Source organism: Bacillus sp. V3B, from assembly GCF_024494465.1.
GTDB lineage: Bacteria > Bacillota > Bacilli > Bacillales > Cytobacillaceae > Bacillus_BD.
Window position 1 is genome coordinate 1 of sequence record NZ_JAETXM010000020.1, and the last position, 57,671, is coordinate 57,671.

50 protein-coding genes, 1 tRNA gene and 1 pseudogene (1 of these 52 running past the window's edge) are annotated in these 57,671 nt (G+C 37.1%); 48 read left to right on the plus strand and 4 right to left on the minus strand.

Annotated elements, in window-relative coordinates:
• Positions 1-37 precede the first annotated feature (37 nt).
• Entirely contained in the window at positions 38-253 is a 216-nt protein-coding gene (locus JMM81_RS17555) for a sigma factor G inhibitor Gin (protein ID WP_256242863.1), read from the minus strand.
• A gap of 265 nt (positions 254-518) precedes the next feature.
• Between JMM81_RS17555 and JMM81_RS17560 the strand changes: the two genes are divergently transcribed.
• Positions 519-1,961: an aminotransferase class I/II-fold pyridoxal phosphate-dependent enzyme gene (locus JMM81_RS17560; protein WP_256242864.1), complete on the plus strand. Its 1,443-nt coding sequence runs from the start codon at positions 519-521 to the stop codon at positions 1,959-1,961.
• 21 nt (positions 1,962-1,982) lie between these two features.
• The gene (tmk, locus tag JMM81_RS17565; RefSeq protein ID WP_256242865.1) at positions 1,983-2,621 is read left to right on the plus strand and encodes a dTMP kinase; all 639 of its coding nucleotides are present in this window, start codon (positions 1,983-1,985) and stop codon (positions 2,619-2,621) included.
• A 48-nt stretch (positions 2,622-2,669) separates the two neighbouring features.
• Here tmk and JMM81_RS17570 read toward each other — a convergent pair whose 3' ends face one another.
• Complete coding sequence (locus JMM81_RS17570; protein ID WP_483862175.1) at positions 2,670-10,949, minus strand: glycoside hydrolase family 94 protein; 8,280 nt, start codon at positions 10,947-10,949, stop codon at positions 2,670-2,672.
• A gap of 431 nt (positions 10,950-11,380) precedes the next feature.
• On the opposite strand from JMM81_RS17570, the gene holB reads away from it, so the two are divergent.
• From holB to rsmI, 6 genes are all read left to right on the plus strand, one after another.
• The gene (gene holB / locus JMM81_RS17575) at positions 11,381-12,388 is read left to right on the plus strand and encodes a DNA polymerase III subunit delta' (protein ID WP_256242867.1); all 1,008 of its coding nucleotides are present in this window, start codon (positions 11,381-11,383) and stop codon (positions 12,386-12,388) included.
• Positions 12,381-13,208: a PSP1 domain-containing protein gene (locus JMM81_RS17580; RefSeq protein WP_256242868.1), complete on the plus strand. Its 828-nt coding sequence runs from the start codon at positions 12,381-12,383 to the stop codon at positions 13,206-13,208. Before holB ends, JMM81_RS17580 begins: the two co-directional genes overlap by 8 nt.
• A 13-nt stretch (positions 13,209-13,221) precedes the next feature.
• Entirely contained in the window at positions 13,222-13,593 is a 372-nt protein-coding gene (gene yabA / locus JMM81_RS17585; protein ID WP_256242869.1) for a DNA replication initiation control protein YabA, read from the plus strand.
• Positions 13,594-13,748: 155 nt separating this feature from the next.
• Positions 13,749-14,438 carry a tRNA1(Val) (adenine(37)-N6)-methyltransferase gene (locus tag JMM81_RS17590; RefSeq protein WP_256242911.1) on the plus strand — a complete coding sequence of 230 codons (690 nt, stop codon included), beginning with the start codon at positions 13,749-13,751 and terminating at the stop codon, positions 14,436-14,438.
• Entirely contained in the window at positions 14,428-14,709 is a 282-nt protein-coding gene (locus JMM81_RS17595; protein ID WP_256242870.1) for a GIY-YIG nuclease family protein, read from the plus strand. The genes JMM81_RS17590 and JMM81_RS17595 overlap by 11 nt, the downstream gene beginning before the upstream one ends.
• On the plus strand, positions 14,687-15,574 hold the full coding sequence (gene rsmI, locus JMM81_RS17600) for a 16S rRNA (cytidine(1402)-2'-O)-methyltransferase (RefSeq protein ID WP_256242871.1): 888 nt from the start codon (positions 14,687-14,689) through the stop codon (positions 15,572-15,574). Before JMM81_RS17595 ends, rsmI begins: the two co-directional genes overlap by 23 nt.
• Positions 15,575-15,617: 43 nt before the next feature.
• Here rsmI and JMM81_RS17605 read toward each other — a convergent pair whose 3' ends face one another.
• Positions 15,618-15,902: a transition state genes transcriptional regulator AbrB gene (locus JMM81_RS17605; protein ID WP_256242872.1), complete on the minus strand. Its 285-nt coding sequence runs from the start codon at positions 15,900-15,902 to the stop codon at positions 15,618-15,620.
• A gap of 972 nt (positions 15,903-16,874) precedes the next feature.
• Here JMM81_RS17605 and metG point away from each other — a divergent pair.
• The 26 genes and pseudogenes from metG to JMM81_RS17735 all read left to right on the plus strand — a co-directional run bounded on the left by metG (position 16,875) and on the right by JMM81_RS17735 (position 43,021).
• Complete coding sequence (metG, locus tag JMM81_RS17610; protein WP_256242873.1) at positions 16,875-18,842, plus strand: methionine--tRNA ligase; 1,968 nt, start codon at positions 16,875-16,877, stop codon at positions 18,840-18,842.
• Positions 18,843-19,148: 306 nt separating this feature from the next.
• Entirely contained in the window at positions 19,149-19,916 is a 768-nt protein-coding gene (locus tag JMM81_RS17615; protein WP_256242874.1) for a TatD family hydrolase, read from the plus strand.
• A 238-nt stretch (positions 19,917-20,154) separates the two neighbouring features.
• Positions 20,155-21,335 (plus strand): annotated as a pseudogene (locus JMM81_RS17620) (ubiquitin-like domain-containing protein).
• A 159-nt stretch (positions 21,336-21,494) separates the two neighbouring features.
• Entirely contained in the window at positions 21,495-22,055 is a 561-nt protein-coding gene (rnmV, locus tag JMM81_RS17625; RefSeq protein WP_256242875.1) for a ribonuclease M5, read from the plus strand.
• Positions 22,048-22,926, plus strand: coding sequence for a 16S rRNA (adenine(1518)-N(6)/adenine(1519)-N(6))-dimethyltransferase RsmA (gene rsmA / locus JMM81_RS17630; RefSeq protein ID WP_256242876.1), 879 nt, complete (start codon positions 22,048-22,050; stop codon positions 22,924-22,926). Before rnmV ends, rsmA begins: the two co-directional genes overlap by 8 nt.
• 138 nt (positions 22,927-23,064) lie before the next feature.
• Positions 23,065-23,955 carry a sporulation peptidase YabG gene (gene yabG, locus JMM81_RS17635; protein ID WP_256242877.1) on the plus strand — a complete coding sequence of 297 codons (891 nt, stop codon included), beginning with the start codon at positions 23,065-23,067 and terminating at the stop codon, positions 23,953-23,955.
• Between the two features lie 248 nt (positions 23,956-24,203).
• Entirely contained in the window at positions 24,204-24,467 is a 264-nt protein-coding gene (gene veg, locus JMM81_RS17640) for a biofilm formation stimulator Veg (RefSeq protein WP_256242878.1), read from the plus strand.
• A 437-nt stretch (positions 24,468-24,904) separates the two neighbouring features.
• Positions 24,905-25,084 carry a small, acid-soluble spore protein, alpha/beta type gene (locus JMM81_RS17645; protein ID WP_256242879.1) on the plus strand — a complete coding sequence of 60 codons (180 nt, stop codon included), beginning with the start codon at positions 24,905-24,907 and terminating at the stop codon, positions 25,082-25,084.
• A gap of 229 nt (positions 25,085-25,313) precedes the next feature.
• The gene (gene ispE, locus JMM81_RS17650) at positions 25,314-26,183 is read left to right on the plus strand and encodes a 4-(cytidine 5'-diphospho)-2-C-methyl-D-erythritol kinase (RefSeq protein WP_256242880.1); all 870 of its coding nucleotides are present in this window, start codon (positions 25,314-25,316) and stop codon (positions 26,181-26,183) included.
• A gap of 61 nt (positions 26,184-26,244) precedes the next feature.
• Entirely contained in the window at positions 26,245-27,072 is an 828-nt protein-coding gene (gene purR, locus JMM81_RS17655) for a pur operon repressor (protein WP_256242881.1), read from the plus strand.
• Between the two features lie 156 nt (positions 27,073-27,228).
• Positions 27,229-27,603 (plus strand): 2-iminobutanoate/2-iminopropanoate deaminase, encoded by a 375-nt coding sequence (ridA, locus tag JMM81_RS17660; protein WP_256242882.1) that lies wholly within the window; start codon positions 27,229-27,231, stop codon positions 27,601-27,603.
• Positions 27,604-27,803: 200 nt separating this feature from the next.
• Positions 27,804-28,100, plus strand: coding sequence for a septation regulator SpoVG (gene spoVG, locus JMM81_RS17665; RefSeq protein WP_256242883.1), 297 nt, complete (start codon positions 27,804-27,806; stop codon positions 28,098-28,100).
• A gap of 215 nt (positions 28,101-28,315) precedes the next feature.
• On the plus strand, positions 28,316-29,689 hold the full coding sequence (glmU, locus tag JMM81_RS17670) for a bifunctional UDP-N-acetylglucosamine diphosphorylase/glucosamine-1-phosphate N-acetyltransferase GlmU (protein WP_256242884.1): 1,374 nt from the start codon (positions 28,316-28,318) through the stop codon (positions 29,687-29,689).
• Positions 29,690-29,709: 20 nt separating this feature from the next.
• Complete coding sequence (locus JMM81_RS17675) at positions 29,710-30,666, plus strand: ribose-phosphate diphosphokinase (RefSeq protein ID WP_256242885.1); 957 nt, start codon at positions 29,710-29,712, stop codon at positions 30,664-30,666.
• A gap of 232 nt (positions 30,667-30,898) precedes the next feature.
• Positions 30,899-31,552 (plus strand): 50S ribosomal protein L25/general stress protein Ctc, encoded by a 654-nt coding sequence (locus JMM81_RS17680; protein ID WP_256242886.1) that lies wholly within the window; start codon positions 30,899-30,901, stop codon positions 31,550-31,552.
• 288 nt (positions 31,553-31,840) lie between these two features.
• On the plus strand, positions 31,841-32,398 hold the full coding sequence (gene pth, locus JMM81_RS17685) for an aminoacyl-tRNA hydrolase (RefSeq protein WP_256242887.1): 558 nt from the start codon (positions 31,841-31,843) through the stop codon (positions 32,396-32,398).
• Positions 32,399-32,521: 123 nt separating this feature from the next.
• Positions 32,522-32,752, plus strand: a complete 231-nt coding sequence (gene fin / locus JMM81_RS17690) for an anti-sigma-F factor Fin (RefSeq protein ID WP_256242888.1) — start codon at positions 32,522-32,524, stop codon at positions 32,750-32,752.
• A 121-nt stretch (positions 32,753-32,873) separates the two neighbouring features.
• Positions 32,874-36,404 carry a transcription-repair coupling factor gene (mfd, locus tag JMM81_RS17695; RefSeq protein ID WP_256242889.1) on the plus strand — a complete coding sequence of 1,177 codons (3,531 nt, stop codon included), beginning with the start codon at positions 32,874-32,876 and terminating at the stop codon, positions 36,402-36,404.
• Between the two features lie 198 nt (positions 36,405-36,602).
• On the plus strand, positions 36,603-37,139 hold the full coding sequence (gene spoVT, locus JMM81_RS17700; RefSeq protein WP_256242890.1) for a stage V sporulation protein T: 537 nt from the start codon (positions 36,603-36,605) through the stop codon (positions 37,137-37,139).
• A gap of 478 nt (positions 37,140-37,617) precedes the next feature.
• Positions 37,618-39,225: a putative polysaccharide biosynthesis protein gene (locus JMM81_RS17705; protein ID WP_256242891.1), complete on the plus strand. Its 1,608-nt coding sequence runs from the start codon at positions 37,618-37,620 to the stop codon at positions 39,223-39,225.
• Positions 39,226-39,232: 7 nt separating this feature from the next.
• Entirely contained in the window at positions 39,233-40,690 is a 1,458-nt protein-coding gene (gene yabN, locus JMM81_RS17710) for a bifunctional methyltransferase/pyrophosphohydrolase YabN (RefSeq protein WP_256242892.1), read from the plus strand.
• A gap of 14 nt (positions 40,691-40,704) precedes the next feature.
• Positions 40,705-40,971, plus strand: coding sequence for an RNA-binding S4 domain-containing protein (locus JMM81_RS17715; protein ID WP_256242893.1), 267 nt, complete (start codon positions 40,705-40,707; stop codon positions 40,969-40,971).
• A 123-nt stretch (positions 40,972-41,094) separates the two neighbouring features.
• The gene (gene yabP, locus JMM81_RS17720) at positions 41,095-41,397 is read left to right on the plus strand and encodes a sporulation protein YabP (protein ID WP_256242894.1); all 303 of its coding nucleotides are present in this window, start codon (positions 41,095-41,097) and stop codon (positions 41,395-41,397) included.
• A complete protein-coding gene (gene yabQ / locus JMM81_RS17725; RefSeq protein ID WP_256242895.1) occupies positions 41,394-42,026 on the plus strand; it encodes a spore cortex biosynthesis protein YabQ in 633 nt (210 codons plus the stop codon). Before yabP ends, yabQ begins: the two co-directional genes overlap by 4 nt.
• Positions 42,027-42,040: 14 nt before the next feature.
• Complete coding sequence (locus JMM81_RS17730; protein ID WP_256242896.1) at positions 42,041-42,442, plus strand: FtsB family cell division protein; 402 nt, start codon at positions 42,041-42,043, stop codon at positions 42,440-42,442.
• A gap of 84 nt (positions 42,443-42,526) precedes the next feature.
• Entirely contained in the window at positions 42,527-43,021 is a 495-nt protein-coding gene (locus JMM81_RS17735; protein WP_256242897.1) for a S1 domain-containing RNA-binding protein, read from the plus strand.
• Positions 43,022-43,167: 146 nt separating this feature from the next.
• Here JMM81_RS17735 and JMM81_RS17740 read toward each other — a convergent pair.
• Positions 43,168-43,241: transfer RNA gene (locus tag JMM81_RS17740), tRNA-Met, on the minus strand.
• A gap of 288 nt (positions 43,242-43,529) precedes the next feature.
• Here JMM81_RS17740 and spoIIE point away from each other — a divergent pair.
• The 14 genes from spoIIE to dusB form a co-directional block, all read left to right on the plus strand.
• Positions 43,530-46,007: a stage II sporulation protein E gene (gene spoIIE, locus JMM81_RS17745; RefSeq protein WP_256242898.1), complete on the plus strand. Its 2,478-nt coding sequence runs from the start codon at positions 43,530-43,532 to the stop codon at positions 46,005-46,007.
• A gap of 60 nt (positions 46,008-46,067) precedes the next feature.
• Positions 46,068-46,805: a VWA domain-containing protein gene (locus JMM81_RS17750; RefSeq protein WP_256242899.1), complete on the plus strand. Its 738-nt coding sequence runs from the start codon at positions 46,068-46,070 to the stop codon at positions 46,803-46,805.
• Positions 46,774-47,742 carry a serine/threonine-protein kinase gene (locus JMM81_RS17755; protein ID WP_256242912.1) on the plus strand — a complete coding sequence of 323 codons (969 nt, stop codon included), beginning with the start codon at positions 46,774-46,776 and terminating at the stop codon, positions 47,740-47,742. Before JMM81_RS17750 ends, JMM81_RS17755 begins: the two co-directional genes overlap by 32 nt.
• A 186-nt stretch (positions 47,743-47,928) precedes the next feature.
• Complete coding sequence (tilS, locus tag JMM81_RS17760; RefSeq protein ID WP_256242900.1) at positions 47,929-49,320, plus strand: tRNA lysidine(34) synthetase TilS; 1,392 nt, start codon at positions 47,929-47,931, stop codon at positions 49,318-49,320.
• Between the two features lie 132 nt (positions 49,321-49,452).
• A complete protein-coding gene (gene hpt, locus JMM81_RS17765; RefSeq protein WP_256242901.1) occupies positions 49,453-49,998 on the plus strand; it encodes a hypoxanthine phosphoribosyltransferase in 546 nt (181 codons plus the stop codon).
• 132 nt (positions 49,999-50,130) lie between these two features.
• Positions 50,131-52,128, plus strand: a complete 1,998-nt coding sequence (ftsH, locus tag JMM81_RS17770; protein WP_256242902.1) for an ATP-dependent zinc metalloprotease FtsH — start codon at positions 50,131-50,133, stop codon at positions 52,126-52,128.
• A 204-nt stretch (positions 52,129-52,332) separates the two neighbouring features.
• Positions 52,333-53,115 (plus strand): type III pantothenate kinase, encoded by a 783-nt coding sequence (locus JMM81_RS17775; RefSeq protein ID WP_256242913.1) that lies wholly within the window; start codon positions 52,333-52,335, stop codon positions 53,113-53,115.
• A gap of 35 nt (positions 53,116-53,150) precedes the next feature.
• Complete coding sequence (gene hslO / locus JMM81_RS17780; protein ID WP_256242903.1) at positions 53,151-54,029, plus strand: Hsp33 family molecular chaperone HslO; 879 nt, start codon at positions 53,151-53,153, stop codon at positions 54,027-54,029.
• Between the two features lie 121 nt (positions 54,030-54,150).
• On the plus strand, positions 54,151-55,080 hold the full coding sequence (gene cysK, locus JMM81_RS17785) for a cysteine synthase A (protein ID WP_256242904.1): 930 nt from the start codon (positions 54,151-54,153) through the stop codon (positions 55,078-55,080).
• Positions 55,081-55,410: 330 nt separating this feature from the next.
• Positions 55,411-56,247: a dihydropteroate synthase gene (gene folP / locus JMM81_RS17790; protein WP_256242905.1), complete on the plus strand. Its 837-nt coding sequence runs from the start codon at positions 55,411-55,413 to the stop codon at positions 56,245-56,247.
• Complete coding sequence (gene folB, locus JMM81_RS17795; RefSeq protein WP_256242906.1) at positions 56,240-56,602, plus strand: dihydroneopterin aldolase; 363 nt, start codon at positions 56,240-56,242, stop codon at positions 56,600-56,602. Before folP ends, folB begins: the two co-directional genes overlap by 8 nt.
• Before the next feature lie 2 nt (positions 56,603-56,604).
• Positions 56,605-57,132 (plus strand): 2-amino-4-hydroxy-6-hydroxymethyldihydropteridine diphosphokinase, encoded by a 528-nt coding sequence (gene folK, locus JMM81_RS17800; protein WP_256242907.1) that lies wholly within the window; start codon positions 56,605-56,607, stop codon positions 57,130-57,132.
• Positions 57,084-57,296, plus strand: coding sequence for a helix-turn-helix domain-containing protein (locus JMM81_RS17805; protein WP_256242908.1), 213 nt, complete (start codon positions 57,084-57,086; stop codon positions 57,294-57,296). The genes folK and JMM81_RS17805 overlap by 49 nt, the downstream gene beginning before the upstream one ends.
• 31 nt (positions 57,297-57,327) lie before the next feature.
• On the plus strand, positions 57,328-57,671 hold the start of the coding sequence (gene dusB / locus JMM81_RS17810) for a tRNA dihydrouridine synthase DusB (protein WP_256242909.1). The gene runs 655 nt beyond the window's last position; 344 of the gene's 999 nt are visible here — the first part of the coding sequence; it begins with the start codon at positions 57,328-57,330; the stop codon falls past the right edge of the window.

A 57,671-nucleotide genomic window follows, 5' to 3' on the forward strand; every position in this document is an offset into this window, starting at 1 on the left:
AAAAAAAGAGCATCTGAATGAGGTGCTCTTTTTTTCATTAAGAAAAAATTTCCGGTGTTGTAATCTTTTTTAATTTTTGTAAATAATACTTGTACTTAGGATCATGTGTATCAGTAACAATCATATCTCTTTCACAATCACTGCAAATAAACGATGTATATAAATGTATCCCCTTCAATTTGTTTTCCTCACAAACGACACATTGCTCTCCTCTTTGTTCTTCTGTTAATGAGTCCAATTTGTTCACCTCCATATCCCTATTTTGCCCAATATTGAATTACTGTATACAATATTTGAAAAATTCGATCATATAGATTACTTGATTAATATTGTATGTAGACCATTACAAATGTTTGTATGTCTTATTAAATTCTTTTATATAAGAATCGACAGATTCAAGTTTTACTGTTGATGTTATACGCTGTTTGATACAATAAATGAGGAAATAAGAGTTCTTCTTATAAGTAGCTCTCTAATCTACATGTTTAACCATTTTTAAAGTTGAGGTACGGTGAAAAATGAATCAATCAAGAACACCTTTATATGATCAACTTGTTTTACATACTGCAAAAGAACCCATTTCTCTTCATGTTCCTGGGCATAAATATGGAATAGTATTTAATGAACAAAAACATGCTTATTTTCGAGAGTTTCTAAAATTAGATACAACTGAGCTAACTGGCTTAGACGATCTTCACTCTCCAGAAGGTGTTATATTAGAAGCAGAGAATCTCCTTTCACAATTATATAGTGTTGAAAGAAGTTTCTTTCTTGTGAACGGTACGACAGTTGGCAATTTAGCAATGATGATGGCCACATTAAAAGAAAATGATGTTGTTCTTGTACAACGTAATTGTCATAAATCTGTGTTAAATGGCATTGAACTAACCCAGGCAAAAGCCGTTTTTCTTGATCCTGTTTTCCATAGTGAGTGGGGTGTAACAGGGGGAGTATCTACAGGGATTATTCAAGAAGCACTTAATAGATATTCAAATGTAAAAGCCATTATACTGACGTATCCAAACTATTATGGAATAGCAAATGAAAGTGAATTAGAAAAGATTATTAGATTAGCGCATGCAAGATGTATTCCTGTACTTGTCGATGAGGCACACGGCGCTCACTTTATTAGTGGGGGTTGTTTCCCCAAGTCAGCCTTGCAGCTAGGTGCCGATATTGTCGTGCAGTCTGCTCATAAAACATTGCCAGCAATGACAATGGGATCTTTTCTTCATTTTAATAGCAAACTAATTCCTGTTAAGTCTGTAGAAAAATATCTTCGCATTTTGCAATCGAGTAGTCCCTCTTATCCGATTATGGCTTCACTTGATCTTGCTAGAAGTTATTTAGCCTATTATACAGATGAAGATCATGTTTATCTTGCAGATCAAATCCAGCATTTTAAAGAAAAGCTAATGGAACTAGATAGTATAAAAATATTAGGCTATGAGAATAAAGGTGATTTATTAAAAGTCACATTACAGACAACTACTATTTTTAGTGGATTCCAAATGCAGGCTGCCTTTGAAAAGCAAGGGATATTCACAGAGTTAGCTGATCCTTACAACGTTTTACTTATACTACCTTTATTAAAGGACAAGCGTGATTTTCCTTTTAATCAAATAATAGAGGGAATAGATCGTTCATTAAAAAATGTAAAGCATAAAAAAAAGATGGTAAAAATAGGAGACTACAAGCCGACGATTTCGACATTAGCTATTAGCCATGAGGAAATGAAACAATCGAAGATAAGAAAGGTTTCTCTAACCGATGCACTTGGAGAAGTTGCAGCTGAAACCATTATTCCTTATCCTCCAGGTATACCTTTATTATTTCCCGGGGAACGTATTACATTATCTATTATTGAACAAATTAAATACTTAGTGGAACTAGGTGCAAAATTTCAAGGTAGTAAGCATGTTTATCAGAGTCAATTACATATATTCACTAATGAAAAGTAGTTAAAAAGTTGGAGGTTCATCGTGAAAAAAGGAATATTTATTACAATTGAAGGGCCTGAAGGGGCCGGTAAAACAACTATTATCGAAATGCTTATGGAAAAGTTCCAATCAGAAGGATACCCCATTATTAGTACAAGAGAACCAGGTGGAATTGACATTTCTGAGCAAATCAGAGGTGTGATTTTAGATAAAAATAATACGGCAATGGATGCAAGAACAGAAGCCTTACTGTATGCGGCCGCTCGTAGACAGCATTTAGTTGAAAAAGTTGTACCTGCTTTAGAGAAAGGTTATATCGTGTTATGCGATCGATTTATTGATAGTTCACTTGCTTATCAAGGCTTTGCTCGAGGATTAGGGATTGAAGAAGTGTACTCAATTAATAAATTTGCAATTGAAAATAAGATGCCAGTGGCTACTTTTTATTTTGATATCAATCCAGAAAAGGGACTAGAAAGAATAAATAAAAATAAAGGAAGAGAAATTAATCGACTCGACTTAGAAAGCCTTGAATTTCATCGCAAAGTGCGTGAAGGATATCGGATATTAACTAAGAAATACTGTGATCGTATTATTGAAATAGATGCGTCGCAACCAGTGCAAAATGTATTTGAATCAGTAGCGACTAGTATGATAAACATCATTCAACAAAATGGATAAGAAAAAGGCGTCTCCATCCTGCTCAGAATGGAGACGCTTTTTTATTGGCTATAGTTTTAGTTCTACATGATGATCTTGTCCATCGTCAGATAATTCAATATAGGGGCCTTCCTTTTTGAAATTATCCGAAGATGGGATTTCATGGTCATCTAATTTCAAGTAGAGTTCTTTATTAGATCTATCTGTTTCATTTTTAACATTGATTATATAACATGTTTTACCAAAGCGATAAGTAGCTGTAAAGCCAGGCCAATCACTAGGAATACGAGGGTCGATATAAAGTCGTTCTCCACGACGCTTGATCCCAAGAATCCACTCAATTCCAGCCTGATACATCCAGCTTGCAGCACCTGTATACCATGTCCATCCTGCGTGCCCCTCGTTAGGTACCGCTGTATAAACATCTGCTGCCATAACGTAAGGTTCTCCTACATACTTCCGTACTTCATGATCTGTACGAGTATGATTGATCGGATTTAGCATGTTGAACAACTCTAGTGCTTTCTCGCCTTGTCCAAGCTGAGAAAAAGCAACAATCCCCCAAATAACACCATGCGTATATTGAGCCCCATTTTCTCTAATTCCTGGTGGGTATCCTTGAATATATCCAGGACTTGGATCCGTTTTATCAAAAGCAGGGGTTAACAGACGAATGATGGAAAGGTCTCGATCCACTAGTTCTCGATCGAATGATTTCATCGCTTGAATAGCACGATCCTTTGGAGCCGCCCCAGAGATAACAGACCATGCTTGGGCAATAGCGTCTATGCGACATTCCTCATTTTCAATAGAACCTAACCAGTTTCCTGTATCTGTAAAGGCACGGCGATACCATTGACCATCCCAACCATACTTATTAAGCGAAATGACTAATTGATCGTAAGCTTTCTGATAAGCTTTTTTCTTTTCAATATCACCATGTTTTTGACAAATATCCATGAAACGTTGTAACACATCGCAAATAAACCATCCAAGCCATATGCTTTCACCGCGGCCTTTGGCACCGACAAGATTCATCCCATCATTCCAATCACCCACACCCATTAGAGGCAATCCATGTTCACCTATACGTTGTAGTGCTCGATCAATTGCTCGCAAGCAATGCTCGTAAATGGTACCGGTTTGTGAAGAGCGTTGTGTAGGCTCATAACGTTCGTGTTCACCCTCACCAAGTGGTTCACTATAAAGAAATGGTGCTACTTCTTTCAAAATACTTTGATCAGCTGTCTGTTCAATATACCGTGAAGTATTATAAGGCAACCACAGTAAATCATCTGAGAATAAGGTCCGTATACCTCGTTCTGTCTCTTCATGCCACCAGTGTTGTACATCACCTTCTTCATATTGATGGGATGCGTGTAATAGAATTTGCTTTCTTGCCATTTCCGGCATCGTGTGTAGCAATGCCAGCGAATCCTGTAATTGATCACGAAAACCGTAGGCCCCTCCTGCTTGATAAAAAGCAGATCTAGCCCACATTCGACAGGCAAGAGACTGATATAATAACCAGCCGTTCAAGAGAATATCCATTTCCTGCGATGGGGTTGAAACATGAATCTGATCTAAATGGTGATCCCAAAAATTGGCTACCTCTTTCAAAGCTTCTTCACAAACAGAAGGTTGGCTATAGTTCTTCACTAAACTTAAGACAGTCTCAGTCGATTCCTCACAGCCAAGTAGAATATAAATAACCTGTTCGCTCTCACGATTTAGAGTAAGCTTACTCTGAATAGCACCACAAGTTTCGGAGAACGTGCCTGTCCGATAGGATAGATGTACACGATCCATAGCAGCTGGATGCTCAATACTGCCATTTCGGCCGATAAATTCATTACGGTCTGCTGTCCACGATAGTTCTTGAGAAATCTCTGACTTTTCATCGGATGGTGACAGTTGAGGATAAATCCCCAAAAAGGCAGTTGCATCTCGGAAAGTCTCCTGATACGTGTTTTGCGCTATCATCACATTTGCTGAATCGTTCCACTCTGTCACGATATGGGGTGCATTGTTTTGTCTCTGTACACCTAATACCCATTCTGCATAATAGGTTAAAGAAATTTCTCTTTTCTCAGATGTATCGTTTTGTAATTTTACTCTTATAATTTTTACCGGATCATTCAGTGGAACATAAACAGTCATTTCCTGTTTGATTCCGTTCCTTTCGTGATCAAAACGAGTAAATCCTCGGCCATGCGTTACCGTATATGGTGCAGATGAATGAGCTGGAGATGGAGTAAGAGACCACACCTCACCGCTGGCCTCATCTCTCACATAGGCAGTTTCAGTGGGTGGATCGAGCACAGGATCGTTAGACCACGGCGTCAATTTTAATTCACGGCTATTTTTCCACCACGTGTAGCCTGTACCCATCTCAGATATAAGACAACCGAATTTAGGGTTGGCAAGGACATTAATCCATGGAGCCGGTAGATGATTTCCATTGTTCATTAAGATTCGATATTCTTTTCCATCAGGAGAAAATCCACCCCAACCGTTGAAAAATAACCATTCCTTCGTAGCCTCCAACTGTTTTTGTAGCCCAGATACAGGATATTTTTTCTGAGAAGTGCTCGGAATCAACTTTTCTGGGAATGTATCCTGAATTTTATTAATCTTAGGCAATCGTATTTGAGCCGCTATACTTGCTCCGCCTGCACGTAATATGACACGAGCAACAGCCAGCAATAAGTTCGTATCCTCTTGATTCAACTGGTTGGTAGCAATGGCATATACACCGGATAGGCCTTCGCCAAATCGGTCAACACCATGTTCAGCTGCTCTTTGAAGCGCTTCCTGCAAATTCTGATGATATCCTCCTGCAGACTCATTCAGAATGACAAGTTCGAATGCAATACCAAGTCGGCGTAAGTATTCATGACCTGTCAACATCTTGATAATAAACGGCATATTGTTTTGATCTTCTATACGTACAAGTATAATCGGACGATCTCCTGATATGCCAAATGACCAAAGACCTGACTGCCCTTTTGTATTCATTAAAATACTATTTTCTTGATCTTTCCGAAGGGGAGGACGATACAATATATGACCAGCTAATGATTGAAAGTCATTTGCTTCACGACTTGTTAAATGTAAATTTCGTAATTCAATCTGTCCTCGGTTCCATGCCATTTGAAAGGTTCGTTCAACTGCTTGATCAGGTTCAAATCTGCGAACAATATCAATGGCTTCTTCCTTTGTCTCACTAACTGAGGTAATCGCTACTAATTGGATTTGTTCACCTGGCTTAATACTGATGCGTCGTCTCATCACAAAGGCTGGATCTGCTACTGATCCTACTTTTCCACGTAAGCGAGTACGGATTCCTTGTGGTTCTGAAAGTTGATGTCCACGACCAATAAAGCTAGACCGATCGGTTTCGTACTCGATGGATCCGAGTGTATTGCCATCTACCATAAGAGAATGGGCCGACCATAGTGTATGGTCCTTCTGTTCGCGAGGTCTTCTCCCAGCTACAAGACATCCTGATTTAGTATCAAAGGCTGTACGAATAAAAAGTTTACTAAAAGCTGTATGTGCATCATCAGCAATAGGATTAGCCAAAGCCAATTCAACAAAGGTCGTAACTTCTAAAACCTTCTTTTCTTGACCTGTGTTTGTCAAAGATATTCGACGAACTTCCGCATCCCATTCGGGTGAAACGCAAATCTCCATACTTGTTTTCACATCTTCATCACTGCGCATAAAAGTGGCTCTGTCTAACCCAAATTGTACACGTTGATCCGATGATTCCACTTGGCAAGGATTGTATGATGGGGACCACAGTTTATCTTTTGTTATATCCCTAATATATACATAGCTACCCCACGGATCCATGACAGGATCTTCTCTCCATCTTGTGATAGACAAGCCTTTGTACTTACTTAACCCGCTGCCTGTGTTTGATACTACTGTTGTAAATGCACCATTAGAAAGAACACTAACCTCTGGAACGGTTGTGTCTGGAGATGTATACTCCCTTAGTGTTGTGACATCTTGTACCACTTTTGTAAATGGATCATGTTCACGTTGCATGGCAGGATGTTTAATTAATTTAGGCCTTTTTGGAATTCTCTCTTGCAGAAGCAACTCTGCAGAACGCACTTGTTTGTTACGATGGAATCGTTCATACATTGTTTTTGGCAGAAGAAGGTTACTAATCGTAAGCATGCTCATCCCTTGATGATGCGCCATAAAACTTTGAATGACTTTATGTTGACTTCCTTTAGGTAACCGTTCTGGAGTGAAATCCAGGGCCTCATAAAACCCATACTTGCCACGACCATTCAATTGTTCCATTCTTTTTAAGGAATCAAGTGACTTATGTTTAGCGAAAGGTAATGCTAGTATGGTTGCATAAGGTGCAACGACCAGATCTTGTTCAAGTCCTCTCTTGAAACCAAGTCCTGGTACTCCAAACGCTCTATACTGGTAATTCATCTGATAATCAAAAGCATGGTAACCAGACTCAGAGATACCGAACGGAACCCCTCGTTGTCGTGCGTATTCAATTTGACGTTCGACGACTCCCTTATAGGTGCTTTCCCATAACGTATTCCGGTATGTACGCATAAACAACCATGGCATTAAGTACTCAAACATGGTACCTGACCAAGACAGTAATATAGGACGTTTTCCTGCCTTTGTCATTGTTCGTCCAAGTGCGTGCCAATGGGATACAGATATTTGCCCAAGTGCTATCGCAATAAAGCTTGCCTGCCTTGCCTCAGAAGCCATCAGATCATAAAGGACCTCATCACGTTCAAAGCGTTCGGCATGATAGCCTAATGAAAATAACTTTGCTTTATGGTCATATAACGGTCGGAAATCTGTCCCTTGAGTTAACTTTTCAATACGATCAAGAAGACGATTAGCACGGTCCGACCAACTCTTCTTATGAGTCTGTTGGAGACTTTCAGAGATTCCAGGTGTAAGTTCTTCCGAAAAAGCAATATGAAGTGATGGGTCTTGATAAACATGACCAGACTGTTTGTCTATTTGATTGTAGGATCTAAGCCACTCTGTTAAACCCTCTTCCACGGTTATAAAACAACCAACTAAGTTACCTGAATCAACTGTAGATACGTACTTGGGAGATAAGGGCTTTAATGTTGTCGTGTCATACCAGTTGTAAAGATGTCCTTCCCACTTTTCCAACTTTTCAATGGTATCTACTGTACGTTCTAACCGTTCAATCAACCCAGGCGTATCAATAAATCCGAAATCCCGAGCTGCCAGTGTACAGGAAAGATACAATCCGATGTTGGTAGGCGAAGTACGATGTGCTATACCGTTCGGTGGATCCATTTGTACATTATCTGGCGGTAACCAATTTTCCTTTTCTGTTACATAATCTTCATAAAAAGACCAAACTTGTTGGGAAAGGTTACGTAACTCCTCCGTTTCCTCGCTAGAAAAGGATACACTCTCCTGTCTGGATGGTTTGTTTAGCCACTGTATAACAAAAGGAGCACAAACCCATATACCAATAAGTATAAAGCCAATAATCTGTATGATCCTATTATCACTTAAGAATGTTGCAGCCAAAAATAGAAAGACAAGAACATAACCTCCATATATACCTAAGAGAGGAGGAGACTCGCTTTGTTCATTGTTACGATCCTCTTCAGCTGAGGCAACCCATTCAAGTAATCGACGTTTAGAGATAAATAATCGATATAGGGTCCTGATAATAGCATCCAATAATAAGACACTCTGAAAGGGGAGTGTGATAATGGTAACGAATACCTGTCCTGTTGTGTATAATATACTTCGCGTGTGCTTATAGACGGCTTGAAGCGTAGCCAATTGACGAAGTACGGGTAAAAATAATGTGGCCAAAACGATAGCAATCCAGCGTAAGGGAGAACTAGGAAGTATCGTTAAAGCGAATAAAAGTATAAGAAAAAGAATTGGTGAGAGTAAACTACGGCGGAGGTTGTCTACAATCTGCCAGCGTGTCAATAGAGATAAATCTATTGGTAGTAGGTCTCCTCTTCGATTATAGGCTTTGGGTAATAGCCACAATAATAGTTGCCAATCCCCGCGAACCCAACGATGTAGCCTTTTTTGATATGCACTAAACCGGGATGGATGAACATCTATTAATTCAATATCAGAAATTAATCCTGTACGTAGAAATCCCCCCTCTAGTAAATCATGGCTCAATACTCGATTTTCTGGAATCCGCTCACACAACACTTGATAAAAGGTATCTACATCAAATATTCCTTTTCCAGTAAAAATACCCTGCCCGAGTCCATCTTGATAAACATCGGAAACAGCAAAGGCGTATGGATCGATTCCGGGATCGGAGGACCATAAGTTTGCTAAGCGGGACCTCATAGTCGATTCATGACTCATTCCGATTTTAGGTTGAAGTACACCATAGCCTTCTACTACTCTGGTCTGCTTTTCGTTTAGTCTTGGTCGATTGAAAGGCAAATGCATGGTTCCAATCATTCTGTGTGCACTCTCTAATGGAAGCTGCGTATCAGAATCAAGGGTAATAATATAACGAATCTGATCTAGAGATGACACATCGCCTTCTATCACATTGAAACTCGTATCCTTTTTTCCCTTTAACAGTTCAACAAACTCTACTAGCTTGCCTCGTTTTCTCTCCCAACCCATCCAAGTACCTTCAGATGGATTCCATCGTCTTTTTCGCTGAAACAAATAGAATGAATGATTCTGATAGGTGCGATTTAATCGGTTAATTGCTTCTTTTGCAGTCTTTATAATTGTTTCATCCTGTTTGAGATTCTCTGTTTCTGCATCCTTAAAGTCACCCAAAAGGGCAAAGTAAAGATTAGCTTCCCTGTTTGCCAAATAATGCAATTCAAGCCGTTCGGTTAATTCCTCCACTTCCTCCACGGTCGACCAGATAATAGGAATGACAACCATTGTCGTGGCTTCAGATGGTATTTCCTTGGAAAAATCGTATTTTAACAGTGGAACAGGATGTTTTATTCGTTCAATGAACCAATGTGTCGCTGAAACCGACCACTCCATCGCAGGAAATGAAAGAATGGTGATCATAAACACCCATTCAAGAGGCGTCAAAAATTCATTCCATCCAATCAATATGGAAAAACCAATTAGTGAGACGGTGAAAAATCCGGCTAACATGTTAAAATAGGTTCCTGTAGGACGACGTAATAAACCTGTTTCTGGTAGTATTCTCGGTTTCCCACATTTCTTCAGTCCTTGTCGTAAGGCCTCCACGCCATCTGGCTCTAACAAATAATAAGAAACAGATGCTTGACGAGGAAATTGTTCCTCAGGGCTATCTTTGACATACTCATCTGCAAGCTTCACCGCCTCTGTAGCAACAAGGTTTTCTGGAAGATTTAAGCGTTGGCTAAGCCGCTCTATCCTTTTCAGAAGTGTGCTCCGACTAGAGGAATCTAATAGAGCATATAAACCTGAAACTTCCGCGCGTAACGTTTGTTCCACAAGGCTGATCTGTTCGAACGGTTCATGCCAATCTAAACGAGAAAGCTTGCGTAAGCTTCCGATGACATTGCCTGTAGACAATCCATAAGTAGCTTGAAGTTGATATTCGTAAGACAATATTTGATCTAAACTCTCTGGGCCGTTCTCCAATTTGCATATGAGCCACTCACCAACGGTTGCCGTATAGTCGGCACGTTCTCGAAGATGTGTTACTAAATGAACAATCATCGGACCGGAGAGAGGCATTTCATGTCCAGCCTCTTCTAACGATTGATTAAGCTTTTCAGGTGTTATTTCCGCTGTTTGGATACTCGAGAGTAACTCCTCAACCAATGTGCAGATTTTATGGCGTTCCCTTAATGTATTCATAATTCCAGCCAGATGATGAAATAAAGAAATCCGCATGATCATTGGGAGTGCCCATACTTCAGCAATAGTTAAAACGGATACTTCTTGATAAGAACGAACATATGAAATGAAGGAGTCCATATTCAAATTACCGTCAGCATATTTCATGTAATCTGTACAGATAGAGAAAATTCTAGGCTCACCTGTTTTTTTTAGGTGTGGCAAGATATTTATTAATTTTTTGGATAGCTCTTGTTTGATAACAAGGGCTTGTTCCTCTAAGAATTCAGCATTATCTAGCAACCATTCTTCCGCTGGTTGCGAACACGAGGAGCGTTTTTCGCGTAGTTCTTCTATAAATATACGCAAATTCTGGATGTCTGATTTACTGACCCTCCAAAAACGCCTTACTGGCTTTCGGCTAATGAAAGGGTCATGATTCAATGCTGATTTATGTGCCTCTTCCCTAAGCCGTTCTATATTTAATACCACATTGATTCCCCTCCAAAAATAGCATTTCATAAAATAATCGTACTACTAAAATCTTCCCAAATTGGTTGGGGAATATGCATAAAAGGTTTAGTTAATAAAGGATCCCGCTAAGGAAATTGTCACTTTAAGATAGAAAATAGGCTAGAGAATGGTCTGTTTTCATTAGGAGTCGTACGGTATTTTTTTATTAAAAAGATGCTAATAATAAAGAATATCAGGCTAGCTTTATTAAAAATTATTGTTTCATGGGGAAGTCGAATTAGAATCATATCGATAAGCTATGTTTGTTAACAAGATAACTGTTATAATAAAAATGTTATTTCTTCTAAATAGAATAACTTTACCAATAGTGGCAATAAAGGAGCAGTGGATATATGAAATTTATTCCACTCATATTCAAAATAAAATTGGTAAAGTAAAAGGACTATTTATTAATTTATAGAGGTAAGTGAGTGATAGCTTTGGCAAAAACATGGAAAGAGCTTGAAGAGATACAACCTGTTGTGTCAAGAATGCTGGAAAATAGTATAAAAAAGGAAAGACTTGCTCACGCTTATCTATTTGAAGGAATGAGGGGAACCGGAAAACGGGAGACAGGAACATTACTAGCAAAAAGTTTATTTTGCCTGTCTAGAAAAGACCATTTTATCCCTTGTGAGAAATGCAACAACTGCAAGAGGATTGATCATGGAAATCACCCTGATATTCATCTAGTTGAACCTGACGGGCAATCCATTAAAAAGCATCAAATCCAAATGTTACAAGAAGAATTTTCCAAAACGGGTGTAGAATCAAACCAAAAGTTATATATGATTATTCATGCTGACCGGATGACTGTTAATGCAGCTAATAGCCTGCTTAAATTTTTAGAAGAGCCTTTTCAACAAACCTATGCGATTCTCATTACGGAGCAGACACAGAGAATATTGCCGACTATTCTTTCTCGTTGTCAATCATTGTCGTTTAAACCGTTATCAAGTGAACACTTAGTTCGTAAGCTTGTAGAAATGGGGATACCGCCTCAAAAAGCACCTATTATTGCTCAACTTACCAATAATTTAGATGAAGCGTTAGCGTTAAACAATGACGATTGGTTTGCACAAGCACAAAAAATAGTGGTAAAATTATATGAAGTGCTTAAGAAAGATTCTCTTGAAGCATTAGTATATCTTCAAGAAGAATGGTTCTTGCATTTTAAAGATAAAGAACAATTGGATCGTGGACTAGATCTTTTACTTCTTATTTTTAAGGATTTATTATATATACAGATTGGAAAGCATGAGCAAGCTGTTAATATAAGTGAGATTTCGCATTTAGAGCAGTATGCTTTGCAAACTTCAGGGCGGCGTTTAGCAGATCAAATGACAGCAATATTGGAGGCGAAAAAAAAGCTGCATGCCAATATGAATCCACAGTTATTAATGGAGCAGCTTGTGCTTAGATTGCAGGAGGGATCTTCACTTGTATAATGTTGTAGGTGTACGCTTTAAAAAAGCGGGTAAAATATATTATTTTGATCCCGAAGATTTCTTGATTCAAAAAAATGACTATGTTATCGTCGAAACGGCAAGGGGAATTGAGTACGGAAAAGTTGTCATTGCCCCAAAACAAGTAGATGAAAATGATGTCGTCCTTCCTTTAAAAAAGGTTTTAAGAATTGCGGATCAAAAGGATCGCATGATTGTTGAAGAAAATAAAGTAGCTGCAAAAGAGGCTTATGATGTTTGTAGTGAAAAAGTAACCATACATCAATTGGATATGAAATTAGTAGATGTTGAATATACATTTGATCGTAATAAAATTATTTTTTACTTTACAGCTGATGGTAGGGTTGACTTTCGTGAACTTGTAAAAGATTTAGCTGCGATCTTTCGGACAAGAATTGAACTTCGGCAAATTGGTGTTCGTGATGAGGCAAAGATGCTTGGTGGAATAGGACCTTGTGGAAGAATGCTATGCTGCTCGACTTTTTTAGGTGATTTTGAACCTGTCTCTATTAAAATGGCAAAAGATCAAAATCTATCACTCAATCCAACTAAAATCTCCGGATTATGCGGACGGTTGATGTGCTGTTTAAAATATGAAAATGATGAATATGAAACAGCAAAGGAATTATTACCAGATCTTGGACAGTGGATTGAAACTCCTTTAGGTTCAGGAAAAGTAGTAGGTATCAACATACTTGAACGTTTGCTTCAAGTAGAGATTCCAAAGCAGGAGCGTGTGTTAGAATATACACTAGATGAAATTATTAAAGAAGGTGCTGTTTCGGTACAATCCACAGACTAATGAGGTGGAATCAGTGGATAAAAAAGAAATCTTTGATTCAGTTAGTAATATGGAAGAGCAAATTGGACATTTGTACCAGCAACTTGGTGAGTTAAAACAGCATTTAGCGGAAGTCCTTGAGGAAAATAACTCTTTGAAGCTGGAAAATGAACATTTAAGACGCCATCTTGAAGAAATAACGGAAAATGTAGAACAGAAAAAGAATCATAAGAAGGATAAAAAAAAGAATCAGTCTACTGATTTTAGAATTACTGATGTAGGTGAAGGGTATGATAACCTTGCTCGTCTTTATCAGGAGGGTTTTCATATTTGTAATCTTCAGTTTGGTAGTCCTCGAACAGAAGGGGATTGTATTTTCTGCTTATCCTTTTTGAATAAAAAATAATGGTCAGCCTTCCTATATTTTTGGGAAGGCTATTTTTAAAAACTACATGAAAGATACAGTTGCGCAGTCTAGCCGCTTCCACATTTCATGAAAGGAGACATATTGTGGTTGAGTTAATAGGAGATGAAAGACTAGATTATTTATTAGCTGAAAAAATGAGAATCATTCAAAGTCCTTCTGTATTTTCCTTTTCCCTTGATGCGGTTCTTTTAGCGAGATTTGTTTATGTTCCGATTCAAAAAGGGAATTTGCTTGATCTGTGTACTGGGAATGGAGTGATCCCACTATTCTTAAGCCTGCGAACAAAAGGCCAGATTACAGGAGTAGAGATTCAGGAAAGGCTGTTTGATATGGCCATTCGCAGTATTGAATTGAATGGGCTGAGTGATCGTTTACATATGATTCATGGTGATATAAAGGAAATGCCCAAAAAGCTTGGGTTTGGTAAATATGATGTTGTCACATGTAATCCTCCTTATTTTATTACCCCCTCATCAGAGGAAATAAATGAAAATGAACATTTAGCGATTGCTCGTCATGAAATACTGTGTACATTGGAAGATGCAATCCGTGCTTCAAGTCAACTTGTAAGGCAAGGGGGAAAAGTGGCTTTTGTGCATCGTTCAGGTCGTTTGATTGATATCATTTCTTTAATGAGGCAATATAAACTTGAACCGAAGAGGCTTCAATTTGTTTATCCAAAGTCAGGTAAGGAAGCGAATACCTTACTAATTGAAGCAATAAAGGGAGGGAAATCGGATTTGAAAATTCTACCTCCGCTTACCGTGTATCAGGATGATAATGAACATACCTCTGAGATGAGGACGATTTTGTATGGAGAATAAAGAACATTATTTTTATGTATTATCCTGTAGAGATGGTAGTCTTTATGCGGGTTATACAAATAATATACCGAGAAGGCTGAAGCTTCATAATGAAGGAAAAGGAGCAAAATATACACGAGGAAGAGGTCCTGTAAAACTTGTATTTTCAAAGCCATTTTCGACTAAAGGTGAGGCATTAAAGGCAGAATATGCTTTTAAGCAGTTAAATCGTAAACAGAAACAAGAATACTTCATAAAAGAGGGTACATATGTGGCAGCAGAAGAGCTTTGATCAAGAGCAAATAAAAGGAATACTATATCTTGTGCCAACCCCAATTGGCAACCTGGAAGATATGAGCTTTCGGGCTATAAGGATACTAAAAGAAGCGGATTATATTGCGGCTGAAGATACACGAAATTCAAAGAAGCTTTGTCATTATTTTGAGATTGATACACCTCTCATGAGTTATCATGAACATAATAAAGAGACCAGCGGACGGAAAATTATCCATTTGTTGAAAGAAGGAGCAAAGATTGCTCTAATCAGTGATGCCGGTTTACCGACTATATCGGACCCAGGCTTCGAATTAGTTGTTGCAGCGGTTGAAGAAGAGCTTACGGTTGTTCCTCTTCCCGGAGCTAATGCAGCTTTAACTGCTTTAATTGCATCAGGTCTTCCAACCCAGCCCTTCTATTTCTTTGGATTTCTTGAACGACAAAAGAAAGAGAAACGGAGACAATTAGAAGAGCTAAAGAATATTCCAGCAACAACCATTATTTATGAAGCACCCCATCGTTTAAAAGAAACACTTATCTTAATCAATGAGGTGATGGGAGATAGAAAAATAGCATTATGCAGAGAACTCACAAAAAGATATGAAGAATTTATTAGAGGTCTAGCATCAGAATTAATCGAATGGGCTACAGAAGAAACGGTCCGTGGAGAGTTTTGTTTAATTATTGAAAAAGGTGAATTAGTTTCTAACCAGGAGACTAATCTTTGGTGGGAAGAGTTATCCGCCCGAGAGCATGTAGAGCATTATATAGCAGTAAAAGGACTGAGTACAAAAGAAGCGATCAAGCAAACGGCTAAAGATCGAAGTGTAAATCGGCGGGATATTTATCATATGTATCATGTGGTAGAAGAAGAGGAATAAAACAAAAAAAGCTTCCCTGTAAGGAGAAGCTTTTTTTGTTTTATTATTTTGCCACATCAAAGTTATCTTGAATTTCTTTTACGAGCTGTTCTGCACCTTCACGACTTAAAATTAATTTACCGCCTACTAATTTTAAGTTATCGTCTGAAACTTCACCAGTGACTTGACATGTCATGTTTGGTTTGTATTTTTTTAGGATAATGCGATCATCATCAACATAAATTTCTAATGCATCCTTTTCAGCAATACCAAGAGTACGTCTTAATTCAATAGGAATAACTACGCGACCTAATTCATCAACTTTACGAACAATACCTGTAGATTTCATTATATTCTCCACTCCATTTTTTATATTTATCTATCTCTCTATTATCTTTATATGTTCGTCATAATTCGACAAAATTATTATGTTTATTATAATAACAACTTTTCCAATAAACGTCAATTGATTTATTTTTGTATTTAATAGTAATTATTTCCATATTATATATTCAACTATATCAACATTTAACTTCATTCAGCAGAAGTCCTCCACTTCTGTAAGTGGGGGATGAATGCAAAAAGCTCTCTGATTCAGTGGGGGTTCAAACCCCGACTGAATGAAGTTAAGCCTCCGGCGGATGCCTCGGATTTTTTAAAGGTAATTGATCGAGCGAGCTCGATAAAAATCCGGGCGCAAATTCGGCGGGGCGAATTTGATTAGGTTTCGTAAAAAATAACTGTTGTTTTTGTAAAGAATATTTTTTAGTGTACGATTTATTTTTATGACTTATTTCGACTATTTTAGACATTTACTGTCGAAAATAGGTCTCATATCACGCTTGTATTATTAGACTTTATAACTAGGAAGCTAAATTGGATAAATAAAACTATACCTCTAACTTCGTCTAAATAGTTCTTTAGTCGATGATGAGGTGAAAGGGCAAACCTCACCCTTGACTCGTCTTATGCTTGTTGGACTTGCATAGGATGTGCTGACGTCAACGTTCGCTACAGGACGTGGCGGTTTTTAGTCGAAGTTCCTCTATTAAGCAGCTTGCACATTTCTTATTGCATTAATTTTGATTTTTAGGTATATTTTGATGGTGATTGAGGTTATATTGACGGTGTTCATACTTAATATTGGAGCGTTTTAGGGCTCGAAAATGCTGTGAAATGTCCTTGTCCCGTTAGGATGGGGCTTTTTTTGAGTATAAATTTTTATTTGTTTTGGAAAATATTTTGCGGGTTCTTTTTAAAGAGATATAATGAAAGATGGTAAAAGAGGCAGACTGCTGAATATAAAGGAGGAATATATATAATGGGAGAAAAAAAGAAAACTTTTTATCTAACGACTCCTATCTATTATCCAAGTGGAAATCTACATATCGGACATGCATATACAACGGTTGCTGGGGACGCGATGGCAAGGTATAAGCGCTTGCGTGGTTATGATGTCATGTATTTAACAGGTACTGATGAACATGGTCAAAAAATACAACAAAAAGCACAAGAAAAGGGAGTGACTTCCCAACAATATGTGGATGAAATTGTTTCAGGAATTCAAAAACTTTGGGAGAAATTAGATATATCATATGATGATTTTATTCGTACAACTGAAGATCGTCATAAACAATTAGTCTCTCAAATATTTGAACAGCTATTAGAACAAGGTGATATTTACTTAGGTGAATATGAAGGATGGTATTGTACACCATGTGAATCGTATTTTACAGAGCTTCAATTAACAGAAGAGGGAAATTGTCCTGACTGTGGTAGATCTGTTGAGAAAGTAAAAGAAGAATCATACTTTTTTAAAGTAAGTAAATACGCAGATCGATTGCTTGAATTTTACGAATCAAATCCTGGATTTATCCAACCTGAATCACGGAAAAATGAAATGATTAATAACTTCATTAAGCCAGGTTTAGAGGACTTAGCTGTTTCAAGAACAACTTTTGACTGGGGAATTAACGTTCCAAGCAATCCGAAGCATGTCATTTATGTTTGGATCGATGCGTTAACCAATTATATTACAGCCCTTGGCTATGGGACAGATGATAACTCTAAATATTTAAATTATTGGCCAGCAGATGTACACTTAGTCGGGAAGGAGATTGTACGCTTCCATACGATCTATTGGCCAATCATGTTAATGGCACTGGATCTACCATTACCGAAAAAAGTATTTGCGCATGGCTGGTTGTTAATGAAGGATGGAAAAATGTCTAAATCAAAAGGAAATGTCGTTGATCCAGTTACCTTAATTGACCGCTATGGTCTTGATGCTTTACGTTATTATCTATTAAGAGAAGTGCCTTTTGGAGCTGATGGTGTATTCACACCAGAGGGATTTGTTGATCGAATCAATTTCGATCTTGCCAATGATTTAGGTAATTTACTTAATCGTACAATTGCTATGATCAATAAATACTTTGAGGGTACGATCCCAGCTTATAAAGGGTCAACAGGCGAATTTGAGCAATCTTTACTTGAAATAAATAAAACTACAGTGAAGAAGTATGAAGACGCAATGGAAAAGATGGAGTTCTCCGTTTCCTTAACCGCAATTTGGCAACTAGTAAGCCGTACCAATAAGTATATTGATGAGACTCAACCTTGGCAATTGGCAAAAGAAGAGGGAGACCGACAAAAACTAGCAGATGTAATGGTTCATTTAGCAGAATCACTACGTAGAATAGCGGTCATGCTCCAGCCATTTTTAACTCAAGCACCAAAAGCAATCTTTGCTCAGCTTGGAATTGAAAAAGATCTATTGACTACATGGGATAGTTTGGGCGAATTTGGTTTAATTGATGAAGGCACAAAGGTGATGAAAGGGAATCCTATTTTCCCGCGTCTTGATCTTGAAGAAGAAGTGAGTTTTATTAAACAGAAAATGCAAGGAACAGATTCTAAATCTGAAGAAAAGAAACAAGAAAAAGTAGAATCTAAAACAGAAACAGAAGAAATTACAATCGATGATTTCATGAAGGTAGATTTACGTGTCGCAGAAGTAATAGAGGTTGAACCTGTTAAAAAAGCAGATAAATTATTAAAACTGCAATTAAATTTAGGTTATGAAACACGTCAAGTTGTATCAGGGATTGCTCAGTACTATAAACCAGAAGATTTAGTTGGCCAAAGAGTTATATGTGTGACAAACTTAAAGCCAGTTAAATTAAGAGGCGAATTATCGCAAGGAATGATTTTGGCAGGTAGTCAAGATGGAAAATTAGCATTAGCGACTGTCCCACAATCATTACCACTTGGATCGAAAGTAAAATAAAGAAAACTTATGCTATCAGTGGGGTGTGTTCATCTTCCATTGATAGCTAGTTGCCTTTATCGTACCCACCTTCCTTGATACTTTTAAAGTTTTAAGGTTAGGTGAGGAAATATTGTCGAAAAGTGTTTCACGTGGAACAACACGTGAAGCATTTTTGCATATAGGAAACACTTTTTTAGCCTATTATTTAATAGAGGTGGCTTTTGAATAAATCGATTTTATACTAGTTTCTTCTATATATCAATTTATATAGAAATGAAATAAATGTAACATAAAAATAATATTTGTTATAAAAGGAGGCTTTTCATGTTATTTGATACACATGTTCATTTAAATGCAGATCAATTTGAAGAGGATCTATCAGAAGTAATTGAGAGGGCAATTGAGGCTGAAGTGGAACGGATGGTCGTTGTTGGATTTGATCGCCCAACGATTCAAAAAGCGATTGAACTTATTGAAGCATATGATTTTATTTACGCGAGTATAGGCTGGCATCCTGTTGATGCTATTGATATGACGGATGCAGATTTAGATTGGATTGAGGAATTGTCCTCTCACCCAAAAGTTGTGGCACTAGGAGAAATGGGTTTAGATTACTATTGGGATAAGTCACCAAAAGACATTCAACAAGATGTATTGAGGAAGCAAATCCGGCTTGCTAAAAAAGTGAAACTGCCTATTATTATTCATAATCGTGAAGCAACGTCTGATCTTGTTACAATTTTAAAAGAAGAAGATGCTCAAGAGGTTGGCGGCATTATGCACTGTTTTAGCGGAAGTGTAGAGATAGCTAAGGAATGCATGGAAATGAACTTCTATATTTCGCTCGGGGGTCCAGTTACATTTAAAAATGCTAAAAAGCCTAAAGAGGTAGCAAAGGAAATTCCATTAGACAAACTGTTAATAGAAACAGACTGTCCGTATTTAGCTCCTCATCCTTACAGAGGAAAAAGAAATGAGCCAGCCTATGTTAAATTGGTGGCAGAACAGATTGCTGAACTTAAAGAGATCTCGTTGGATGAAGTAGCAAAGAAAACAACTGAAAATGCAAAAAAAATATTCGACATAAACTGATAAAAGCTTTTGTCGATTTCAAAAGGATATTGTCCTACTATTATCGATTTTAGTAGGTTCTATACGTCTCCTCTTTCTCATAGGATAATTGTGTCGATAAGTCTCTCTTTACTTTTTTAATAAATATTTTGCATAATAGGAAATGGATTTGAGAAAGACAGAAGAGTTGACAGTCGGCAAGATAGTTTATATAATCACACGAAGAGAAAAGGAGGCGTTTTTCATTTGGATTAAAAGTATGAAAAACCTATTTTCCAAGTTTTTAAACACCAAAAAATGGGGTATTTTAATTGCAAGTTTCATAGTTTTATTAACGACAACAGGCTTTATTACATATGAAACTACGAAAAATACAGTTGCTCTCACCCTTGATGGCGAAGAAAAGGTCACTAAAACACACGCCAAAACGATTCAAGAAGTACTTGAAGAATTAGATATATCGCTTCAATCAAAAGACTATGTGTCCCCTTCGAGAGACTCAAAGGTAACAAATAATAGTAAAATTGTTTGGAAGCCGGCAAAACAGGTTCAATTATCAAAAGAAAATGAGAAAGAATCTGTTTGGACGACAGCTGAGACAGTTGAGGATTTCTTAAAGGAACAAAATATTGTCCTAAACGAGCATGATCAAGTAAAGCCGAAGCCTGATACGATGTTGGAAAAAGATATGGATATCATTGTAAATAAGGCATTCCCACTCACATTAGTTGATGGAGGAGAGAAGAAGGAAGTTTGGTCCACTTCGACTACGGTCGCTGACTTTTTAACGCAGCAAGAAATTACTTTAACAGAATTAGACAGGGTTGAACCAGAGTTAGTCGAAACTGTTACGGAGAATGGCGTCGTTAACGTTATTCGAGTAGAAAAGGTCACCGATGTAGTGGAAGAACCAATAAGCTTTGCGGTAGTTACTCAAAAGGATGAGAATCTAGCAAAAGGAACAGAGAAAGTTATTACACGAGGTCAAGAAGGACTCATGTCAAAAGAGTTTGAAGTAACGAAGGAAAATGGCAAAGAGATTTCCCGGGTGTTACTGAATGAAAAAAATTAAAAGAGAAACAAGATAAAGTTGTAGCCGTTGGTGCAAAAGCCAAACCTATACAGGTTGCTTCTCGTGGTAGTGAAAGTGGAAAAGAAATATATGTCACATCTACTGCTTATACGGCAAGTTGCAATGGTTGTTCTGGAACTACCGCTACTGGGATTAATCTTCATGCTAATCCAAACTCAAAGGTAATTGCAGTGGACCCTAGTGTGATTCCACTTGGGACAAAGGTTTATGTTGAGGGCTATGGCTATGCCGTTGCCGCAGATACAGGATCTGCCATAAAAGGCAATAAAATCGATGTGTTTTTCCCATCAAAGCAGACAGCTTACCAATGGGGAAGAAAAACAGTAAAAATCAAAGTATTAAATTAATAGGCTATGCAGGGGATCCCATTCCGCTGCATTTTTTTCTTTTTCCTTTTTAAGCTATAATAAAGTGAATCATTTATTTCTCAATTATATATAGACGTTTATTGTTACAAAAATGTTTCATTTATTTTGCGTTTTTATTATAAATTTTTTGGAGGCACAATGAAAATTAAAGAAATTATAGTAGTTGAGGGCAAGGATGATACGACTGCCATTCAACGGGCGGTAAATGCTGATACAATTGAAACAAATGGATCTGCCATTAATGATGAAACCATTGAAAAAATTAAATTAGCGCAAGAGACAAGAGGTGTCATCGTCTTAACAGACCCAGATTATCCAGGACAAAAAATTCGTCATACGATTTCTGAGAGAGTACCTGGGTGTAAGCATGCGTTTATTCCAAAAGAAGAGGCATTACATAAGCACCGAAAAGGAGTAGGGGTTGAACACGCTTCTCCTGAATCCATTAGAAGAGCTTTAAAAGACGCTCATTTAGTGCAAGAAAGGTCACAAGAGAATGTGACAAATGAAGACTTAATAATAGCAGGCTTAATTGGTGGAGAAGGTGCTAAGGCTCGAAGAGAGAGTTTGGGTAAATTACTCAAAATTGGTTATACAAATGGTAAGCAACTTCATAAAAGGTTAATGGTTTTTGAAATAAGCAAGCAAGCTTTTGCAGAGGCCATTGAGGTTATTCGCAAGGAGGAAAACGATGTATAAAGATATTGCGACACCTGTTAGAACAAAGGAAATCATGAAAAAATATGGATTTTCTTTTAAAAAGAGCTTAGGTCAAAACTTTTTAATTGATACGAATATCCTAAGAAATATCGTTGATTATGCAGAGCTAACGAATGAATCGGCGGCTATTGAAGTAGGGCCTGGAATTGGTGCTTTAACTGAACAGTTGGCAAAACAATGTAAAAAGGTAGTTTCTTTTGAAATTGATCAGCGTCTACTTCCCATTTTAGAAGATACGTTAGCTCCTTATTCAAATACGACGATTATTCATCAAGATATTTTAAAGGCGAATGTTCAAGAAGTCATAGAACAAGAATTGTCTGGAATCACTGATATCATGGTGGTAGCGAATTTGCCTTATTATGTGACGACTCCAATTATTATGAAGTTGCTAGAGGAACAATTACCAATAAGAGGGATTGTTTGTATGTTACAGAAGGAAGTGGCAGACAGAATAGCAGCTAAGCCTGGAACAAAGGAATATGGCTCATTATCTATTGCGATTCAATACTATACAGAAGCTGAGACTGTCATGATTGTTCCGAAAACAGTATTTATTCCTCAACCTAATGTTGATTCCGCTGTTATTCGTTTAACAAGAAGAAAAGAACCCCTGTTTCCTGTCATAAGTGAGGAATTCTTTTTCAAAGTGACGAGGAGTAGTTTTGCACAAAGAAGAAAAACAATATTGAATAATTTAACGAGTCAGTTACCAGCAGGAAAAGAAAAAAAAGAATTGATTTTGTTAGCACTTTCTAAAGCAGAAATCGAGCCTGGAAGAAGAGGCGAGTCTCTAGCGATTGAAGAATTTGCGCGGCTAAGTGACACTCTATATCCGTATTTTCATTAACACCCAATTTAGGGTGTTTCTTTATTTATAGAAACGAGCCGCTTCCCCATTTCTTATTCACAGGTTACTGGTCTACTGCATATTTTAAAGCAGACAGATTTTGAGCTGTATGCTGGCAAAATGGAGTGAGTGATGCCCATGAGTATTAATAAAATGGACATAGTTGGTAGGAAGTCTTATCATTGCGATATTTTATTTAGAGTGGTTGAAATAAGAGAAGATAATCATAAAAAAATGGCTATCTTATATGGGGAGGATTTCCGCTTAATTGCTGATGCTCCTTTTAACGATTTAGTCCTAATTAATCCACTAGAACATGCTAAGAAGTCCCAACAATTTCGTTCATTAGAGGAACAATCCTTTCAGTTATTTCGGCAGGATATTCATTTGCTGAAAGAAAGACATGAGTATGAGTCAACAGGTGGTTATGCTAAATCCTTTAATTATTTTCAAATACCAGGCCGTGTGCTGCATTTAGATGGAGACTCCGCTTATTTAAAAAAATGCTTAACTGTTTATGAAAAAGTCGGAATTCCTGTCACGGGCATTCATTGCAATGAAAAAGAAATGGCCAATAAAATTGGGCAACTTCTTGACTATTACCGTCCAGATATATTGGTTATAACAGGGCATGATGCTTATACAAAATCAAAGGGTGAAAAGACTGATATTAATGCCTATCGACACTCGAGAGACTTTGTGCAAACGGTAAAAGAGGCTAGAAGGAAAATTCCTAATCTTGATCAGCTTGTTATTTTTGCTGGGGCTTGCCAGTCCCATTTTGAATCATTAATTCAAGCGGGAGCTAACTTTGCAAGCTCTCCTGCACGAGTCAATATCCATGCACTTGATCCCGTGTATATTGTTGCGAAGATCAGTTTTACCCCATTCATGGAAAGGATCAATGTTTGGGATGTCCTTCGTAATACGTTAACAGGTGAAAAGGGGCTTGGTGGGATTGAGACAAGAGGAATATTAAGAACCGGAATGCCGTTTAATGGTGGCACTAGTACCGAACAAGGTGAATAAGTCGTTTCTATATGAAAACGACTTATTTTTGCTTTCCAATTCATGTAAGTTTAGGTTATAGATGATACTACTGGAAGTAACATACATAATTAAGAAGAATCAAGGGGAAGATAATAATGTAGAAAAAAAGAAAAATTTGTAGAGCGAAAAATATTGACATTTATTTTTAAAGACTGTTATAATTTATATTTTTGCTTGACTTTTTTTCATTTTTGTTATATACTTACAGATAGTGAGGTGGACCGAAAATGGCAAAAACTTTAACGGATATCAAAAAGGCTCTTGATTCAAATTTAGGAAAAAGACTTTTGCTCAAGGCGAACGGTGGAAGACGGAAAACGATTGAGCGTTCAGGTGTTTTATCAGAAACGTATCCTTCTGTGTTCGTAATTGAACTAGATCAGGATGAAAATTCTTTTGAACGTGTTTCATATAGCTATGCCGATGTTTTAACAGAAACGGTACAAATTACTTTCTATGAAGATACATCAGGACAAGTTGCTTTAAGTTAACAAAAAGGCGATAGATAGCGTCATCATAGTTTCGATAAGTATAAGATGAGCAGATGAGAAGGATATGTACATTCTTCTCATCTGCTCATCTTATTTTTTTATAGGCTCTGTTAATGATGATTGTTAATAACTGGAACTCTTACATCAACACGATTATTTAAAAGAGCCTTTTGATCAAAAGGCTCTTTTCGTAAACTTTGTTGCTTTTCATACTATAAATAGAAATTAAATACTCATTTTAATATTGAACACATAAGAATGGTTACGAAAAGATGCCCCGACATTTTGATTAATACGGGTTTAGACATTCATTCGGAAAACAACAATCTATACGAAAACAGCCTATCAAAAAGTCTATTTCAAAAATAAGGTATTCATAAACCTTCTAAATCACCCAATACTAATGAAAGCCGGGATGATGAAAGGAGATGTTAAAGTTGGGCAGAAGAAAAGGTATTATGTCAGAAGGATTAAAAGAGGAAATTGCGAAAGAACTTGGGTTTTATGATGTTGTTCAAAAAGAAGGATGGGGTGGCATTAAGGCTCGAGATGCAGGTAATATGGTCAAGAGAGCAATTGAAATAGCAGAGCAAAATCTTTTAAACAATCGACGCTAAACTCTTTTCATTGCCATTAAAGTTACAACATTCTAGTAACGAAACTTTTCAACTAAAATGGATTCATTACGGCTAGCCAGGGCTCTACGCTCTGGCTATTTTTATACCTTACATAGCGAAGAAAATAGATCATTTATAAGATTGTCATGAATCTAACGTCTTACTTTCTCTATTTTGTGGTAAAATAGGACAAAAACCGGAGTCGTATCTTGCAAAGTAGGTGAAGTTTTTGAAGCTTTTAGTAAAAGCACCGGCAAAGATTAACTTGTCGTTAGATGTACTATATAAACGGCCTGATGGCTATCATGAAGTAGAAATGATCATGACGACCATTGATCTGGCAGATCGTTTAGAATTAACTTTATTAGACCAAAATGAAATAAAAATTATTTCTCATAATCGTTTTGTGCCTGATGATCATCGAAATTTAGCTTATCAAGCAGCGTTACTGTTAAAAAAACGTTTTTCTGTTCAAAAAGGCGTAGCAATCACAATTGAAAAAGTGATTCCTGTAGCAGCTGGACTAGCTGGTGGTAGCAGTGATGCTGCTGCTGCGTTAAGAGGTTTAAATAAACTTTGGGGATTAGGACTAACGATGGCTGAATTAGCTGAATTAGGTGCTGAAATTGGTTCGGATGTGTCTTTTTGCGTTTATGGAGGTACGGCATTAGCAAAAGGGCGGGGAGAAATTATCTCACATCTTCCAGCACCTCCAACTTGTTGGGTTGTTCTTGCCAAGCCCTTTATCGGCGTTTCGACAGCAGATGTGTATCGTCGCCTAGACTTAGGAAGAATTCATCATCCAGACACAAAGAAAATGCTTCAAGCTATTGAGGCAGGTCAATTTACGGACGTTTGTTCCAATCTTGGAAATGTTCTCGAGGATGTGACATTAAAACTTTATCCAGAGGTGGCACTAATAAAGGATCAAATGAAACGTTTTGGTGCAGATTCTGTTTTAATGAGTGGGAGTGGGCCTACCGTTTTTGGCCTTGTCCAACATGATTCTAGAATGCAGAGGGTATATAATGGATTAAGAGGTTTTTGCGATCAGGTTTTTGCTGTAAGGATGTTAGGTGAGCAACATACTCTTGATTAGATCCGTATATTAGTGTTATATTAACATTAAAATATTCGGATTTAAAGGGAGGTCTTGATTGGTGAAATTTCGTCGGAGTGAGCGATTAATTGATATGACGGATTTTTTATTAAAGCATCCCCGACAATTAATTCCTCTTACTGTTTTTGCAGAAAGATATAGTTCGGCAAAGTCTTCCATAAGTGAAGATTTGGCGATTATTAAAGAGGTTTTTGAAGCGAGAGGAATTGGCACTTTGCAAACGATTGCAGGGGCTGCAGGTGGAGTGAAATTCCAAGTTGAAGTAAATAAAGAGGATGCCCGTTTATTTATTAAAGAGCTTTGCGAATTAATGTCTAATCCGGAACGGCTCCTGCCAGGCGGATACTTATATATGACAGATATACTTGGCAACCCGTCTATTGTTCAGAAGGTAGGAAGAATGATTGCTTCGACCTATATCAATACTCCGATAGATGTCGTGATGACCGTTGCGACAAAAGGGATACCGATTGCCTATGCAGTGGCTAATTATTTAAATGTCCCTGTTGTGATTGTCAGAAGGGATAGCTTGGTTACAGAGGGACCGACCGTTAGCATTAACTATGTATCTGGTTCACATAAACGGATTCAGACAATGCTCCTATCAAAAAAAAGCTTAGCTGAAGGGTCTAATGTTTTGATCATTGATGATTTTATGAAGGCAGGCGGCACAGTGAATGGGATGATCAGCATGTTGGAGGAGTTTCGTGCAAATGTAGCTGGAATTGCCGTTCTTGTAGAAGCAGAGAAAGCAGACGAACGTTTAGTTGATGACTATCTCTCATTAATTAGATTGTCAGATGTTGACGTAAAAGAGAAAAAGATCAATGTGAGTGAAGGAAATTATTTTAATAAAAGGCTTTGTTAATGATGATTTTTGATAAATCGTCTTTGGTGTATGTGGCCATGTGTTTTATTCAGAATGAATAACGTAATGGACGCTTACACCAAAGACGATTAAAACATCAATGCTATTATTTAACAAAGTTTAATCAAAAAGGATAATAAAGAGGAGGATTTTTTCATGAAAATCGTTAACACAACAGAAGCACCTGCTGCTATTGGACCCTATTCCCAAGGAATTATAGTAAACAATCTTTTTTATAGCTCTGGACAGATACCTTTGACAGCTCAAGGAGAAATGGTGGACGGGGATGTTAAAGAACAAACACATCAAGTATTTAAGAATCTGCAAGCAGTTTTGAAAGAAGCAGGTGCGTCATTAGAGTCCGTTGTAAAGGCGACTGTTTTTATTAAAGATATGAATGAGTTTGCTCTAGTGAATGAAGTTTATGGGGAATATTTCCACACACATAAACCTGCGCGTTCTTGTGTTGAGGTAGCCCGCCTTCCAAAGGATGCATTAGTTGAAATTGAGGTAATCGCGCTCGTTAAGTAAAACGAGCGTTTTTTTTATGTTTAAGTACGATTTATAAAAAATTAATGTATAAATAAAGGAAAATATGATTATTATTCCTAAAGTTGAAGTTTATTACAATTATTTATAAAAAAATTACTATTTAAGCAGGAATTAAGAAAATTCTGTTGAATCTATAAACTTAGTTATTATTAATTTTCTGTGCAAAGGTGGTGAACAAAATGGAAGTAACTGACGTAAGATTACGCCGTGTAAATACGGATGGACGCATGAGAGCGATCGCATCTATTACGTTGGATAATGAGTTTGTTGTTCATGATATCCGCGTCATTGATGGTAACAATGGCTTGTTTGTTGCAATGCCAAGTAAACGTACGCCTGATGGTGAGTTTCGCGATATCGCCCACCCAATTAACTCTGGTACACGCGGCAAGATCCAAGAGGCAGTTTTGACAGAATATCATCGTTTAGGTGAAGTAGAAGCAGAAGTAGAGTATGAAGAAGCGGGTGCTTCTTAAAAAGAATAAATCAAAATGAAAAGAGCCTTCTTTAATTAGAAAGGCTCTTTTCATTTGTATGCTTTTTTCACTGTTGACCTTCATGATTTTCTTCTTCTACCACTCATCAAAATATTATTTTTCCATAAAAAGAGTACTTCTTTGTTTCTGTTCTTGAAAAGAATTGTTATTTGATATATATTTTTAATGGATAAAAGGGTATTGGAGGCCTATTAATGCTTACTCGTTATGCTGTAATACTAGCCGCTGGTCAAGGGACAAGAATGAAATCAAAGCTTTATAAAGTCTTGCATCCTGTTTGTGGCAAACCAATGGTTCAACATGTCGTTGATCAAATTGAAAAGCTTAATATAGAGGAAATCGTTACAATTATTGGCCACGGAGCCGAAAAAGTAAAGGCACAGCTTGGCAATCAAAGTGAATATGTCCTTCAGGCAGAACAACTTGGGACTGGTCACGCTGTTCTTCAAGCAAAGGAATTACTAAGTGGTAAGCAAGGGGTCACTCTTGTTGTATGTGGCGATACTCCACTGATTAAAGCAGAAACAATGGAGGCTCTATTCGAGCACCATGAAAAAACAAAAGCTAAGATCACGGTCTTAACTGCCCAAGCAGATGAGCCAACAGGCTATGGTCGTATTGTCAGAAGTGAAACAGGTTTAGTTGAAAAAATTGTTGAGCATAAAGATGCTTCTGAAGAAGAACGTTTGATTGCAGAAATTAATACGGGTACGTATTGCTTTGATAATGAAGCTTTATTTGAAGCATTAAATCAAGTGACTAATGATAATGTTCAGGGGGAGTATTATTTACCCGATGTGATTGAGATCTTAAAAGGTAAAGGTGAGATCGTTACAGCTTTTAAAACAGGCGATTTCGGTGAGACTCTTGGCGTAAATGATCGAGTGGCCCTTTCTGAAGCAGAGCAGATCATGAAAAAGCGGATTAATCGGAAGCATATGCAAAATGGTGTGACCATTATTGATCCATTAACAACATATATTGGAGCAGATGTAGAAATTGGACCTGATACAGTCCTCTTACCTGGAACAATGATTACTGGTAGTACAACTATTGATTCTGATTGTCAAATTGGTCCAAATAGTGAAATTAAAAATTGTCAAATTGGTCATAATACAGTCATTAGGCAATCAGTTGCACATGATAGTCAAATTGGCTCGGATGTTAATATTGGACCATTTGCGCATATTCGACCTCATTCAAATATCTATGATGAAGTGAAGATAGGTAACTTTGTTGAAATTAAAAAAGCAGTTTTTGGTCATGGAAGCAAAGCGTCACACTTAAGTTATATAGGGGATGCTGAAGTCGGTAGTAAGGTTAATATTGGCTGTGGTTCTATCACTGTTAATTATGATGGGAAAAATAAATACTTAACGAAAATAGAAGATGGAGTATTTATTGGCTGTAACTCTAATTTAGTTGCCCCTGTGACAGTAGGAAAAGGTGCTTATGTAGCAGCTGGTTCAACCATTACAGAAAATGTACCTGGAGATGCGCTTGCAGTTGCTCGTGCTCGTCAAATAAATAAAGAGAATTACGTGCAAAATTTTAATACAGACAAATAAATAAGCAATTGGAGGTCAATATGTCTAATCAGTATTTAGATCCAAATTTAAAAGTGTTTTCCCTAAACTCGAACCTTGGGTTAGCAGAGGAAATTGCAAAGGTAATCGGGGTGGAGCTTGGAAAATGTACAGTAACTCGTTTTAGTGATGGAGAGATTCAGATTAATATTGAAGAAAGCATACGTGGATGTGATGTATTTATTATTCAATCTACGAATACTCCTATTAATGAGCACATAATGGAACTATTAATTATGATCGATGCTTTAAAAAGAGCTTCAGCAAAGTCTATTTGTGTTGTTATGCCATATTACGGTTATGCTCGTCAAGATCGAAAAGCGCGTGCACGTGAACCGATTACAGCTAAGTTAGTGGCGAATATAATTGAAACTGCTGGAGCAACTCGAATGATTACACTGGATCTACATGCTCCACAAATCCAAGGATTCTTTGATATTCCAATTGACCATCTAATGGGAGTTCCAATTTTAGCCGAACATTTTGAAAACCGTGATTTTGATGGTGACATCACAGTAGTTTCGCCTGATCATGGGGGAGTGACGCGCGCTAGAAAATTAGCCGATCGTTTGAAAGCTCCAATTGCGATTATTGATAAACGTCGCCCAAGGCCAAATGTGGCAGAAGTGATGAATATTGTTGGTAACGTTGAAGGAAAAGTATGTATTTTAATTGATGATATCATTGATACAGCTGGGACCATTACGTTAGCTGCAAATGCCTTAATAGAAAGTGGTGCTAAAGAAGTGTATGCTTGTTGTACACATCCAGTACTGTCAGGACCTGCGATTGAAAGAATTGAAAATTCGAAAATTAAAGAATTAGTCATCACGAACTCGATTGCTTTACCAGAAGAAAAGCAAATAAATAAAATTAAAAACCTTTCTGTTGCCTCGTTGATTGGAGAAGCTATTATCCGTGTTCATGAGGAACAATCTGTTAGTATTTTGTTTGATTAAGAAATTCCATTATGAGGCTTGCTAATTTAGCAGGCCTCATATACATGACAAAGTTTGATTGTTATGGTAGATTTTGTTTAAGCATCTTGTTTTGAAAATTTAAACTATTTCAAGGATCAATCTGACATGACATTCAGCTTGTGAATAAAACTAAAATGTTTAGATCTTCCTATTTTAGGGTATTTTTTTATAGAGATACCTTTGAATAAAGAATTGGAAGGAGACATTTAGAATGAATACAGTTTTACAAGCAAAAGAACGAAAATTATTGCGTCATTCAGCATTAACAAGTATACGGAAAGAGGGAAATATCCCTGCGGTCGTATATGGTTCAACTTTAGGGAGCAAATCCATTTATTTAAACGAAATAGAATTACTTAAAACGATTAAAGATGTTGGAAGAAACGGTATCATTGCACTAGATGTTGAGGGGAATAGGCAAAATGTTATCTTAACAGATTATCAAATAGACCCATTGAAAAATGGATTTGTGCATGCTGATTTTCTTGCTATAGATATGTCGAAAGAGTTAACGACAGACGTAAGAGTTGTCTTAACTGGGGATGCTGCTGGAGTGAAAGATGGGGGTGTGATGCAACAACAGTCATTGCACGAAGTTTCTGTCACTGCTACACCGGCAAACATTCCACAGTCCGTTGACATTGACGTAGCAAATTTACAAGTTGGAGAAACGATTACAATTGCTGATATCAAAGCAAATAGCCAGTTTACGATAAATCATGAAGACGATGAAGTAGTCGCTTCTATCCTCGCTCCACGTCAGGAAGTAGAAATTAGTACTGGCGAAGAGCAGGCAGAAGGTACTCCTGAGAACCTTGAAGGAAGAGAAACAAATCCTAACAATCCTAACACTCCTAACAAGTGATAAGTAAAGAGTATTTATAGGTCAATAATGAAATTTGAAAAGACAATCAGAGGAGAGGGAAATGCACCAATTATATTTCCCTCCCCTCTGTCATTGCTCTTAAAAGTTCTTCTATTAAAATGACCGTATGGATGATTATGACGTGGAAATGTTCTTCGGTGTTTATGAGTATGTATGGGCCTTCTCTTACTTTAATGATACCCATAAAATTATTTAAAAAGATTTTGAAAAAAGCCTATATATTCAATAGAATGAATATAATTGGGAATAGAAGTAAGGGTGGAAAGTATGAAACTTATAGTGGGTTTAGGGAACCCGGGGAAACAGTATGCTCAAACAAGACATAATATTGGTTTTGAGGTTATTGATGCATTAGCAGATCGTTTACATATCTCACTCGACCAAGCAAAATTTAAAGGGATCTATGGCAGCGGAATTGTACAAGGAGAAAAAGTTTTTTTATTGAAGCCATTAACCTATATGAATCTGTCAGGTGAGTCAATTTCTGCCATGATAAATTATTTTCAAATGGATATAGATGATTTAGTCGTTATTTATGATGATTTAGATTTACCGGTTGGTAGAATACGTCTACGTCAAAAAGGGAGTGCGGGTGGACATAATGGGATTAAATCAACCATTTCTCATTTAGGAACCCAGGAATTCAATCGAATTCGTGTGGGGATCAATCGTCCATCAAATGGAATGACTATTACAGATTATGTTCTCGGTCGCTTTACACAAGAGGAGCAAGAACTGATAAAGGTGGCAGTTGAGCGAAGTGCTGACGCCTGTGAGGAATGGATAAGGAAGCCTTTTTTACAAGTAATGAATACGCATAATTAATAGAATGAATTCTACAATTATGGGCAATAATAACATTAATGAAAAAAGTGCAAGCGTCTTAATAGAAGCCCTTAAGGGAGTGGCGCTAAAGCTCGATTATTATGTTATGAAGGAGGTAATGGAATGGGAATTCATTACCATTGTCGTCATTGTGGAATGAAAATGGGTACACTTAATCAAAATTCAATTGAGACAGAGCGCCTCGGATTTCATAAATTAAATGATGAGGAAAGACAGGATATGATAACTTATAACTCTAATGGAGATATTCACATCAAATCTATTTGTGAAGACTGCCAGGAATCACTTGAAAAAAATCCTGAATATTATCAAAATGACTTTTTAATTCATTAAAAGCTTTGGAGCTTTATCCAAAGCATTTTTCTATTTAAATATATGAAAAAAGGTAAGTGTTATAATAAAAGAAAAAGAAGGTTGATTATCATAATGGTCGATATTGGAGGGAGGGGCTTTGATGCTAGGACTGAAGGGCCTTTTTAATCAACAAGAGGAAATAGGAAACGTTATAGCAGGGGTTGACGAAGGCTTACGTGAGCAACTCGTTGCTGGGTTATCGGGTTCAGCAAGAACCTTGTTTATCGCTTCTGTTTATGAAAAAACAAAAAAACAAATACTGATTGTAACGCATAATTTATTACAAGCCCAAAAATTATTTGATGATCTTGTTCACGTGATCGGTGAAGAAGATGTGTTTCTCTATCCTGCAAATGAACTAATAGGAGCGGAAATTAGTGTTGCCAGCCCAGAATTAAAAGCACAGCGCATTGAGGTTTTAAATCATTTGAGCACAGAGAAAGGTAGTATCGTGATTGTGCCTATTGCAGGTATGCGGAAATTTGTTCCACCTCCTGCTGTATGGAAACAGTATCAACTCACTTTCAAGGTTGGAGATGAGCTTAGTATCGATGATCAGCTTCTTCAATTTATTGAGATGGGCTATGTACGTACAGAAATGATTGATTCCCCTGGTGAATTTAGTGTAAGGGGCGGAATTATTGATATTTATCCGTTAACAGAAACAAATCCAATTAGAATAGAGTTATTTGATACAGAGATTGACTCGATCCGTACCTTTTCATTAGAGGATCAACGTTCTATTGAAAAATGTGATGAAATGACAATTGGACCAGCAACAGAAATTCCATTTCAGGAAGAGCAATATGCACGGTTAGTTGAGAAATTAGAAATTGGACTGAAGGATAGTTTAAATCATGTAAAAGATGAAGGTGTAAAAACTCAGCTCACGCAGAATATTAGCTATGAATTAGAACAGTTAAAAAATCATCAAAAACCAGAACAACTATTTAAGTATCTTTCTATTTCCTATGATCCGGTTAGTAGTTTAATAGACTATTTTTCGAAAAATTCTATTCTTTTTATTGATGAGATTAGTCGGGTTCAGGAAATGAACGAATCACTTGAGAAAGAAGAGGCGGAATGGTATACGGGTTTATTAAGTGAAGGAAATATTATTCACAATGTAAAGATGTCATATTCTTTATCGGAATTAACTTCTCGTTCAAACTTATCTGTCATTTATTTGTCATTATTTTTGCGACATGTTCCAAATACAAACCCACAAAATATTATTAATGTGGCATGTAAACAAATGCAAAGCTTTCACGGTCAGATGAATGTTTTAAATGGGGAAGTAGAGCGTTGGAAGAAAAATCAGTATACGATTTTATTCCTTGGATCTGATGAAGATCGTGTAAAAAGGTTGGAGCGTATCCTCGCAGACTATGATATTGAAGCGACTGTTACTAGTAATGAGTTGTTAAAGGGAAAAGTTCAAATTATGCAAGGGGACTTATTAACAGGGTTCGAGCTTCCTATTCAAAAACTAGCTATTGTGACAGAGGAAGAGCTTTTTACGAAAAGAGCTAAAAGATCATCGCGTCGCCAAAAATTATCGAATGCAGAAAGAATTAAGAATTACTCTGAACTCAAAGTGGGAGATCACGTCGTCCATGTAAATCATGGGATCGGGAAGTACCTTGGAATTGAGACGTTGGTGATTAATGGAGTCCATAAAGATTATCTTCATATTCGTTATCAAGGAAGTGACAAACTTTATGTACCAGTAGAGCAAATCGATTTGGTACAAAAGTATGTCGCTTCAGAAGGTAAAGAACCAAAAATCTATAAATTAGGCGGTAGCGATTGGAAAAAGGTCAAGAAAAAGGTTCAATCCTCTGTTGAAGATATTGCTGAAGATTTAATTAAGCTTTATGCAGAGCGTGAAGCGGCGGTTGGTCATGCTTTTAACCCTGATGGAGATATGCAGCGTGAATTTGAAACTTCCTTTGCTTATCAGGAGACAGAAGATCAACTTCGCTCGATTCAAGAAATTAAAAAGGACATGGAAAAAGAAAGGCCAATGGATCGTCTTCTTTGTGGAGATGTTGGATATGGGAAAACGGAAGTGGCTATTCGAGCCGCCTTTAAAGCCATTGCAGATGGAAAACAAGTTGCCATTCTTGTTCCAACAACGATCTTAGCTCAACAACATTATCAAACGATGATTGAACGGTTTCAAGATTATCCAGTTAACATTGGTTTGCTTAGTCGTTTCCGTACACGAAAGCAACAAACTGAAACGATAAAAGGATTAAAAAGTGGTACGGTAGATGTTGTTGTCGGAACACATCGACTATTATCGAAGGAAATTCAATATCGAGATTTAGGATTGTTAATTATCGATGAAGAGCAACGTTTTGGTGTCAGCCATAAAGAGAAAATAAAAAAGTTAAAGACAAATGTTGACGTATTAACGCTAACAGCGACACCTATTCCGCGTACTCTTCACATGTCCATGCTTGGTGTTCGTGATTTGTCAGTTATTGAAACGCCTCCGGAGAATCGTTTTCCAGTGCAAACTTATGTAATGGAATATAATGGGGGACTGGTAAGGGAAGCGATTGAACGTGAACTTGCGAGAAATGGCCAAGTCTATTTTCTTTATAATAGAGTAGAAGATATTGAGCGAAAAGCAGAGGAAATTTCGATGCTGGTACCTGATGCAAAGGTAACCTTCGCACATGGAAAAATGAATGAGAATGAATTAGAATCAGTCATGTTAAGTTTTCTAGAGGGTGATTTTGATGTTCTTGTTAGTACAACCATTATTGAGACAGGTGTAGATATTCCGAACGTTAATACACTTATTGTCAACGATGCCGATAAAATGGGCCTTTCACAGCTTTATCAGTTAAGGGGACGGGTGGGACGTTCGAATCGTGTTGCTTATGCCTATTTTACTTATCGGAAGGACAAAGTTCTAACTGAGGTAGCAGAAAGACGTTTACAGGCAATTAAAGAATTTACTGAGCTTGGCTCAGGTTTTAAAATTGCGATGCGAGATTTATCGATTCGTGGAGCAGGTAATCTGTTAGGTGCACAACAGCATGGATTTATTGATTCAGTTGGTTTCGATCTCTATTCACAAATGTTGAAAGAAGCGATTGAGGAAAGAAAAGGTGGCCTTGAAGAAGCAAAGCGTCAGTCAGTTGAAATCGACTTAGATATCGATGCTTATATTCCGGATACCTACATAAAGGATGGCCAGCAAAAAATCGAAATGTATAAGCGTTTCCGAGGTATAAGTGATCTGGATGATATAAAAGAGTTACAAGAAGAAATGATCGATCGATTTGGTGAATATCCAGATGAAGTTTCCTATTTATTCCAAATTGCCGAAATCAAAGTTTTTGCTTTACTTGTCGGCATTGAAACCATTAAACAAACAAAAGATGAGGTAACGATTCTTTTAACAGAAGAGAAAAGTAGCTCTATAGATGGGCATAAAGTCTTTCAATTAACCAACCAATATGGAAGAATGGTTGGTCTAGGTATGGAAGGAACAAAGTTTAAAATGGTACTTCATGTGAAGAAGGTATCTTTAGAAATATGGTTGAATGCCATTTATGAAATTTTACAAGGGATGCATGAAAAAAAAGAGGATAGTAAAACATCTATTTCATAATCGTTATGTCACACCTTTCTATCTGGTATTTTTATCCTAATATGGAATGAATAACATTGACAAGAAAAAGTCATTGTATATGTATAGAACTTTCTGTATGAAAGATACTAAGTTCAAATATGGTGAAGATTACATATTGAGGAATATGAATCATTGCCACATGGAACAAATCATCAGATGAAAGTGAGGCAACGTTGAATGAAAGCAACTGGTATTGTTCGTCGAATCGATGATTTAGGTCGTGTCGTTATCCCAAAGGAAATTCGCAGAACATTACGTATCCGCGAAGGTGATCCATTGGAGATATTCGTTGACCGTGATGGAGAAGTGATTTTAAAGAAATATTCCCCTATTAGTGAATTAGGTGATTTTGCAAAAGAGTATGCTGAAGCAATATTTGACAGTTTAGGAAACCCGGTACTTATTTGTGATAGAGATACATTTATTGCGAGTGCGGGAGGGTCTAAAAAGGAGTATTTGAATAAAAATATAAGTGGTCTTCTTGAGAAAACAATGGAAGAGAGAAACTCGATCATTATGAATCAACAATCTGAAACAACATTAGTAGATGGTATTAGTGAGGAAATTGCTTCTTACACCGTTGGCCCAATTATTGCAAATGGTGACCCAATTGGTGCTGTGATCATTTATTCTAAGGAAGGCTCTTTAGGTGATGTTGAGCAAAAAGCAGTAGAAACAGCTGCAGGATTTCTAGCAAGGCAAATGGAATCATAATTAGAATGGTGTAAGTGTCTTGGAAATATGCAAAAAAGCTTGTTTCTATGGAAATTATCGATCTTATCATTAAACAAAAGAGGCAGCCTAACCGCTGTCTCTTTTGTTGCCTAAACAGGAAGTATAACATTCTTCAATTTAATTAACGGTCTAGCTTCAGCGCTCTTACATAAATAATGTGCTATAATACTTTCGAATTTATCTAAAGAAAAGAAAGTATGATCTTTTGAATTTTGATTACTGTCTAGCGCAAGCAGCCTACCCTCTCGAGTCATAAGCCAATCTAGCAAGAAGATTAAAGAAGAACCTCCTTGCCGGCTCGTCTTGTGCTTGGCAAATAGAATTTATGATCATAAATTCTATTTACATAAGTGCAACTACGCTTCTGACTTCGCCTGAAGGCTCGTCAATTAGTGAGTTTTCTTTATCAGGGGTGAGCAAGGCGCTTGTGTTTTTCTTATTTGGAAGGAGTTGGGCAATGAAGCCCGGAAATCAAGTGAAGAATCTGTTTAAAGGGACGGTCATACTGACCATTGCGGCATTATGTACTAAAATTCTAAGTGCTTTTTACCGAATTCCCTTTCAAAATATTGTTGGGGATATCGGTTTTTATATTTACCAGCAGGTATATCCCTTTTATGGAATAGCAATCGTACTATCTACATACGGATTTCCCGTGGTCATATCGAAATTGCATGCAGAAGAAATGGCAAAGGGAGAACAAGGTAATACAAAGCAATTGTTTGTTGTGTCTATGCTTTTTCTATTGGGGTTTGGTTTACTATGTTTTTTACTGCTTTATAGTGGGGCAGGATGGTTGGCAAACTATATGAATGATCCCCAGCTTATCCCGTTACTAAAAGTAATTGCTGTTATTTTTTTAATCATGCCAGTGATTGCTTTATTAAGAGGATTCTTTCAAGGGTCTGATGAGATGATGCCGACTGCAGTATCACAAGTGAGTGAACAGCTTGTTAGAGTTTTAACAATACTAGTATCTGCTTTATTTCTTGTCTATCACCATTATTCTCTTTATAGCGTAGGAATTGGAGCTGTTTTCGGCTCCATTACAGGTGGAGTAACTTCGGCTCTTATCTTATTATTCTTCTGGCAGCGTATTAGAAAGAAAGAACCTCTTCATGGGGCAGTTTATTTTCGGCAAAGTGGAAGAATCATTAAGACCTTCTTTCTTCAGGCATTTCCTTTTTGTGTAAGCAGTATGTTGCTTATTTTTATTCAGTTAGCAGATTCATTAAATCTATATTCACTATTAATCGATTCAGGACTAGGCAGCGAAGTTGCAAAGAGCTTAAAGGGGATTTACGATCGTGGTCAACCTCTTATTCAACTAGGTACAGTCGTTGCGACATCGATGTCATTATCATTAGTTCCACTTATTACAAAAGAAAAGCTTCAAAAGGATACCTCGATTTTAACGGAGAAAATTCAACTTGCTCTAAAAATTAGCATACTTGTTGGTGTTGGAGCGACAATGGGACTGTGGAACATTATAAAGCCAACAAATATGATGCTATTTGAAAATACAGATGGCTCGCATATATTAGCTGTACTAAGTTTATCAATTCTTTTAGCATCTATTATTATGACAGTAACAGCTATTTTACAGGGGTTAGGATCGATCTTTTTTCCTGCTGTTGCTATTTTTGGCTGTTTCGTCATGAAGTATGTGTTAAACATACTTCTTATACCAAAGTTTGGAACAATGGGGGCCGCTTTAGCATCTATCTTTTCTTTATTGGTCATATTAGTGATGTTAGTTGTTAAATTACATAAAATGATGGAAGAGTCCCTTATACATAAACGATTTTATGTCATGATTAGTGTAGCAGCTGTTGTTATGATGGTCGTTTTAAATGTTTTTTTACAAATGACAGACTTCTTTTATGAATTTGGTCATTCAAAGAGATTATTTGCTAGTATGCAGGCATTAGGTGCTGTTATTTTGGGTGGCTTTGCCTATATGGTCATTATTTTAAAAACAAATTTATTCAAGGAAGATGAACTTTCCTTATTACCTCTAGGAAGTAAGTTGATGGTTTTCTTACCAAAGAAAAACGGGAGATGAAGAGTTTATGAAGAAAATTAATATTATAGGGCTTGGAGCGGGAGACCTCGATCAGTTGCCGCTAGGTGTTTATAAATTACTTAATAGTGGTGTGCCTGTTTACTTACGGACAAAGGAGCATCCTGTTGTTTCTGAGTTGGAAAAAGAAGGATTTTGCTATCATTCATTTGATTCTATTTATGAAAAGCATGAGCAGTTTGAAGCTGTTTATGAAGACATATGTGAAACTTTACTATCAAATAAAGAGGATGAACTCATTTATGCAGTTCCAGGTCACCCACTTGTAGCTGAAAAGACCGTTCAACTTTTACTTGATAGGGGAAATGAAAGAGGCGTTGTTATTAGAGTAAGTGGAGGAAAAAGCTTTCTAGATGATATGTTTACTACGTTGCGAGTTGATCCTATTGAGGGCTTTCAACTATTAGATGCAACAGATTTAAAATTAGAGGAGATCCAGCTTAGACAGCATATAGTAATTGGTCAAGTGTATGATTCCTTTATCGCATCAAATGTAAAGCTTACTTTTATGGAGAAACTCCCGTATGATTATGAAGTTTACATTGTAACAGCAGCAGGCAGTAAAGATGAAAAGACCCGAAAGATTCCTTTGGTTGAACTGGACCGCGAGGCGGAATTGAATAATTTAACATCTGTGTATATACCACCTGTTCAGGAAGAGGTTATCCTATATAAAGACTTTAGTAAGCTAAGAGGAATCATTGCTGAGTTAAGAGGTCCGAATGGTTGTCCGTGGGATTTGAAGCAAACGCATGAATCGTTAAAAAAATATTTAATTGAAGAGGCTTATGAAGTCGTGGAGGCTATTGGGGAGCAGGATATTGATCATTTGGTTGAAGAGTTGGGTGATGTGTTACTTCAAGTTCTTCTTCATGCACAGATTGGTGAAGATGATGGCTATTTTTCCATTGATGATGTAATAGAAGGTCTATCGGCGAAAATGGTGCGTCGTCACCCACATGTTTTTGGTGATAAAATAGCAGAAACGGCTGATGATGTTGTTCGCAATTGGCAGGAAATCAAGCAAGAGGAAAAAGGGAAGCGTAACGAATCGATACTCGATGAGGTAGGAATGTCTTTACCAAACATTATTCGTGCTTTTGAACTTCAGAAAAAAGCGGCTAAGGTTGGGTTTGACTGGCCTGATGTGGGTGGTGCTTGGGAAAAAGTAAAGGAAGAAATTATCGAATTTGAAGCTGAGATGGCTAAAGACAGTTCAAATGAAAAAGCTGTAAAGGAATTTGGTGATATTTTATTTGCTCTAGTCAATGTGGCCCGTTATTATGAAATCAATCCGGATGAAGCATTATTTAGGACAAATCAAAAATTTATCCATCGTTTTCATTATATTGAGGAGAAGGTAATAGAAAGCGGTAAATCATTTAAGGATTTTACGTTAGATGAACTGGATCATTTTTGGAATGAAGCGAAAAAGCTAGGGTACTAAAAGGGAGTGTAGATATGCGTTTAGATAAATTTTTAAAGGTATCGAGATTAATAAAACGCCGGACATTGGCAAAGGAAGTTTCTGATCAAGGCAGAATAACCATTAATGGGATTCAAGCAAAGGCGAGTACGAATGTAAAGGTAGGGGATGAGTTAACCATCCGCTTTGGCCAAAGGATTGTAACAGTGAAAATTGAAAAGCTTCAGGAAACAACCAAAAAAGAAGCAGCGGCTGAAATGTATTCCACCATAAAGGATGAGAGGATTCCATCCGAGTTTTAATCAGAGCCTTTTTCGATCCCAATGCAGTAGCTAACTGCTGTAGCATTTCAATTAGTTCTAAATCCTGCTTTTTTTCATAAACATGTACAAAAGGTTGTACTATGGGATTGTGAGGGATGAAGAATGAGTCAATATTATGAATCGAATTCTCCAAAAAGTACTGTTCAAGAACATGATGTGATCATGAAAGGTAGAAGGCTCTTAGAAATTAGCGGTGTTAAACAAGTAGAAAGTTTTGATAATGAAGAGTTTTTATTAGAAACGGTTATGGGGTTTTTGGCAATTAAAGGTGAGAATCTCCAAATGAAAAATCTCGATGTGGACAAAGGTGTTGTTTCAATTAAAGGGAAAATATTTGACCTGGTTTATATTGATGAACAACCTGGAGACAAGGCTAAAGGGCTCTTTAGCAAATTATTTCGATGACACTCACTACTCAATTTATGACTATGCTGGCAATGATCGGCATGGGAACCTTCTTTGGAGCAGCCCTTGATACGTATAATCGATTTTTACAGAGAAGAAAGCGAAAGAGTTGGCTTGTTTTTATCAACGATATTTTATTTTGGGTTTTTCAAGGGCTTCTCATTTTTTTTGTTTTATTCCATGTAAACCAGGGAGAATTGAGATTTTATATTTTTCTTGCTTTATTATGCGGTTTTGCTACTTACCAAAGTATATTAAAACAGCTATACTTAAAGTGTTTGGAGAAACTGATTTCTATCGTTATATCTGTGTTTGAATTCACTGTAAAATTTGTCCATCTAGTGGTATATAGGCCTATTCAAATCTTTATCTCAGTGCTTGTCACTACTATTTTAACGATAGGTAAAGGTTTGCTTGTTCTATTAAAAGGGTGTATCCGATGTATCTTGTCTATCATAAAAATATTATGTATGCCAATCATATGGATTTTGTTACTTTTTTGGAAACTGTTACCGAAGGGTCTTAAAAAATGCGTCGAGAAGTTATATAATAAACTGGCAGGAAAATTAAAAATAATAAAGAATACTATAGTCACATGGATTGAGTCACGGAAAAAGGGTCATAAGTAAGGAGGGTTGTGTAAGTGAGTGCCAATAAGAAACGTAATATTGCCAAACTTGAGACAAATTACGCTTTGCAGCAGGAAGAGAGTCAACTAAGTGTTGCAAGACGGAAAAAGTTTTTTTTAAGGCGCTTAACTGTTTTTTTAATTCTTGCTGCTATTATTTCTTATTTGATGGTTTCGACACTCATTTCGCAAAACTCTGTAGTGGCCAATAAGACAGAGCAAATGAAGAGATTAGAACAAGAGCTAAACTCATTGAAACATGATGAAGTTCTTCTAAAAGAAGAGGTTGTTAAGTTAAATGATGATGATTATATCGCTAAGTTGGCAAGAAAAGAGTACTTCTTGTCTGAAGATAATGAAATAATTTTTACTCTTCCTGAAAAGAAGAAACAGGAAATGGAAAAATCAACTAACTAGGGCTATATTGCACTCTTTCGTCTTATTTTGTATAATATAATACAAGTATGATTTTGCATATTTTTAAGGAGGAAATTTCTTTTTATGTCAATCGAAGTAGGCAGCAAGTTACAGGGAAAGGTAACAGGAATTACTAATTTTGGAGCATTTGTGGAGCTGCCGGAAGGTTCAACCGGGCTTGTTCACATTAGTGAGGTCGCAGATAATTATGTAAAAGATATTAATGATCATTTAAAAGTAGGCGACGTAGTCGAAGTAAAGGTCATTAATGTGGAGAAGGACGGTAAGATAGGTCTATCCATTAAAAAGGCAATAGACAGACCAGAAAGACCAGAAAGACCTAGCCGACCAGAAAGACCAGTAAGAAGCGACAGAGGTGACCGCGGTGGTGATTCAAGAGGTGGTTACTCTCAACGTCCACGCCATGGTCAAGGGAGATCTAATGATAACCATCGTGCTCCTAAAGAAAATTTTGAATCTAAAATGGCACGCTTTTTAAAAGATAGTGAAGACCGTTTATCTTCTCTTAAGCGCAATACTGAATCCAAACGTGGGGGAAGAGGCGCTAAACGAGGGTAACTTGCTGCTGATTTACTATAAAAAGGCAGGGTTTTTCATTTATAGTCCCTATAAAAAAGACAAATCTTATACCTTGGATTTGTCTTTTTTATTGTTCAAACTAGAAAAGACTCCTATCGATTTAGGAGTCTTTTCGTATTTCAGTATAGCGATGGAGGGGCTCGAACCCACGACCTTACGGGTATGAACCGTACGCTCTAGCCAGCTGAGCTACATCGCCAAGATATATATTATAAAGAAATAAAGGGAATGTTAATATAGTCCCAAGAATCTTGTCATATAAGTAGGATATAAGTTTTAGTAACATTAGATTTTAGAATATATTGGAGGGTAAGTACAATTTTCTTAGAAATAAAACAATAAAATAGTCAGAATAATCTAACTTATTTAGAGATTAAGAAGAAAAGAGTCGAACGAAAAAAGGCTGCTTGTCTAATATTTTGACAAACTTTTAAAGAGAGCAACTATATAATGATTTAAAAAATACTTATAGAGGGAGTGTAGCTATGTGGGAAAGGTGGAACGGAACTTCATTGAACCAATTGGGGAAGTTGATTTTGCTAAATCGAAGCTAAGGTTAGAAAATCCTTTTAAAAACTTCCAGGTGAAGATGGAAACTCTTTTTCTGAAAAAGGGCTATATCCTTTTGTTTATAGGATTCTTACTTGGACGTTCATTAATATTGGCAACGTTGACTCCATTTAGCATCCCATTTTTTGCTGCTGTCTATCTTGTTAGAAGAGACCGGGCTCCGTTGGCATTAATTGGTCTAATTGGTGGAGCAGCTACTTTATCTGTAATGGATGCGGTATCAACTTTTGCATTGACGGTTCTATTTTTAGTAATCTATCGATCTACAAAAAAGTGGTTGAAAAATGAGGTAAAGCTTATTCCTTTCTATGTATTTTCTGTTTTACTTCTTGGGAGTCTTGCTGAAGCATACGTACTCTCAGGACAATTTACATTGTATGAGCTCATGATGGCAGGTGTAGAATCGAGTTTAGGCTTTATTTTAACACTGATCTTTTTACAGAGTCTTCCTTTATTGTCGATCTCAAAGCGCAGACAATCATTAAAAACAGAAGAAATTGTCTGTTTAATTATCTTGCTTGCTTCGGTTATGACGGGAACGATTGGATGGACATTATATGATTTGTCGATTGATCATATTTTATCGCGTTATCTCGTATTATTATTTGCTTTTGTAGGTGGGGCGACGGTTGGGTCGACAGTGGGTGTTGTTACAGGTCTGATATTTAGTTTAGCAAGTGTTTCTAGCTTTTCGCATATGAGCCTTTTAGCTTTTTCTGGCTTGCTGGGCGGCCTCTTAAAAGAAGGGAAAAAAATAGGTGTTTCCATTGGCTTATTTATTTCAACCCTATTAATGAGTATGTATGGGGAAGGAAATAGCATCTTAGTTCAATCGATATTAGAAACAACGGTGGCAGTAGGGCTTCTTTTCCTTACACCCAAAAGCCTTACTTCAAAACTAGCAAAACATATTCCTGGTACACTTGAATATTCTCAAGAGCAGCAACAATATATGAGAAAGATGAGAGATGTGACAGCTCAAAGGGTGGAGCAGTTTTCCAACGTATTTCAAGCCCTTTCTAGTAGTTTTGCAAACCAGAATGAAACCATTGATTGGGATGAAACGGACCGAGAACTAGATTATTTTTTAAGTAATGTCACGGAAAAGACATGCCAACTTTGCCACAGGAAGGAACAATGTTGGACGAAGAACTTTAATACAACGTATGATTATATGAAAGAAATTATGACGGAAATGGAACACAAAGAAGGAGAGGTTTCACAAAGGTTATATAGAGAATGGGGAACTCATTGTATCAAACCGAAAAAAGTAATTGAAGCTATGTATCAGGAACTTACCTATTATCAAGCAAATCAGAAGTTAAAGAAACAAGTAAAAGAGTCAAGGAGGCTTGTAGCGGATCAATTGTTAGGTGTGTCAGAAGTGATGGGGAATTTTGCGAAAGAAATCCAGAGAGAAAGGGAAAACCATCATAAGTCAGAGGAATTAATTCTTGAAGCAATGCAGGACTTTGGTATTCATATTGAAAATGTCGAAATTTATAGTCTGGAGCAAGGCAATGTTGATATTGATATGACGATACCTGATTATGAAGGTCATGGAGAATGTGAAAAAATCATCGCACCGATGTTATCCGATATTTTAGGTGAGACAATTCTCGTTAATTCTGAAGAAAGTTCGGAATATCCAAATGGATTCTACCATGTTACATTCCGTTCTGCTAAGGCCTATACAGTTGAAACAGGAGTTGCACATGCTGCAAAGGATGGTGGATTAATTTCTGGTGATAGTTATTCAACGATTGAGCTAGGCTGTGGAAAGTATGCGGTAGCCATAAGTGATGGGATGGGAAATGGAGAGAGGGCCCATATTGAAAGTCAGGAAACACTTCAACTCCTACAAAAAATATTGCAATCAGGGATTGAAGAAAAGGTAGCGATCAAATCTGTTAATTCAGTGTTATCATTAAGAACAACAGATGAAATTTTTTCGACATTGGATTTAGCTATGGTGGATTTACAAAATGCTGCCGTAAAATTTCTGAAAATTGGATCTACTCCAAGTTTTATAAAAAGAGGAGGAAAGGTACTTAAAATACAGGCAAGTAACTTACCGATGGGGATTATTGAGGATTTTGAAGTGGATGTAGTGAGTGAGCAATTAAAAGCTGGCGATCTTCTTGTTATGATGAGTGATGGAGTGTTTGAGGGACCGAAGCATGTAGAAAATTATGATCTATGGATGAAACGAAAAATAAAAGAATTAAAAACTGATGACCCTCAGGAGGTGGCTGACTTGATAATGGAAGATGTGATTCGGTCTAGGTCAGGCTTTATTGAGGATGATATGACTGTTGTTGTTGCAAAAATAAAACATAATACGCCAAAATGGGCATCAATCCCTGTTCACAAATATAAACAGAAAGCTAATTAATGTATAAATTCCCTTCCGATAGTCGAAAATGGTAAAAATTCATATTTGGAGGGGAACTTGATGAAGACAGGAACACTCAAGCAAATCTTACTGATTACAGATGGTTGCTCTAATCAAGGGGAAGATCCTATCGCTATGGCTGCTCTTGCTAAGGAGCAGGGGATTACTGTAAACGTAATAGGTGTCATGGATCAGGATATTATCGATGACCAAGGGTTAAAAGAAATCGAAGGAATCTCCATGGCGGGTGGTGGAGTAAGTCAAGTTGTCTATGCTCATAAGCTTTCACAAACTGTTCAAATGGTTACAAGAAAGGCTATGACACAAACTCTTCAAGGCGTGATAAATAAAGAATTAAAGCAAATACTCGGACAATCTCAAACAGTGGAAGATCTCCCACCAGAAAAAAGAGGAGAAGTCATGGAAGTTGTTGATGAGCTTGGGGAAACAGTTGAGCTAGAGGTGCTTATTCTTGTTGATACAAGTGCAAGTATGAAGCAAAAACTTCCAACGGTAAAAGAAGCGCTTCTTGATCTTTCTTTAAGCTTAAACGCTCGAACTGGTGAAAATCGTTTTTCTGTCTTTGTATTTCCTGGGAAAAAGAAGGATGTTGAAAAATTATTAGATTGGACACCACGACTTGACTCATTGACGGAAGTTTTCTCAAAATTAACAACTGGTGGTATTACGCCAACTGGTCCAGCAATTAATGAAGCTTTAGGTTATTTCAGAAAAAAACGTTCATTAAGGAGTTTGCTCTCTCGTGATGATGAATCATTCTATGAAGAATCAGTGTAAAGTGAAGCCAGGGACAATCATTGAAGGCAAATGGCATAAGAAGCATTATATCATTTTGAAAGAGCTAGGGTTTGGGGCGAACGGGATTGTCTATCTCGCAAAGTGGCACAATCAACAAGTAGCTTTAAAAATGAGCGATAATGGAATGTCTATAACGTCTGAAGTGAATGTGCTTAAATCCTTTGCAAAGGTCCAGGGATCAGCCCTTGGACCTTCTTTACTTGATGTAGACGATTGGGAGCGAAAGAGTGGTCAAATTTCTTTTTATGTTATGGAGTATATTCAAGGTCCGGAATTTATGACATTCATTGAACAGAAGGGGATCTCTTGGATGCCAGTATTAACGTTACAGTTATTAACCGATTTAGAAAGGCTACATCGTAATGGTTGGGTATTCGGTGATCTAAAACCGGAAAATTTAATTGTAACAGGCCCTCCTGCTAGAATTCGCTGTATTGATGTTGGTGGAACTACGATAAAAGGGAGAGCCATAAAGGAATACACCGAATTTTACGATAGAGGTTATTGGGGACTGGGTTCGAGAAAAGCTGACTCAGGGTATGATTTATTTGCTGTTGCCATGATCATGATTAATACCGTTTATCCAAAACGATTTAATAAAACAACAGGCGGTATTATGCAGTTACGTGATCACATTAATCAAAATAAACAATTAAAAAAGTTTGAAGAAGTTATTTTAGGTGCGTTACAAGGACATTATCATTCAGCTGAAGAGATGCGAAACGGTTTATTACAAATTATCAGTAAAGACCGTCAGGATACAAGAAAAGTGACTAGACAAACAAGGTCAAGTCATTCGGCTCATCGACCAGTAAAGCAAAAGAAGCAAAAAAAGAGTGGAAGAATAGAGACCTTCCTAATATTTACCATTGTTATACTATTATATATTTTTTACATTTACGGACAGTTAATCTAAGAAAAAGAGAGTGAAATAAATGAATTCAAAGGTTGGTTATAAATATAATTGAAAATGATAGGGCTACGATTTTGGTTACAAGTTTGAAACATGTTATGCTTATAGAGTAAGAAAAGAGTTGAACATATTTTAATAGGGATAATAGATTTTTATTCACTATATACTAGTTAGTAGGGAAGCGTAGTTATGGTAGAAGAGAAAATAGAAAGTTTTCTAAAAAACAAAAAATTTACATTAACAGGGAAAAGGTTACTTGTTGGTGTATCGGGCGGACCTGATTCATTGGCCCTTCTAAATTATTTATGGGAAAAACAGTCTCAACATCATTTTTATTTTGTTGTTGCCCATGTTGATCATATGTTTAGAGGGACTGAATCATTTAATGAAGCAAAGTTTGTAGAACAGTACTGTGAGGATAGAAAGATACCATTTCGAATGACAAGAATAAACGTACCCGAATATATGAAGAAGACGGGGAAAAGTTCTCAAGTTTCTTCAAGAGAATGTCGTTATCAATTTTTTGCAGAAGTAATGGAGGAACATCAGCTTACATACGTAGCCTTAGCCCATCATGGGGATGATCAGATTGAAACGGTATTAATGAGATTAACTCGAGGAAGTTCAGGTTCATCCAGAGCAGGTATACCCTTTATAAGGCCCTTTAATAATGGATTTATCTTCAGGCCCTTTCTATGCCTAAGTCGAAAGGAAATAGAGCAATATTGTATAGAGCATGAGCTAGAGCCTCGGCATGACCCCAGTAATGAAAAAGATGACTATCTCCGAAATAGGTACCGTAAATATGTGGTTCCTTTCTTGAAACGCGAGAATTCACATGTACATGAGCACTTTCAACGATTTAGTGAAGACCTTCAAGAAGATGAACTGTTGCTACGTGAATTAACCATTCAAAAAATGAAAACAGTATGGAAAGAAAAAAAACATAGTAAAATAACGATTGATATCGATGCTTTCCAAGTGATCCCTATGCCTTTACAAAGAAGAGGTATTAAACTAATATTAGACTATCTTTACAAAAAAAGACCAGCATCCTTATCGGCTATACATATTGATCATTTCTTTTCTTTAATTGAAAGTAGTCATCCTTCAGGAAGGTTAGATTTCCCATCAGGTTTAAAAGTCATTCGTTCCTATCAAAAATGTCATTTTCTTTTCCATAGTGAAAATAAAGAAGGCTTTCGATTTGAATTAAGTGAACCTGGAGATTGTATCCTTCCTAACGGGGACTCAATCAACCTCCGATTTACAGATAGCGATCTACAGGAAAATAGTCTCTACTCCATTCTTTTAAATAAAGAGGATGTGTCTCTTCCAGTTATTATTAGGACAAGGCAACCAGGCGATCGTATGAGTTTGAAAGGAATGGAAGGAACAAAAAAGGTTAAGAACATCTTTATTGATGAGAAAATCCCTGTTGGTGAAAGAGAAAATTGGCCTGTGGTTACAGATATTCATAACCGCATTATTTGGCTTCCAGGATTAAAGAAATACCATGAAGCAGATGCTGTTCATCAAGATAAAGATTATATTCTTCTGACATATAGGCGAAAGAACTAGAATAAAGGGATATCGCAATGTCTTGGATAAATCAATTCCTAGGTGGAGAAACTTTGAATGAAAGAAACAAACTAAATGATACATGAATAGGTTCTGAAATGAAGCATTGATCATCTAGGGGGCATACTTAATATGAAAAACGATATTGAAAAGGTATTAATAACAGAAGAAGAACTGCAAGAAAAGGCAAAAGAGTTAGGTACGCAATTGACAGAGGATTACAAGGACCGATTTCCTCTTGCAGTAGGTGTTCTTAAGGGATCTATGTTATTTATGGGTGACCTTTTGAAACGAATCGATACTCAACTTGAAATGGATTTTATGGATGTTTCAAGCTATGGAAATTCGAGGGTTTCTTCCGGAGAAGTAAAAATTATAAAGGATTTAAATACTTCTGTTGAGGGACGAGATATCCTCATTATTGAAGATATTATTGATACTGGTTTAACGTTAAGTTATTTGGTCGAGTTATTCTACTATCGAAAAGCAAAGTCTGTAAAAATTGTTACTCTACTTGATAAACCAACAGGAAGGAAAGCAGATATTAAAGCCGACTACGTTGGATTTATTGTTCCAGATGCATTTGTTGTTGGTTACGGCTTAGATTATGCAGAAAAATATCGTAATCTTCCATATATCGGTATATTAAAGCCGCGTGTATACAGTAGCGATGTGTAATAGAAGCCAGATAAGGACAGTCTATACCATATTTATGAATAAGCTTGGTTTAAGAAGTGTAAATTCTTGTATTAGTATGATTTTCTATGGTACTATACACTATAGTTTGTTGACCGTGGGAGGAGGTAAGGGATGAATCGGATTTTCCGCAATACCATCTTTTATTTATTAATCTTTTTAGTCATTATTGGCGTTGTTAGTTTTTTTAATAGTGGTAACCAGCCGACAGAAAATATCTCTTATGATAGGTTTATTGATCATCTTGAGGATGGTGAAGTAACATCTCTAACAATGCAACCAGAGCGTGGTGTGCTTGAAGTACGGGGACAACTTGAAGGATATGATGAAGGTAAGTTTTTCATCACTTATGTATCGAATACTGACAGTGAAGTTGAACGAATCAATGATTTATCTGACAATTTTGAACTCCAAAAACTACCAGCTAAAGAAACAAGCGGATGGGTAACATTCTTTACATCTATTATTCCGTTTGTCATTATCTTTATTTTATTCTTCTTCTTGCTTAATCAAGCGCAAGGTGGAGGAAGCCGAGTAATGAATTTCGGTAAAAGTAAGGCCAAGCTTTATACCGAGGATAAGAAGAAAGTTCGATTTAAAGATGTGGCAGGTGCCGATGAAGAGAAACAGGAACTTGTCGAAGTCGTTGACTTTTTGAAAGATCCTAGAAAGTTTGTCGAGCTAGGTGCTAGAATTCCAAAAGGGGTACTTCTTGTTGGGCCTCCTGGTACAGGTAAAACATTACTTGCTCGTGCAACAGCAGGAGAAGCGGGTGTTCCATTCTTCTCTATTAGTGGTTCAGACTTCGTTGAAATGTTCGTCGGGGTTGGGGCTTCGCGTGTCCGAGACTTATTTGAAACAGCTAAGAAAAATGCTCCTTGTATTATTTTCATTGATGAAATTGATGCTGTGGGTCGTCAGCGTGGTGCTGGACTAGGTGGTGGACACGATGAACGTGAGCAAACACTTAACCAGTTACTTGTTGAGATGGATGGCTTTGGAGGAAACGAAGGGATCATTATTATTGCCGCAACAAACCGTGCGGATATTCTAGACCCAGCACTTCTACGTCCAGGACGTTTTGACCGTCAAATCACAGTTGATCGACCAGACCTTGCCGGTCGCGAGGCTGTATTAAAGGTTCATGCGCGTAACAAGCCTTTAGATGAACATGTTAATTTAAAATCAATTGCACAACGAACTCCAGGCTTCTCAGGTGCAGATCTTGAAAATCTTCTAAATGAAGCTGCACTTGTGGCGGCACGTCGAGACAAGAAGAAAATCGATATGCTTGATATTGATGAGGCAACAGACCGAGTGATTGCAGGACCTGCGAAAAAGAGCCGGGTTATTTCCAAAAAGGAAAGAAATATTGTTGCTTTCCATGAAGCTGGACATACGGTTATTGGATTAATTCTGGATGATGCAGAAATTGTTCAAAAAGTTACCATTGTTCCTCGTGGTCAAGCAGGTGGTTACGCTGTAATGCTTCCTAAGGAAGACCGTTACTTTATGACTAAACCTGAATTACTTGATAAAATAACCGGTCTACTTGGTGGTCGTGTCTCAGAGGAAGTTGTTTTTGGTGAAGTGAGTACGGGTGCTCATAATGACTTCCAACGTGCGACAGGAATTGCTCGTCGTATGGTAACGGAGTTTGGAATGAGTGATAAACTTGGACCTCTGCAATTTGGTCAGGCACAAGGTGGTCAAGTATTCTTAGGTCGTGACTTTCATAATGATCAAAATTATTCGGATGCGATTGCCTATGAAATTGATCTTGAAATTCAGCGGATTATTAAAGAGTGTTATGAAAAAGCAAGAAACATATTAACAGAACACCGTGACACGCTTAACGTCATTGCTAACACTTTACTTGAAGTAGAAACTTTAGATTCAGAACAAATTAAGCATTTGGCTGATCATGGAACGCTTCCTGAAAGAAAAATCGGGACGGATAAGAATACTGATGCTTCCACTGATAATGTAAAAGTGAACATTAGTAAGAAAAAAGATGAAACGACAGAAGAAACAAATCTGGTTAGTGAGAAACATTCTAATCAAGATGAAACTTCAGATACTAAAGATGAGAACTTAGATAATCGTTCATAATTTCTAAAAGGCGCTCCTAATCGAGCGCCTTTTTTCTATACAAAAAGGGAATTTTATTCAGTTAAGTACAATGCTCGACTATTGACAATCGAAGTATTAAAGTGTGCTATTCTTTTCGTTGTTTCTGATTACACAGTTAAAAGCTATTTGTGTTATGATGTTTGCAGTGTAAGCGAATCATATTAGAAAATGTGGTGAATGATGATGATTTTTGTATTTGATGTTGGTAATACAAACACGGTTTTAGGCGTGTACAAGGGTGAGGAACTAATCCATCATTGGAGAATTGAAACGCATCGTAATAGAACAGAAGATGAGTATGGGATGGTAATTAAGTCACTATTTGACCATGTTCACTTACCTTTTGCAGATATAGATGGAATTATTATTTCTTCGGTAGTACCTCCTATTATGTTTGCATTAGAAAGAATGTGTCAAAAGTATTTTCATGTTAAACCATTTGTAGTTGGACCAGGAATTAAGACAGGCTTAAATATTAAATATGATAATCCAAGAGAAGTTGGAGCCGATCGTATTGTGAATGCTGTTGGAGCTATTCATGAATATGGAAGTCCATTAATTATTGTTGACTTTGGTACGGCCACAACTTATTGCTATATTAACGAGGCGAAACAGTATTTAGGTGGGGCTATTGCACCGGGAATATCGATCTCAACAGAAGCTTTATATACAAGAGCATCTAAGTTGCCTAGGATCGAGATTATGCGTCCTGATGGAGTAGTAGGGAAAAATACAGTTTCTGCTATGCAATCGGGAATTCTCTATGGTTATGTGGGGCAGGTAGAGGGAATTGTAAATAGAATGAAGGCAGAAAGTAAACAAACTCCTACGGTCATTGCGACAGGGGGGCTTGCAGGTCTCATTTCTCAGGAATCAACAATCATCGATATTATTGATCCATTTTTAACTTTAAAAGGATTACAGCTTATTTATAAACGAAATGTGGAGAGTCTAAAAAATAGTTGAGAAATAGGGCTTTTTAAAATGAAAGGAGTAAATAAATGGAAGATTATTTAGTGAAAGCAATAGCCTATAGTGGGCAAGTGCGTGCATATTCTGTTTGTAGTACAGAAACAGTAAATGAAGCGCAGCGACGTCATTATACATGGCCAACTGCATCAGCTGCCTTAGGAAGAGCAATGACAGCAACGGTGATGATGGGAGCTATGTTAGCAGACGAGGATAAATTAACCGTAAAAATTAACGGCGGAGGACCTATTGGAAATATTTTGGTCGATAGCAATGCAAAGGGCGAAGTTAGAGGCTATGTTTCAAATCCCCAAATCCATTTTGATTTAAACGAACATGGAAAATTAGATGTCAAAAGAGCAGTTGGAACAGACGGGATGTTATCAGTTGTAAAAGATATTGGACTACGTGACTTTTTTACGGGGCAAGTTCCAATTGTATCGGGTGAATTAGGGGAAGATTTTACTTATTATTTTTCCTCATCTGAACAAATTCCTTCGGCTGTTGGTGTTGGGGTACTTGTTAATCCTAACAACTCCATTCTAGCAGCTGGGGGATTTATCATCCAATTAATGCCAGGTACTGACGATGAGACGATCACAAAAATAGAAAAACGTCTAACAGAGATTCCTCCCATTTCAAAACAGATTGAAAAGGGCTTGTCGCCGGAGGACTTATTAACTGAAGTTTTGGGAGAAGAGCAAATAAAATTTCTTGAGAAATTCCCTGTTTCTTTTACCTGTACCTGTTCAAAAGAGCGATTTGGTAATGCGATTATTGGCCTTGGTAAAAAAGAAATACAAGACATGTTGGATACTGATGGACAGGCCGAAACGCATTGTCACTTTTGTAATGAAAAATACCTTTATACAAAAGAGGAGTTAGAAGAGTTAAAAAAGGATGCTAACTAAGTGTAAGTAGTCGATAATAAAGTTACTTTTTCCCATCAAAAAGATTGACAATTCCTGAAAATGCTGATAAATTTAAATTAAACCAATATAAATAGTCGGAATAAGAAAGGGTGCTAAAATTATGGCGCGTATTGTCAATTCAGTTACTGAGCTTATCGGTCAAACACCAGTAGTAAAACTTAATCGAATCGTTGATGAAAATAGTGCAGACGTTTATTTGAAGTTAGAATATATGAATCCTGGTAGTAGTGTAAAGGATCGAATTGCACTTGCTATGATTGAAGCAGCTGAGAAAAGTGGTCAATTAAAACCAGGTGATACGATCATTGAGCCTACAAGTGGAAACACTGGAATTGGCTTAGCTTGGGTCGCAGCAGCAAAAGGATACAAAGCGATTTTAGTTATGCCTGAAACAATGAGCATGGAGCGTCGTAACCTTCTTCGTGCATATGGTGCAGAGCTTGTACTAACACCTGGACCAGAAGGGATGAAGGGTGCTATTAGTAAAGCGGGAGAACTAGCAGAAAAAAATGGCTATTTCTTGCCACAACAGTTTGAAAATGGAGCAAACCCTGAAATTCACAGAAATACAACAGGTAAAGAGCTTGTTGAACAATTTGGAGACCAATTAGATGCATTTGTTGCTGGAATTGGTACTGGTGGAACCATCACAGGTGCTGGTGAAGTACTAAAAGAAAAATATAAAGATATTAAGATTTATGCAGTAGAACCAACTGATTCAGCAATTTTATCCGGTGGAAAACCAGGTCCTCATAAGATCCAAGGGATTGGAGCAGGATTTGTTCCAGAAGTGTTAAATGAAGAAGTCTATGATGGAATTATTCAAGTAACGAATGACGAAGCATTTGAAGCCTCTCGTCTTGTAGGAAGAGAAGAGGGCATCTTAGGTGGTATTTCTGCTGGAGCAGCTGTACATGCTGCTTTAAAGGTTGCTAAAGAGCTTGGTAAAGGAAAAAAAGTTGTCGCTGTCATTCCAGATAATGGTGAACGCTACTTAAGTACTGCTTTATATCAATTTGATGGGCAATAAGATTAATTGATAAAAGAGGCTGACCATAGGTTAGCCTCTTTTATTTTGTAGGCTGTGTTAATGATTATTGTTGATAAATAGCCTTTAGTGTATGCGGCCATGTGTTTGATTCAATATGAATCACTCAATGGGTGCGTATACTAAAGGTCATTAGAGCATTAACACGATTGTTTAACACAACCATTTTGTAAAGAGATTTAATTGATTACTTTGAAACGTAAATTTTCCTTTTTTGCACGGTTATTATATCATAATATGATAGTATAGGTTTTTTCCATGGGGAAAGAAGAAAAGCTACAACTAACTTGAACTATCAAGAGGGGTGTTTATATGTCAGATAAGATCATTCACTGCGGTCCTTACAAACTTGATTACGATAAAAAAACATTGATTATGGGCGTTTTGAATGTAACTCCTGACTCTTTTTCAGATGGCGGGAAGTATAATCAAATCGATCATGCTGTTCAAAGGGCTATGGAAATGGTTGAGAACGGAGCCGATCTAATTGATATCGGAGGGGAATCAACACGTCCAGGATATACTCCTATTTCAGTGGAGGAAGAACTTAATCGGGTTATTCCAGTAATAGAAGCTATTACAAAGGCTGTTCCTGTACCGTTATCGATCGATACATTTAAATCGGGTACAGCTAGAGAGTCGATTAAAGCTGGTGCCCATATTATTAATGATATTTGGGGGGCAAAGGCTGATCCCAATATGGGTAAAGTCGCTGCAGAATTGGCTGTTCCTATTATTCTTCAACATAATCGTGACAATCAAGAATATCAATCTTTTTTTCGCGATTGTTTAAACGATATGTATGAAAGTATTGCTATTGCCAAAGCAGCTGGAGTGAAAGATGAACAAATTATTTTAGATCCAGGTATCGGATTCGCAAAAGATTATGCTAGAGATATTGAGATGATGCAAAATCTTGATAAGTTTGTAGCATTAGGTTACCCCGTTTTATTAGGGCCTTCTCGTAAAAGAATGATTGGAACAGCCCTTGATCTCCCTGTAAATGAGCGAATGGAAGGAACAGGTGCTGCTGTTTGTTATGGCATCGAAAAGGGTTGTCACATGGTCCGTGTTCATGATGTAAAGGAGATAAGCCGAATGGCTAAAATGATGGATGCCCTGATGGGAAAGGGAGATGTAATTGGATAAAATTCATGTTAATAAAATAGAGTTCTATGGTTATCATGGGGTTTTACCTGAAGAGACACGTCTCGGTCAGCGATTTATAGTTGATTTAATGGTTGAGACAGATTTAAAAGAAGCGGGATTGTCAGATGATATAGAGCAGTCCATTAGTTATGTCGACCTATATCAAGTATGTAAAGAAATAGTTGAAGGTACACCGTACAAGCTGATTGAGGCGGTTGCGGAAAAAATTTCTGATCAAATATTAGAACGGTTTTCTAAAGTATTATCAGTAACGGTTAAAGTAATTAAACCTAATCCTCCAATTCCAGGACATTACGAGTCTGTTGCAGTGGAAATTAAAAGGAGTCGGCTATAAATATGGAACAAATAGCTTTTATTTCCCTTGGATCCAATATGGGAAATCGGTTCATTTTGTTAGAAGAAGCCTTAGTGAATTTGCAAAATGAATACCCAATTGAGGTGGTAAATGTTTCATCTATTTATGAAACAGACCCTGTTGGATATGAGAATCAGGATGTGTTTTTAAACATGGTAGCCCAAATAAGGACTAGCTTGGCACCTGAAGAATTGCTGGATGCCTGTCTAAAAATAGAAAAAGAACTTGGAAGAAAAAGGGGTATTAGGTGGGGGCCAAGAACAATTGACCTTGACATTTTGTTGTATAATGATGAAAATATGATAACTGAAAGGCTTGTTATTCCACATCCTCGTATGCATGAAAGATCATTCGTTATGATTCCACTAATAGAAATTTGCCCCAATATCACGCTACCGGCAATGAAACAGCCATTGTGTGAACTGGCAGATCAGTTATCTGATAGAGAAGGAGTTCGGATATGGAAGCAGAGAAATGGGGAAGACGTATTCGCGCTTTTCGCAAATTGAAGGGTTTTACTCAGGAAAATTTTGCAAAGGAATTAGGTATTTCTGTCTCTGTTTTAGGTGAAATTGAAAGAGGCAACAGAATGCCAACTGATGAATTAATTGAGCAGATTGCCGTTGTGCTTCATATAAGTAAGAGTGAATTAGCTCCACTTAAAGAGGATTAGTCACTTTAAATAATAGTTAGGGGGTTACTATATGTTCAAAATAGGCGATATTGTTATGAAAAATCCAGTTGTATTAGCTCCAATGGCCGGTGTATGTAATTCAGCTTTTCGCTTAACTGTTAAGGAATTTGGTGCGGGGCTCGTGTGTGCTGAAATGGTAAGTGATAAAGGGATCTTATATAAAAATAAGAAAACAATGCATATGCTTTACATGGATGATCGTGAAAAGCCGCTTAGTTTGCAGATTTTTGGTGGAGAAAGGGATTCCTTGGTTGAAGCGGCTAAGTTTGTTGATGAAAATACAAATGCTGATATTATTGATATTAATATGGGATGCCCAGTACCGAAAATTACAAAAGTTGATGCAGGAGCGAA

Bases quoted from the DNA above. Each gene is read 5' to 3' on its own strand.
- JMM81_RS17555 (WP_256242863.1), bottom strand. From the start codon at position 253: ATGGAGGTGAACAAATTGGACTCATTAACAGAAGAACAAAGAGGAGAG.
- JMM81_RS17560 (WP_256242864.1), top strand. From the start codon at position 519: ATGAATCAATCAAGAACACCTTTATATGATCAACTTGTTTTACATACT.
- JMM81_RS17570 (WP_483862175.1), bottom strand. From the start codon at position 10,949: ATGAAATGCTATTTTTGGAGGGGAATCAATGTGGTATTAAATATAGAA.
- JMM81_RS17590 (WP_256242911.1), top strand. From the start codon at position 13,749: ATGAGAATCATTCAAAGTCCTTCTGTATTTTCCTTTTCCCTTGATGCG.
- JMM81_RS17595 (WP_256242870.1), top strand. From the start codon at position 14,428: ATGGAGAATAAAGAACATTATTTTTATGTATTATCCTGTAGAGATGGT.
- rsmI (WP_256242871.1), top strand. From the start codon at position 14,687: ATGTGGCAGCAGAAGAGCTTTGATCAAGAGCAAATAAAAGGAATACTA.
- JMM81_RS17605 (WP_256242872.1), bottom strand. From the start codon at position 15,902: ATGAAATCTACAGGTATTGTTCGTAAAGTTGATGAATTAGGTCGCGTA.
- metG (WP_256242873.1), top strand. From the start codon at position 16,875: ATGGGAGAAAAAAAGAAAACTTTTTATCTAACGACTCCTATCTATTAT.
- JMM81_RS17615 (WP_256242874.1), top strand. From the start codon at position 19,149: ATGTTATTTGATACACATGTTCATTTAAATGCAGATCAATTTGAAGAG.
- rnmV (WP_256242875.1), top strand. From the start codon at position 21,495: ATGAAAATTAAAGAAATTATAGTAGTTGAGGGCAAGGATGATACGACT.
- rsmA (WP_256242876.1), top strand. From the start codon at position 22,048: ATGTATAAAGATATTGCGACACCTGTTAGAACAAAGGAAATCATGAAA.
- yabG (WP_256242877.1), top strand. From the start codon at position 23,065: ATGAGTATTAATAAAATGGACATAGTTGGTAGGAAGTCTTATCATTGC.
- veg (WP_256242878.1), top strand. From the start codon at position 24,204: ATGGCAAAAACTTTAACGGATATCAAAAAGGCTCTTGATTCAAATTTA.
- ridA (WP_256242882.1), top strand. From the start codon at position 27,229: ATGAAAATCGTTAACACAACAGAAGCACCTGCTGCTATTGGACCCTAT.
- spoVG (WP_256242883.1), top strand. From the start codon at position 27,804: ATGGAAGTAACTGACGTAAGATTACGCCGTGTAAATACGGATGGACGC.
- glmU (WP_256242884.1), top strand. From the start codon at position 28,316: ATGCTTACTCGTTATGCTGTAATACTAGCCGCTGGTCAAGGGACAAGA.
- JMM81_RS17675 (WP_256242885.1), top strand. From the start codon at position 29,710: ATGTCTAATCAGTATTTAGATCCAAATTTAAAAGTGTTTTCCCTAAAC.
- JMM81_RS17680 (WP_256242886.1), top strand. From the start codon at position 30,899: ATGAATACAGTTTTACAAGCAAAAGAACGAAAATTATTGCGTCATTCA.
- pth (WP_256242887.1), top strand. From the start codon at position 31,841: ATGAAACTTATAGTGGGTTTAGGGAACCCGGGGAAACAGTATGCTCAA.
- fin (WP_256242888.1), top strand. From the start codon at position 32,522: ATGGGAATTCATTACCATTGTCGTCATTGTGGAATGAAAATGGGTACA.
- mfd (WP_256242889.1), top strand. From the start codon at position 32,874: ATGCTAGGACTGAAGGGCCTTTTTAATCAACAAGAGGAAATAGGAAAC.
- spoVT (WP_256242890.1), top strand. From the start codon at position 36,603: ATGAAAGCAACTGGTATTGTTCGTCGAATCGATGATTTAGGTCGTGTC.
- JMM81_RS17705 (WP_256242891.1), top strand. From the start codon at position 37,618: ATGAAGCCCGGAAATCAAGTGAAGAATCTGTTTAAAGGGACGGTCATA.
- yabN (WP_256242892.1), top strand. From the start codon at position 39,233: ATGAAGAAAATTAATATTATAGGGCTTGGAGCGGGAGACCTCGATCAG.
- JMM81_RS17715 (WP_256242893.1), top strand. From the start codon at position 40,705: ATGCGTTTAGATAAATTTTTAAAGGTATCGAGATTAATAAAACGCCGG.
- yabP (WP_256242894.1), top strand. From the start codon at position 41,095: ATGAGTCAATATTATGAATCGAATTCTCCAAAAAGTACTGTTCAAGAA.
- yabQ (WP_256242895.1), top strand. From the start codon at position 41,394: ATGACACTCACTACTCAATTTATGACTATGCTGGCAATGATCGGCATG.
- JMM81_RS17735 (WP_256242897.1), top strand. From the start codon at position 42,527: ATGTCAATCGAAGTAGGCAGCAAGTTACAGGGAAAGGTAACAGGAATT.
- JMM81_RS17750 (WP_256242899.1), top strand. From the start codon at position 46,068: ATGAAGACAGGAACACTCAAGCAAATCTTACTGATTACAGATGGTTGC.
- JMM81_RS17755 (WP_256242912.1), top strand. From the start codon at position 46,774: ATGATGAATCATTCTATGAAGAATCAGTGTAAAGTGAAGCCAGGGACA.
- tilS (WP_256242900.1), top strand. From the start codon at position 47,929: ATGGTAGAAGAGAAAATAGAAAGTTTTCTAAAAAACAAAAAATTTACA.
- hpt (WP_256242901.1), top strand. From the start codon at position 49,453: ATGAAAAACGATATTGAAAAGGTATTAATAACAGAAGAAGAACTGCAA.
- ftsH (WP_256242902.1), top strand. From the start codon at position 50,131: ATGAATCGGATTTTCCGCAATACCATCTTTTATTTATTAATCTTTTTA.
- JMM81_RS17775 (WP_256242913.1), top strand. From the start codon at position 52,333: ATGATTTTTGTATTTGATGTTGGTAATACAAACACGGTTTTAGGCGTG.
- hslO (WP_256242903.1), top strand. From the start codon at position 53,151: ATGGAAGATTATTTAGTGAAAGCAATAGCCTATAGTGGGCAAGTGCGT.
- cysK (WP_256242904.1), top strand. From the start codon at position 54,151: ATGGCGCGTATTGTCAATTCAGTTACTGAGCTTATCGGTCAAACACCA.
- folP (WP_256242905.1), top strand. From the start codon at position 55,411: ATGTCAGATAAGATCATTCACTGCGGTCCTTACAAACTTGATTACGAT.
- folK (WP_256242907.1), top strand. From the start codon at position 56,605: ATGGAACAAATAGCTTTTATTTCCCTTGGATCCAATATGGGAAATCGG.
- JMM81_RS17805 (WP_256242908.1), top strand. From the start codon at position 57,084: ATGGAAGCAGAGAAATGGGGAAGACGTATTCGCGCTTTTCGCAAATTG.